At 63.5% G+C, this 54,577-nt stretch carries 58 protein-coding genes and 1 riboswitch (2 of these 59 cut by a window edge); of the genes, 25 read left to right on the plus strand and 33 right to left on the minus strand.

What is annotated here, in order from left to right:
* From ACVJNE_RS18275 to ACVJNE_RS18305, 7 genes are all read right to left on the minus strand, one after another.
* On the minus strand, nt 1-938 hold the 5' portion of the coding sequence (locus ACVJNE_RS18275) for an alpha/beta fold hydrolase (protein WP_499567890.1). It extends 118 nt beyond the left edge of the window; the window shows 938 of its 1,056 coding nt (coding positions 1-938); the start codon lies at nt 936-938; its stop codon lies off the left edge, out of view.
* Nucleotides 939-992: 54 nt separating this feature from the next.
* A complete protein-coding gene (locus ACVJNE_RS18280) occupies nt 993-1,583 on the minus strand; it encodes a hypothetical protein (protein WP_499567892.1) in 591 nt (196 codons plus the stop codon).
* Nucleotides 1,584-1,648: 65 nt separating this feature from the next.
* Entirely contained in the window at nt 1,649-1,774 is a 126-nt protein-coding gene (gene ykgO, locus ACVJNE_RS18285; RefSeq protein WP_148913503.1) for a type B 50S ribosomal protein L36, read from the minus strand.
* Between the two features lie 180 nt (nt 1,775-1,954).
* The gene (locus ACVJNE_RS18290; protein ID WP_312860780.1) at nt 1,955-2,458 is read right to left on the minus strand and encodes a BA14K family protein; all 504 of its coding nucleotides are present in this window, start codon (nt 2,456-2,458) and stop codon (nt 1,955-1,957) included.
* Nucleotides 2,459-2,562: 104 nt separating this feature from the next.
* Nucleotides 2,563-3,639 carry a 5-(carboxyamino)imidazole ribonucleotide synthase gene (locus tag ACVJNE_RS18295; RefSeq protein WP_499567894.1) on the minus strand — a complete coding sequence of 359 codons (1,077 nt, stop codon included), beginning with the start codon at nt 3,637-3,639 and terminating at the stop codon, nt 2,563-2,565.
* A complete protein-coding gene (gene purE / locus ACVJNE_RS18300) occupies nt 3,636-4,133 on the minus strand; it encodes a 5-(carboxyamino)imidazole ribonucleotide mutase (RefSeq protein WP_499567896.1) in 498 nt (165 codons plus the stop codon). Before purE ends, ACVJNE_RS18295 begins: the two co-directional genes overlap by 4 nt.
* A 9-nt stretch (nt 4,134-4,142) precedes the next feature.
* Nucleotides 4,143-4,346, minus strand: coding sequence for a YdcH family protein (locus ACVJNE_RS18305; RefSeq protein ID WP_173194639.1), 204 nt, complete (start codon nt 4,344-4,346; stop codon nt 4,143-4,145).
* Nucleotides 4,347-4,575: 229 nt separating this feature from the next.
* Here ACVJNE_RS18305 and ACVJNE_RS18310 point away from each other — a divergent pair, with 229 nt between their 5' ends.
* Complete coding sequence (locus tag ACVJNE_RS18310) at nt 4,576-4,752, plus strand: YdcH family protein (RefSeq protein WP_499567898.1); 177 nt, start codon at nt 4,576-4,578, stop codon at nt 4,750-4,752.
* Nucleotides 4,753-4,894: 142 nt separating this feature from the next.
* On the opposite strand, the gene ACVJNE_RS18315 is transcribed toward ACVJNE_RS18310, so the two are convergent.
* The 3 genes from ACVJNE_RS18315 to ACVJNE_RS18325 form a co-directional block, all read right to left on the minus strand.
* Nucleotides 4,895-5,158, minus strand: coding sequence for an ArsR/SmtB family transcription factor (locus ACVJNE_RS18315; protein ID WP_173194641.1), 264 nt, complete (start codon nt 5,156-5,158; stop codon nt 4,895-4,897).
* A gap of 29 nt (nt 5,159-5,187) precedes the next feature.
* Nucleotides 5,188-6,483: an MFS transporter gene (locus ACVJNE_RS18320; RefSeq protein WP_499567900.1), complete on the minus strand. Its 1,296-nt coding sequence runs from the start codon at nt 6,481-6,483 to the stop codon at nt 5,188-5,190.
* A gap of 100 nt (nt 6,484-6,583) precedes the next feature.
* Nucleotides 6,584-6,778: a DUF1192 domain-containing protein gene (locus tag ACVJNE_RS18325; protein WP_499567902.1), complete on the minus strand. Its 195-nt coding sequence runs from the start codon at nt 6,776-6,778 to the stop codon at nt 6,584-6,586.
* Between the two features lie 106 nt (nt 6,779-6,884).
* Between ACVJNE_RS18325 and ACVJNE_RS18330 the strand changes: the two genes are divergently transcribed.
* The 3 genes from ACVJNE_RS18330 to ACVJNE_RS18340 all read left to right on the plus strand — a co-directional run bounded on the left by ACVJNE_RS18330 (nt 6,885) and on the right by ACVJNE_RS18340 (nt 9,185).
* Nucleotides 6,885-7,886, plus strand: a complete 1,002-nt coding sequence (locus tag ACVJNE_RS18330; RefSeq protein WP_499567904.1) for an NAD(P)H-quinone oxidoreductase — start codon at nt 6,885-6,887, stop codon at nt 7,884-7,886.
* 26 nt (nt 7,887-7,912) lie between these two features.
* The gene (locus tag ACVJNE_RS18335; protein WP_499567906.1) at nt 7,913-8,344 is read left to right on the plus strand and encodes an SAM-dependent methyltransferase; all 432 of its coding nucleotides are present in this window, start codon (nt 7,913-7,915) and stop codon (nt 8,342-8,344) included.
* A 142-nt stretch (nt 8,345-8,486) separates the two neighbouring features.
* The gene (locus tag ACVJNE_RS18340; RefSeq protein ID WP_499567908.1) at nt 8,487-9,185 is read left to right on the plus strand and encodes a DUF1013 domain-containing protein; all 699 of its coding nucleotides are present in this window, start codon (nt 8,487-8,489) and stop codon (nt 9,183-9,185) included.
* A 57-nt stretch (nt 9,186-9,242) separates the two neighbouring features.
* Here ACVJNE_RS18340 and ACVJNE_RS18345 read toward each other — a convergent pair whose 3' ends face one another.
* The 4 genes from ACVJNE_RS18345 to ACVJNE_RS18360 form a co-directional block, all read right to left on the minus strand.
* Nucleotides 9,243-9,932: a helix-turn-helix transcriptional regulator gene (locus ACVJNE_RS18345; RefSeq protein ID WP_499567910.1), complete on the minus strand. Its 690-nt coding sequence runs from the start codon at nt 9,930-9,932 to the stop codon at nt 9,243-9,245.
* A gap of 118 nt (nt 9,933-10,050) precedes the next feature.
* Nucleotides 10,051-10,233 carry a YjiS-like domain-containing protein gene (locus ACVJNE_RS18350; RefSeq protein WP_368803387.1) on the minus strand — a complete coding sequence of 61 codons (183 nt, stop codon included), beginning with the start codon at nt 10,231-10,233 and terminating at the stop codon, nt 10,051-10,053.
* Nucleotides 10,234-10,320: 87 nt separating this feature from the next.
* Entirely contained in the window at nt 10,321-11,580 is a 1,260-nt protein-coding gene (locus ACVJNE_RS18355) for an Hsp70 family protein (protein ID WP_499567912.1), read from the minus strand.
* Between the two features lie 131 nt (nt 11,581-11,711).
* Complete coding sequence (locus ACVJNE_RS18360) at nt 11,712-13,619, minus strand: propionyl-CoA synthetase (RefSeq protein WP_499568138.1); 1,908 nt, start codon at nt 13,617-13,619, stop codon at nt 11,712-11,714.
* A gap of 155 nt (nt 13,620-13,774) precedes the next feature.
* Between ACVJNE_RS18360 and ACVJNE_RS18365 the strand changes: the two genes are divergently transcribed.
* The gene (locus ACVJNE_RS18365; protein WP_421927013.1) at nt 13,775-13,936 is read left to right on the plus strand and encodes a hypothetical protein; all 162 of its coding nucleotides are present in this window, start codon (nt 13,775-13,777) and stop codon (nt 13,934-13,936) included.
* Between the two features lie 8 nt (nt 13,937-13,944).
* Here the strand turns inward: ACVJNE_RS18365 and ACVJNE_RS18370 are convergent, their stop codons facing one another.
* The 4 genes from ACVJNE_RS18370 to tkt form a co-directional block, all read right to left on the minus strand.
* Complete coding sequence (locus ACVJNE_RS18370) at nt 13,945-14,853, minus strand: fructose bisphosphate aldolase (RefSeq protein ID WP_499567914.1); 909 nt, start codon at nt 14,851-14,853, stop codon at nt 13,945-13,947.
* Nucleotides 14,854-15,151: 298 nt separating this feature from the next.
* The gene (locus tag ACVJNE_RS18375) at nt 15,152-16,345 is read right to left on the minus strand and encodes a phosphoglycerate kinase (RefSeq protein WP_499567916.1); all 1,194 of its coding nucleotides are present in this window, start codon (nt 16,343-16,345) and stop codon (nt 15,152-15,154) included.
* 20 nt (nt 16,346-16,365) lie between these two features.
* Complete coding sequence (gene gap, locus ACVJNE_RS18380) at nt 16,366-17,373, minus strand: type I glyceraldehyde-3-phosphate dehydrogenase (protein WP_421927018.1); 1,008 nt, start codon at nt 17,371-17,373, stop codon at nt 16,366-16,368.
* Between the two features lie 159 nt (nt 17,374-17,532).
* Entirely contained in the window at nt 17,533-19,524 is a 1,992-nt protein-coding gene (gene tkt / locus ACVJNE_RS18385) for a transketolase (protein ID WP_499567918.1), read from the minus strand.
* Nucleotides 19,525-19,792: 268 nt separating this feature from the next.
* Between tkt and ACVJNE_RS18390 the strand changes: the two genes are divergently transcribed.
* A complete protein-coding gene (locus ACVJNE_RS18390) occupies nt 19,793-20,065 on the plus strand; it encodes a DUF4164 domain-containing protein (protein WP_173194649.1) in 273 nt (90 codons plus the stop codon).
* An 11-nt stretch (nt 20,066-20,076) separates the two neighbouring features.
* Nucleotides 20,077-20,448 carry a cell division protein ZapA gene (locus tag ACVJNE_RS18395; RefSeq protein WP_173194650.1) on the plus strand — a complete coding sequence of 124 codons (372 nt, stop codon included), beginning with the start codon at nt 20,077-20,079 and terminating at the stop codon, nt 20,446-20,448.
* A 72-nt stretch (nt 20,449-20,520) separates the two neighbouring features.
* Here the strand turns inward: ACVJNE_RS18395 and ACVJNE_RS18400 are convergent, their stop codons facing one another.
* Genes ACVJNE_RS18400 through ACVJNE_RS18415 form a run of 4 tightly spaced genes read right to left on the minus strand, consistent with a single transcriptional unit; the run spans nt 20,521 to nt 23,570 of the window.
* Nucleotides 20,521-20,820, minus strand: a complete 300-nt coding sequence (locus ACVJNE_RS18400) for a CcdB family protein (RefSeq protein WP_499567921.1) — start codon at nt 20,818-20,820, stop codon at nt 20,521-20,523.
* Nucleotides 20,820-21,059: a type II toxin-antitoxin system CcdA family antitoxin gene (locus ACVJNE_RS18405; protein ID WP_499567923.1), complete on the minus strand. Its 240-nt coding sequence runs from the start codon at nt 21,057-21,059 to the stop codon at nt 20,820-20,822. The genes ACVJNE_RS18400 and ACVJNE_RS18405 overlap by 1 nt, the downstream gene beginning before the upstream one ends.
* A gap of 52 nt (nt 21,060-21,111) precedes the next feature.
* Nucleotides 21,112-22,920, minus strand: coding sequence for an ABC-F family ATP-binding cassette domain-containing protein (locus tag ACVJNE_RS18410; protein WP_499567925.1), 1,809 nt, complete (start codon nt 22,918-22,920; stop codon nt 21,112-21,114).
* Nucleotides 22,921-22,922: 2 nt separating this feature from the next.
* Entirely contained in the window at nt 22,923-23,570 is a 648-nt protein-coding gene (locus ACVJNE_RS18415) for a thiamine diphosphokinase (RefSeq protein ID WP_499567927.1), read from the minus strand.
* 102 nt (nt 23,571-23,672) lie between these two features.
* Nucleotides 23,673-23,796: riboswitch (TPP riboswitch) on the plus strand.
* Nucleotides 23,797-23,838: 42 nt separating this feature from the next.
* Between ACVJNE_RS18415 and thiB the strand changes: the two genes are divergently transcribed.
* The 4 genes from thiB (at nt 23,839) to ACVJNE_RS18435 (ending at nt 28,849) form a co-directional block, all read left to right on the plus strand.
* Nucleotides 23,839-24,840 (plus strand): thiamine ABC transporter substrate binding subunit, encoded by a 1,002-nt coding sequence (gene thiB, locus ACVJNE_RS18420; protein WP_499567929.1) that lies wholly within the window; start codon nt 23,839-23,841, stop codon nt 24,838-24,840.
* Between the two features lie 7 nt (nt 24,841-24,847).
* On the plus strand, nt 24,848-26,452 hold the full coding sequence (thiP, locus tag ACVJNE_RS18425; RefSeq protein ID WP_499567931.1) for a thiamine/thiamine pyrophosphate ABC transporter permease: 1,605 nt from the start codon (nt 24,848-24,850) through the stop codon (nt 26,450-26,452).
* A complete protein-coding gene (gene thiQ, locus ACVJNE_RS18430; protein ID WP_499567933.1) occupies nt 26,449-27,159 on the plus strand; it encodes a thiamine ABC transporter ATP-binding protein in 711 nt (236 codons plus the stop codon). The genes thiP and thiQ overlap by 4 nt, the downstream gene beginning before the upstream one ends.
* Nucleotides 27,160-27,340: 181 nt before the next feature.
* Nucleotides 27,341-28,849: a M48 family metalloprotease gene (locus tag ACVJNE_RS18435; protein ID WP_368803373.1), complete on the plus strand. Its 1,509-nt coding sequence runs from the start codon at nt 27,341-27,343 to the stop codon at nt 28,847-28,849.
* Between the two features lie 15 nt (nt 28,850-28,864).
* Here ACVJNE_RS18435 and ACVJNE_RS18440 read toward each other — a convergent pair whose 3' ends face one another.
* The 7 genes from ACVJNE_RS18440 to ACVJNE_RS18470 all read right to left on the minus strand — a co-directional run bounded on the left by ACVJNE_RS18440 (nt 28,865) and on the right by ACVJNE_RS18470 (nt 37,611).
* Nucleotides 28,865-29,728: an RNA polymerase factor sigma-32 gene (locus ACVJNE_RS18440; RefSeq protein ID WP_499567935.1), complete on the minus strand. Its 864-nt coding sequence runs from the start codon at nt 29,726-29,728 to the stop codon at nt 28,865-28,867.
* A gap of 224 nt (nt 29,729-29,952) precedes the next feature.
* Nucleotides 29,953-30,525, minus strand: a complete 573-nt coding sequence (locus ACVJNE_RS18445) for a CarD family transcriptional regulator (RefSeq protein WP_173194658.1) — start codon at nt 30,523-30,525, stop codon at nt 29,953-29,955.
* 370 nt (nt 30,526-30,895) lie between these two features.
* A complete protein-coding gene (gene fdxA / locus ACVJNE_RS18450; RefSeq protein WP_499567938.1) occupies nt 30,896-31,234 on the minus strand; it encodes a ferredoxin FdxA in 339 nt (112 codons plus the stop codon).
* A gap of 127 nt (nt 31,235-31,361) precedes the next feature.
* The gene (locus ACVJNE_RS18455; RefSeq protein WP_499567940.1) at nt 31,362-31,748 is read right to left on the minus strand and encodes an RNA-binding S4 domain-containing protein; all 387 of its coding nucleotides are present in this window, start codon (nt 31,746-31,748) and stop codon (nt 31,362-31,364) included.
* Nucleotides 31,749-34,868, minus strand: coding sequence for a helicase-related protein (locus ACVJNE_RS18460; RefSeq protein WP_499567941.1), 3,120 nt, complete (start codon nt 34,866-34,868; stop codon nt 31,749-31,751).
* Between the two features lie 711 nt (nt 34,869-35,579).
* Complete coding sequence (phbB, locus tag ACVJNE_RS18465) at nt 35,580-36,305, minus strand: acetoacetyl-CoA reductase (protein WP_368803370.1); 726 nt, start codon at nt 36,303-36,305, stop codon at nt 35,580-35,582.
* Nucleotides 36,306-36,426: 121 nt separating this feature from the next.
* On the minus strand, nt 36,427-37,611 hold the full coding sequence (locus ACVJNE_RS18470; RefSeq protein WP_499568140.1) for an acetyl-CoA C-acetyltransferase: 1,185 nt from the start codon (nt 37,609-37,611) through the stop codon (nt 36,427-36,429).
* Between the two features lie 207 nt (nt 37,612-37,818).
* Here ACVJNE_RS18470 and phaR point away from each other — a divergent pair, with 207 nt between their 5' ends.
* Nucleotides 37,819-38,418, plus strand: a complete 600-nt coding sequence (phaR, locus tag ACVJNE_RS18475; protein WP_499567943.1) for a polyhydroxyalkanoate synthesis repressor PhaR — start codon at nt 37,819-37,821, stop codon at nt 38,416-38,418.
* A 7-nt stretch (nt 38,419-38,425) separates the two neighbouring features.
* Here phaR and ACVJNE_RS18480 read toward each other — a convergent pair whose 3' ends face one another.
* The 3 genes from ACVJNE_RS18480 to ACVJNE_RS18490 are packed head-to-tail and all read right to left on the minus strand — an operon-like array spanning nt 38,426 to nt 40,824.
* Nucleotides 38,426-38,788, minus strand: coding sequence for an ASCH domain-containing protein (locus ACVJNE_RS18480; RefSeq protein ID WP_499567945.1), 363 nt, complete (start codon nt 38,786-38,788; stop codon nt 38,426-38,428).
* Between the two features lie 31 nt (nt 38,789-38,819).
* Nucleotides 38,820-40,406, minus strand: a complete 1,587-nt coding sequence (locus tag ACVJNE_RS18485; protein WP_499567947.1) for a gamma-glutamyltransferase family protein — start codon at nt 40,404-40,406, stop codon at nt 38,820-38,822.
* 16 nt (nt 40,407-40,422) lie between these two features.
* A complete protein-coding gene (locus ACVJNE_RS18490; protein ID WP_499567949.1) occupies nt 40,423-40,824 on the minus strand; it encodes a hypothetical protein in 402 nt (133 codons plus the stop codon).
* A 483-nt stretch (nt 40,825-41,307) separates the two neighbouring features.
* Here ACVJNE_RS18490 and rcdA point away from each other — a divergent pair, with 483 nt between their 5' ends.
* Nucleotides 41,308-41,838 carry a protease adaptor protein RcdA gene (rcdA, locus tag ACVJNE_RS18495; protein WP_499567951.1) on the plus strand — a complete coding sequence of 177 codons (531 nt, stop codon included), beginning with the start codon at nt 41,308-41,310 and terminating at the stop codon, nt 41,836-41,838.
* Between the two features lie 3 nt (nt 41,839-41,841).
* Here rcdA and ACVJNE_RS18500 read toward each other — a convergent pair whose 3' ends face one another.
* Nucleotides 41,842-42,618 carry a TSUP family transporter gene (locus tag ACVJNE_RS18500; RefSeq protein WP_499567953.1) on the minus strand — a complete coding sequence of 259 codons (777 nt, stop codon included), beginning with the start codon at nt 42,616-42,618 and terminating at the stop codon, nt 41,842-41,844.
* 171 nt (nt 42,619-42,789) lie between these two features.
* Between ACVJNE_RS18500 and ruvC the strand changes: the two genes are divergently transcribed.
* The 12 genes from ruvC to ftsH form a co-directional block, all read left to right on the plus strand.
* Entirely contained in the window at nt 42,790-43,314 is a 525-nt protein-coding gene (ruvC, locus tag ACVJNE_RS18505) for a crossover junction endodeoxyribonuclease RuvC (RefSeq protein ID WP_368803365.1), read from the plus strand.
* A 21-nt stretch (nt 43,315-43,335) separates the two neighbouring features.
* Complete coding sequence (gene ruvA, locus ACVJNE_RS18510) at nt 43,336-43,956, plus strand: Holliday junction branch migration protein RuvA (protein WP_499567955.1); 621 nt, start codon at nt 43,336-43,338, stop codon at nt 43,954-43,956.
* Nucleotides 43,957-43,997: 41 nt separating this feature from the next.
* Nucleotides 43,998-45,035, plus strand: coding sequence for a Holliday junction branch migration DNA helicase RuvB (ruvB, locus tag ACVJNE_RS18515; protein WP_499567957.1), 1,038 nt, complete (start codon nt 43,998-44,000; stop codon nt 45,033-45,035).
* Complete coding sequence (gene ybgC, locus ACVJNE_RS18520) at nt 45,032-45,490, plus strand: tol-pal system-associated acyl-CoA thioesterase (RefSeq protein WP_499567959.1); 459 nt, start codon at nt 45,032-45,034, stop codon at nt 45,488-45,490. Before ruvB ends, ybgC begins: the two co-directional genes overlap by 4 nt.
* A 221-nt stretch (nt 45,491-45,711) precedes the next feature.
* Nucleotides 45,712-46,428 (plus strand): protein TolQ, encoded by a 717-nt coding sequence (tolQ, locus tag ACVJNE_RS18525; RefSeq protein ID WP_421927053.1) that lies wholly within the window; start codon nt 45,712-45,714, stop codon nt 46,426-46,428.
* Between the two features lie 11 nt (nt 46,429-46,439).
* Nucleotides 46,440-46,895, plus strand: a complete 456-nt coding sequence (gene tolR / locus ACVJNE_RS18530; RefSeq protein WP_499567961.1) for a protein TolR — start codon at nt 46,440-46,442, stop codon at nt 46,893-46,895.
* 5 nt (nt 46,896-46,900) lie between these two features.
* Nucleotides 46,901-47,956, plus strand: coding sequence for a cell envelope integrity protein TolA (tolA, locus tag ACVJNE_RS18535; protein WP_499567963.1), 1,056 nt, complete (start codon nt 46,901-46,903; stop codon nt 47,954-47,956).
* 94 nt (nt 47,957-48,050) lie between these two features.
* Nucleotides 48,051-49,331 carry a Tol-Pal system beta propeller repeat protein TolB gene (gene tolB / locus ACVJNE_RS18540; protein ID WP_368803644.1) on the plus strand — a complete coding sequence of 427 codons (1,281 nt, stop codon included), beginning with the start codon at nt 48,051-48,053 and terminating at the stop codon, nt 49,329-49,331.
* A gap of 230 nt (nt 49,332-49,561) precedes the next feature.
* Nucleotides 49,562-50,068, plus strand: a complete 507-nt coding sequence (pal, locus tag ACVJNE_RS18545) for a peptidoglycan-associated lipoprotein Pal (protein WP_499567964.1) — start codon at nt 49,562-49,564, stop codon at nt 50,066-50,068.
* A 158-nt stretch (nt 50,069-50,226) separates the two neighbouring features.
* Complete coding sequence (gene ybgF, locus ACVJNE_RS18550; protein WP_499567966.1) at nt 50,227-51,219, plus strand: tol-pal system protein YbgF; 993 nt, start codon at nt 50,227-50,229, stop codon at nt 51,217-51,219.
* Nucleotides 51,220-51,229: 10 nt separating this feature from the next.
* Complete coding sequence (gene tilS, locus ACVJNE_RS18555) at nt 51,230-52,567, plus strand: tRNA lysidine(34) synthetase TilS (RefSeq protein ID WP_499567968.1); 1,338 nt, start codon at nt 51,230-51,232, stop codon at nt 52,565-52,567.
* Nucleotides 52,568-52,686: 119 nt separating this feature from the next.
* Nucleotides 52,687-54,577 carry the 5' portion of an ATP-dependent zinc metalloprotease FtsH gene (gene ftsH / locus ACVJNE_RS18560; protein WP_368803356.1) on the plus strand. Its footprint extends 50 nt past the window's final position, so 1,891 of the gene's 1,941 nt are visible here — the first part of the coding sequence; the start codon lies at nt 52,687-52,689; its stop codon lies beyond the right edge, outside the window.

The following is a 54,577-nucleotide window of genomic DNA, read 5'->3' on the forward strand; positions in this document are numbered from 1 at the left end:
ACCTTCTCGATTGCCGCAACGACCAGATCGGGCGCCACCCAGTCGGGTTTGTGTCCGAGATTGTCGACCCAGATCATGTCGGCGCCGGGAATGTCGCGCGCGAGCCCTACGGAGTGGATTTCCTCGTAGACGACCGTATCGCGGTTGCCTGAAATTACGATGGTCGGGGCCGCGATCTCGCCGTAGCGTTTCGAATAGACGGCGACATGATCGTAGAGGCCCGCGACATCGGTCGCGTTCCATCGGAAAGCGGAAGCCCGCAGCACCAGGGGTATCGCGGCGTCGGCGAGATAGGTCTCCGGCATCCGGTTCGGCGCGAACACGCAGACAGAAGCCGCCCCCATCTGCAGAGTCCCGCCCGGCCATGCGAGCGCTTCCACGAAAAGACGCCCCAGCACGGGCAGCGACGACAGCTTGTAATACCAGGATGTCGCCCCGCCGGGCCAAGGGTGCGTCGCAGCCGAAAGGAATACCAGCCCCTGCGTCTTTTCGGGATGCTCAACGGCAAATGCGGCAGCGACCGCGCCACCGAAGGAATGGCCGACGATAATGGCCTTTTCCATGCCGTAATGATCCATAAGAGCCGCGATCGTATTCGCCTGCGCCACGGGATCGCCATTGCCAGAGCCGCGCTCCGACCATCCATGTCCGGGTCGGTCCGCAAACAGCATCTCGGCCCTGCCTTCCAGCAGCGGGCGCACGGGTACCATCTGGTCCAGCAGATTGCCGCTTGCGCCGTGGATGAACACCACCGGGGGCAGGTCAGCCGTCGAACCAGCCGGAATATAGACGTGATGGACTTTCGTGCCTCCCACTTCCGCGAAGCTGCCGACAGGCGGATAGCGCCGTTCGATCAGCCATGCGCCGACGCGGCTGACCCCGACGAGCGCGAGGAAGAGGGCGAGCAGGCCGCAGATCGCGGCGGTAAGAAGATTCATGCGGACAATTACGAGGAAGTATGAGGATCAGTTTCGCTTGGCGTCAGCCAGCCGTCAAATACCCTGGCCGGCAAGTTCGTCGGCCAGATTGCCCAGTTCCGTCTGGGCGCTGCGCATCATTGGATAAACGTTCAGCACCCGCTCATAGGCGTGCATCGCCGCTTCCTTGTGACCGGTGTTCTTGAGAATCGTCGCCATGCCGCCAAGGGCGCCGAAATGGCGTGGCTCTAGGCGAAGCACGCGGCCAATGTCCGCCATCGACTTCGAATAATTCTCCATCGTGAAATGCAGCGTGGCGCGCCGGTTCCAGCCCTCTGCGTAGTCGGGTACCAGCATCACCACCTGATCGAGGAAATCCATCGCGACCGCGTTGTCTTCCTTCTTCATGGCCTCCTGCGACCATTGCATCAGAAGATCGACAGAGGCGCTTCCCGACCGCGCCCATTCGCTGCGTAGACGTGAAGCCACACGCTCTGCCGCCTGTTCGTTGCGCGCCCGCCTCAATTCATCGAATAGCCTGTCGACCCGCGCCTGCGGCTCTTCGGCCGCGATTCCGGTGGACGACCGCCCGGTTGTCTGGGCGTGCGCCGCCGCAAGGGGCAATGCCGCCAGAATCACCGTCAAAATGGCAAAAACGTTCCGCATGCGGGAGAAGGTACCCCCGCGTCGCGGAACGTCAAACTGAAATTCGCGTGAGAAGCGCGCGGGCCTCAGCCCTGGCGAGCCTTGAAGCGCGGCGCGGTCTTGTTGATGATGTAGACGCGGCCCTTGCGGCGAACCATGCGGTTGTCGCGGTGACGGCTCTTGAGCGCCTTGAGCGAGTTCTTGATCTTCATCGGTCTAGCCCGTTTCCTGATGCCCTGGCGGGCCAACATAAAAGCGCGCCCGAGGCGCGCCGTAAATCTGCGATGGCACATAGACGAGTTGACGGGGCCGTGTCAACCGCGCAGACGCCTTGTAGCTCTCTTGCAGAGGGTGCCCGGCCCGCTTGGCGGGGGCCGGGCATCCGTTCATTCTCAGCTATATGGCGATACGCACTGGCGGCGCGGACCGTTATATGGCTGATAGGTATTGTCGGAGGCCCGATACGACCGCCACCGATCGTAACACCACTGGACGTGAGCGGAGCCGCCACGCGATCTGGCCGCAGGCGCCTGATTCATGGCGCCGCCGATGATCGCACCGGCGATGAAGGCCGCCGGCGGGAACCAGAAACCATTATACTGCCGGTAGCCGGGACGACGATCCCTGTAGCCTCTGTGACCACGCCAGTAAGTGCTGTTTCCACGGCGTTCGAACCTGTCTCGGCCCCGATCCCTGCGGTTGTCGCGACGGTAGTCACGGTCTCGCCGATACTGCACATTCGTCACATCGGAAGATACGGCCGGCGCATTGGGCACGAAAACCGGCGCAGCGGCAGCGGGTACCGCCGTACCAACTGCAAATGAAAGCGCCAGCACATGGCAAAGCGCGGATGATAGTTTGAACATCGAACAGCCTCCTGCATAAGTCCCTATCATTGAGGAAACGGCAGGGCCGGCCTTTAGTTTCGTTACATTATGGCAATGTTGGCGGGAGCGTCCGATGAAGCCGCACACCTGACCCACGGCCGTCGCTCGGCGGATCACCGTGTGAGGCGCGTGAAGTGGCCCATCTTGCGTCCGGGTCGAGCCTCGGCCTTGCCGTAGAGATGCAGCATCACGCCCGGCTCGGCGAGTAACGCCGGTGCCCGCTCGACATCGTCGCCGATCAGATTTTCCATAACGCAATCGCTATGCCGATCAGGGTCGCCAAGCGGCAGTCCGGCGACCGCGCGAATATGCTGCTCGAATTGCGAGACCAGGCATGCGGCCTCGGTCCAGTGCCCGGAATTGTGCACCCGCGGCGCAATCTCGTTGGCAAGCACACTGCCATCCGCCATCACGAAGAACTCGACGCCTATGACGCCGACATAGCCGAGCCCATCGAGGATGGCCTTCGCCGCCTCCCGGGCCGCTGAAAGCGTATCCGGCAATGCAATGGCCGGCACCGTCGACGTATGCAAGATACCGTCGCGGTGGACGTTTTCAGCCGCATCGTAGACGGCGATGCCGCCATCTCGCCCGCGCGCCGCGATTACTGATATTTCTCGCTCGAACGGAACCAGCGCCTCGAGGATGAGCGGCACGCCACCCATCTCGTCATAGCAACCGGCAATCTCTGCCTTACCGCCCGCCCGGAACACGCGCTGGCCCTTGCCATCGTAGCCCATGCGCCGTGTCTTGAGCACACCTGCTCCACCAAAGGTGGTCAATGCCTTGTCGAGATCGGCATCGCTGTCCACGGCAACGAAGCGCGCTGTGGATATGCCCATCTCGTTCAGGGTAGTCTTCTCGACAAGACGGTCCTGGGCAACCTCAAGCGCACGCGCCGGCGGGGAGACAGTCACGTCGGCAGCCAGCATTTCGGCTGCATGGACAGGCACGTTCTCGAATTCGTAGGTCACCACGGCGCATTCCCGCGCCAGTTCGGCCAGCGCATGTGCATCGTCATAGGCGGCAATAATCTGGCGGCTGGCGACCTGCGCGGCGGGACTATCAGCCTGAGGTTCAAGCACGATGATGCGATAGCCGAGCCGGGCCGCGGCCATCGCCAGCATGCGGCCAAGCTGGCCGCCCCCGATGATGCCGATGCAGGCGCCGGGCTGGAGCGGGAAGGTCATGCGTCGTCGGAGGGGTGGTCGGCGACGGCGGCGGTACGCGACGCGCGCCACTCATCGAGACGCGCCGCCAGCGCCTCGTCTCCAAGAGCGAGAACTGCGGCGGCCAGGAGCGCCGCGTTCGTCGCACCCGCCTTGCCGATGGCAAGCGTGCCGACGGGAATGCCGGCAGGCATCTGTACGATCGACAGGAGGGAATCCTGCCCCGAAAGAGCCTTCGATTCGACGGGCACGCCGAATACCGGCAACGGCGTCATCGCAGCGGTCATGCCGGGCAGGTGCGCTGCACCGCCGGCGCCGGCGATAATCACCTTGAACCCGGCCGCCTTGGCACCAGTCGCGAAATCGTAGAGGCGCTGCGGAGTGCGGTGTGCCGACACGATGCGGCATTCATGCGAAATGCCCAGTTCGCCAAGCGTATCCGCGGCGTGCCGCATGGTCGCCCAATCGGACTGGCTGCCCATGATGATGGCGACGTCAGCGCTATGGCCGGTCATGTCCGTCCCTCACGCGATTATGTCGGGAATGATACGATCTTCCAGCTGCTGCATGCGGTCCTTCAGGGTCAGTTTCTTCTTCTTCATGCGCTGGATCTGCAGTGGATCGCAGCCCACCGCGATCATCGCATTGATCGCGGCATCGAAGTCCGTGTGTTCCTGCTTGACCTTTGCAAACTCGAGACGAATCTCGGCCTGTTCCTGTTCCGACATGCTCAACCGTCTGAAGATTGTGAGGCGGGAATCGCCTGCGCGGGCGGGTTCCGGAGCTTCCGCGACCGGCGAGCGCCTCATAACACATTTCGACCTGTCAGGAAATGCTACTACGCTCCATTCGACACGATTGTCGTTCGATGGCAAAGTGTCATGGCGCTGTCACGAAGCGACCTGCGGTGGACGCTCGGGATGGCGCGATCGAGGAACGATGAAGGGAGAATCTATCATGTCTCTTGCATCCCATCTTGCTGAGCTGCAACGGAAGCATGGCAATATCGAACGCGAGATCGACGAGGCTTTGACGCACCCGTCGTGCGATACCCTCGAAATCGCCAAGCTCAAGCGGCGCAAGCTGGCCCTCAAGGACGAGATAGAAAAACTGAGCTCGCCGACGCGACATTAGTCGGCATATAGGCACCGCAACGGTGCTGCACCTGTAGCAAAGCCGATGGCGCCCGCGCCATCGGCAGGTAGTGGTTTTGTCTGCCCGCAAATGCGCATGCGGGCCTACGCCGCATCGAGGATATGCCAGCGCCGCGGCGGCGCTATTCCTCCCAGAACTGATCCAGCCAGATGTTAAGCTTCAGGAACCCCTGGTTGCTGATCGCATAGATACGCCGCGTTCCCTGCGAGCGGGCGCTGACCAGTCCGGTATCCAGCAAGACCTTGAGATGTTGTGAAACGGCGGGCCGCGAGACTGGCAACCCCAGGGCCAGCTCGTTGACGGTCTTCGGCCCGCGCCTCAACTCTTCGAGCAGATGACGGCGATTGGTGTCCGCAATGGCCATGAACGCGTCTGGCTGGGTCATGGTTATTTGTAACCCGCCCGCAGCGAAGTTCAATTGGCTTGTGGCCGGGGCTCGCTTGTGCCGATCGTGTCGTCCGAGGCCGCATGGGCCTCCTGATCGGCGCGCGGATCGAGCAGGCCGGCCTGTGGAGTGACGGCGCGCTCGGACGGCAGGGTCTTGAAGGCCTCGCGATCTTCAAGCGGCACCGGTGCCCGGCGCGTCGTGCGCAGCATCGCATAACCACCGAGCGACAAGTGCGCCAGCGCGGTGGCCAGGAACAGGCTTTCGGGCCGCATCTGCGCCATCAGGAAAGCACCGACCAGCGGGCCGATCATCGTGCCGAAGCCGTAGAGCAGCAGCAGGCCACCCGAAACCTTGACGAAATCCTCCGTGCTTGCGTGATCGTTGGCATGCGCAACGGCGATCGAATAGAGCGTATAGGCGAGCGCGCCGTACGCTGCCGTCAGGACCAGTATGGCAACGCTGGAACGCGGCGCCAGTGCAAAAACCAGAAGCGCGAAGAGGGCCGAACCGAAAGCTGCCGCCGCCAGCACGTAGCGGCGGTCGGTGCGATCCGAGGCGCGGCCGACGGGAAGCTGCGTCACCGCGCCTGCCACGACCACGAGGCTCATCATCAGCGCGATTTCGGCCGTCGATATGCCGACGCGGGCACCGTAGACCGCGCCCAGCGTGCCCCACGCGCCGTTGGCGACACCGACGAGCACGCAGCCCACCGCCGCCACCGGCGAATTGTTGTAAAGCCCCCTGAGATCGAGCTTCACATCTGCAAGCGGTTCCGGCGTCGCAGCAGAGGAGATCGCGGTCGGGATAAGGGATGCGCAGAAGAAGATGCCAGCCACCATGAACAAAGCCGCGCTGACGATTTCGCCTGCGGCCACGATCATCTGGCCGCCCATGATGGAGGCGTAAGTGACCATCATGTAGAGACCGAACACCGTGCCGCGATTGTCGTTGGTCGCTTTTTCGTTCAGCCAGCTCTCGATGATCATGAACGCGCCGGCCATGGTGAAGCCCGTCCCCGCACGCAGCGCGATCCAGGCGTATTCGTCAACCCACAGCCCCGTCAGAAGCGCGATGATGGCGCCGGAAGCGGCAAACACGCCGAAGGACCGCACATGGCCGACCTTGCGCACCAGCCGCGGCGCAAAATAGCAGCCTGCGACGAACCCTCCCGCCCATGCGGTACCGAAGAGTCCCAAAGAAGCGGTCGAAAAACCCTCCGCCTGGCCGCGCAGCGGCAGGAGCAGACCATGGAGGCCCGACGCGGCAAGAAGAAAGGCTGTTCCGCAGAGCAGCGAAAAAATCGGGCGGTATGTCGCGAGCATGTCTCGTCGGCGGCCTTCTTGCTGTGGGTCGTTGATTCGAAGCTAGAACTGAATCAGGCAATTACGTGCCGATATCCGACGGAACGCGAACGATCCACACCTATTCGCGACGAAACAGCGCTTCGGCAGCGAGCCGCGTCGACCCCTTTGCCTGAAGCTCGGCTTCAAGGCGTGCGATTTCACCCCTGAGCTGGTCGATCCTTTCCTCAAGCTCGCCGACCGACAGCAGCGACAGATCCTGTCCGATCTCGTGGACGCGTTTTGGCTTCACCGGTTCGTCGTCGAACAGCGCCATCCTGCTTGTCCTCCCACTTTGCCTTGTGGCCGACAAGTCTACATAAGGGAGGCGGGTCGAGGCAAACGCCCCGGCCACAAATTGACCAGACGCAGGCGAGGCACGCATGGACAAGATTCCGGAAAAAATGACGGCGATAGCGATCGTCGAGCCGGGTGGACCGCTGGTCCTCAAACCCGAGCGACGCGATGTCCCCAAGCCGGGCAATGGCGAAATCCTGATCCGCGTGCGCGCGGCCGGCGTGAACAGGCCCGATGTTGCCCAGCGCAAGGGCACCTACCCGCCCCCGCCGGGCGCATCGGACCTGCCGGGACTTGAGGCAGCCGGAGAGGTCGTCGCCGTCGGATCGGGCGCAAAGCGCTGGCGGGTCGGCGATAACGTCACCGCCCTGACGCCCGGCGGCGGCTACGCCGAATATGTCGCGGTGCACGAGAGCAATGCCCTGCCGGTGCCCCACGGCTTCACGTTCACGGAAGCAGCCGCGCTACCGGAGACCTTCTTCACCGTCTGGCACAATGTCTTCCAACGCGGCGGCCTGCAGCCGGGTGAAAGCTTGCTGGTGCATGGCGGCTCTTCGGGTATCGGCACCACGGCCATCCAGCTCGCATCAAGCTTCGGGTCCGCTGTATTCACCACGGCCGGCTCCGCCGATAAATGCGAGGCATGCGAGAAACTCGGCGCCACCCGCGCGATCAACTACCGGGAGGAGGATTTCGTCGCCGTCATCAAGGAGGCGACCGAGGGCAAGGGCGTCAACGTCATCCTTGACATGGTGGGCGGCGACTATGTCGACCGCAATTATGAGGCCGCTGCCGTCGATGGCCGCATTGTCCAGATCGCCACGTTGGGCGGCCCCAAGGCGCCTGCGAATTTCGCGCGGCTCATGGTCAAGCGCCTGACCCATACCGGTTCCACGCTGCGCCCCCGCGATGTCGCGTTCAAAGGACAGATCGCCGCCGAACTGGAGACGAAGGTGTGGCCGCTCCTTGCCGAACGGCGGATCGCACCCGTCATGGACATGATCTTCCCGCTGAAGGAAGCCTGGCGGGCGCATGAGCGGATTGAGGAAGGCGACCACATCGGCAAGATCGTGCTGGATGTGGCATAGCCCGCCAAACTCGATGGGACCTCGAAATGACTGATCGCCTGTCGCCGCGCCTTCTCACCATCGTCGACGCGCTGCCGCTACGTCCCGGCATGCGCGTGCTGGAAATCGGTTGTGGACCGGGCGCCGCAGCGCGCGAGGTCGCACGCAGGATCGGAATCGGCCACGTGCTGGCCATCGATCGTTCGCGAAAGGCGATCGAGCAGGCCGAGACCGCCTGCCACGACGAGATCACGGCTGGAACCCTCTCACTGCGACAGGTCGCGGCGGAGGATTTCGAGCTTCTCCCTCGTGAAGAAAAATTCGATCTTGCATTCGCCGTGCGCGTCGGCGCGTTCGATGGTCGCCACCCTGCAGCGGGCGAAAAGGCTTTGCCCCGCATCGCGGCAGCCTTGAAGTCTCAGGGTCGGCTCTTGATCGATGGCGGCGATCCACTGCGCGAGCTGCCGTTGCAACGGTAAGCCGGGCCTGTCCTCTGCCTAAGACGTCGGTTCGCATTGCGAAGGACGCCGAATAACGTTATATGCGGGGTGATTTCCCAAATTTGGTGGCTTCGCCCACCGCCCGCGACAGGGACGCGGGCGAACGAGAAGGATTTTATCCATGGCCAACACGCTTCTGATGCCCAAGGCGACAGCCGTCTGGCTCGTCGACAACACCGCGCTGTCGTTCGACCAGATCGCGCAGTTCTGCAAACTCCACCCGCTCGAGGTCAAGGCGATCGCGGACGGCGAGGCCGCGCAGGGCATCAAGGGTCTCGACCCGGTGATGACCGGCCAGCTTTCGCGCGACGAGATCGCCAAGGGCGAGGCGGATGCCGAACATCGTCTCAAGCTCTCCGAGCCGAAGGTGCGCGTGCCCGAATCGAAGCGCCGCACGCCGCGCTACACGCCGCTGTCCAAGCGTCAGGACCGCCCGAACGCGATCCTGTGGCTGGTCAAGAATCACCCGGAACTGAAGGACGCGCAAATCTCGCGCCTCGTCGGCACCACCAAGTCGACCATCGAGCAGATCCGCAACCGCACCCACTGGAACTCGAACAACCTCGTGCCGATGGACCCTGTGACGCTGGGCCTGTGCTCACAGATCGATCTCGACCTCGAAGTGCAGCGCGCTTCGCGCGGCCAGCCTGCGGCGGCGCCGGCCGGCGACACCCTGCTGCCTGCCTCCATGACCGAGTCGCTGGAAGTTGGCGCGGACCGTTCGGCAAAGGACGAGAGCGAAGAGGAACTCGACGCGGATGCCGTTTTCGCCAAGCTGTCTTCGCTCAAGTCGACGACGCAGGACGAAGACGAGGAATAGATCGCCAGATCAGTAGCCGGACAATCGCTTAAGTCGATGTCCGGCTCGCGAGCCTGGTTACGACTGCCCGCGCATCTCCAGGGTGCGGTAGAAATCGGCAAGCTGCTTGCCGCGCTCCGGCCGGAAGGTGCGCCCGGACGGCGTTATATGCGCGATGCGGTCGATGCGGAAGGCGCGGAAATCGTCGCGCAGTTCGCACCACGCAACCAGCGTCCAGACCTTGCCCCAGAACCAGAGGCCTAACGGCCTTATGTCGCGCTGGGACGCCCGCCCGGCTTCGTCGCTGTAATCGATGTTCAGAACGCTGCGCCCGTCCACGGCGCGCTCCAGCAGGTCGATCGACTTGCGCTCGGCCTCGCCCACGACCCAGTCGGGCATGTGGATTTCGGTGCGTGCGATTCGCGCCTTTTCCTGGTCGGGCAGCACGGCGCCGATCTTGACCAGCGCTTCCTCGGCTGCCCGCGCCATGTCGGCGCCGCCAAAGGCCCGAACCATGCGCGCGCCGGCGACCAGCGCGACGATTTCGTCACGCGTGAACATAAGCGGCGGAAGGTCGAAACCTTCCCTCATCAGATAGCCGACGCCGGCTTCTCCATCGATCGGCACACCCGTCGACTGCAGGTCTGCTATGTCGCGGTAGATCGTGCGCTCCGAGACTTCCAGCCGCTCCCCGAGCATGCGCGCGGTCACGAGCCTTCCGCCTCGCAAATGCTGGACGATCTGAAACAAGCGGTCTGCACGGCGCATGGAAAGAAGCCCTCGAACGGATGAATCCGGGAGGCGGACTATGCCAGCAACCTCCTGACAACATAGTGTCAGGAGGTTGTCGGGAGGGAAAGCCGCCGGATCGCATCGTCCGAAACCGTCAGCCGTTGCGGCCAGCCGGCACGCGCTGCCGGTCAGGCAGACCGTCCGGCCAGCCGATGTCCTTGCGCAGATGCGCCGAAAGACCGTCGATGGCGCGGCGCGTGCGTCGGCGTTCGTTGAAGCTGCGGAACTGCGTGACGGCGTCCTCTACGAGCGACAGCAACAGGGGCGTGCGGGGCATGACATAGTCTCCTTTCACCTTGGAAAGAGACAATGACACACCCCTGCGGACAGCCTTGCGTCAGGAGCCTCAGCGACCGGAATGCTGTCAGGCGAAGCGCCTCGCCGCATCCACCGCAAGCCCCAGGCCGACGGCCCCGAAGCGGTCGATCTGGGCGATGCGCGCATGCGGAAAACGGGCAACCGCCGCATCGCGAACCGCGGGCACCTGCGCACCGCCGCCGGTCATCACCACCGTGTCGATGGCCTCCGCAACGACACCCGCATCCACGAGCGCGGCATCGATGGCAATGCCGATTTTCGAAACCAGCTCGCCGGTCGCCTGCGCGAATTCCGCGCGCGAAACAGGCACCTCGAGCGACAGCCCCGGCTCGCGCAACGTTATGACGGCATCCTCGGCATCCGTCAGCTCGATCTTGGCCTTCTCGACCTGCGCGGCCAGCCGATGGCCCGAGCGGTGCGCCAGCAGGTGCTGGTAGATCTCAAGTTTCTCTGGCTCTGCCGCCTCGCGCTTCAACGACTGGATGTCCCGCATCGTTGCCGCCGTATAGAGCTGGTTGATCTTGTGCCAGGTCGCCATGTCGTTGAAGTACCAGACCGGCAGATGGCGCTTGCCGTCGCGCGTGCGGGTGCCGAGACCCATGCGCGGCATCACGCGTGCAATGCTCAACTGGCGGTCGAAATCGGTGCCCCCGACATGAACGCCCGACGTCGAGAGGATGTCGTCGCGTCGGTCGGCCGCGCGGCTGCGCTCCGGCGACAGGCGCAGCACGGAAAAGTCGGACGTGCCGCCCCCGATGTCGACGACGAGCGCGAGCACCTCGGCATTCAGGTCACGTTCGAAGCCCATGGCCGCGGCCACCGGCTCGAACTGGAACTCGATATGCCGAAAGCCTTCCGCCCGCGCGGCCGCCTCAAGCTGATCCTGCGCGGTTCGGTCGGCTTCCGGATTGCCGTCGACGAAGAAGACCGGCCGGCCAAGCACGATATGATCGGGCACGTCGCCGGCCTGAGCCTCGATCCGGGCGCGCAGGTGTCGCAGGAACCGGCCGATCAGCCCCTGGAACGTCATGCGGTCGCGTCCGACCTGCGTGGTTTCCTTCATCAGGCTCGAGCCGAGAACCGACTTGAGCGCGCGCATGAAGCGGCCTTCCGCGCCGTCCATATATTCATGCACCGCCGAGCGGCCGAAATGGACGCTGCCGTCCTCGAGACTGAAGAACAGGGCGGAGGGTATCGTCACCTGCGCGTCTTCGACGGGGATCAGAAACGGATCGCCTCCGGCCGCACACAGGCCGACGGTGGAATTGGTGGTGCCGAAATCGACGCCACAATAATGGGGAGACATCGCAAAACGCCCGCAATGCTTCGCCGAGGGCGACGAAGCGCCAGGGCGAAGGGATGACCGGAAAGGGCGGCCTCTCTACCGCATCGAGGCGCGGATGAGAACCCCTCTTCCACTGCAAACATGCGCTGCGGTCAGACCCCGATGCCCCTGCCCTTCAGCGCCGCCTCGATCTCGTCGAGGATCGCCGGGTCGTCGATCGTGGCCGGCATGGTCCAGCCTTCCTTGTCGGCGATCTTCTGCATTGTACCGCGCAGGATCTTGCCGGATCGCGTCTTCGGCAGCCGCTTGACGGTGACCACGGACTTGAACGCCGCAACCGGACCGATGCGCTCGCGCACCAGTGCGACGATTTCCTTTTCGATCTCCGGCCCCTCCCGCGCCACACCCGCGTTGAGCACGACGAAGCCGCACGGCACCTGTCCCTTCATCGGATCAGCGATGCCGACAACGGCGCATTCGGCAACGTCGGGATGCTCGGCAACGACCTCCTCCATGCCGCCCGTCGACAGGCGATGCCCCGCGACGTTGATGATGTCGTCGGTGCGCGCCATGATGAAGAGGTAGCCGTCCTCGTCGATCAGGCCGGCATCGGCCGTCTTGTAGTAGCCGGGAAACTCGGAAAGGTAGGCGCTGCGGAAGCGATCGTCCGCGTTCCACAGCGTCGGCAGGCAGCCGGGCGGCAGTGGCAGCTTGACGACCACGTTGCCCAGAGTCCCCGTCGGCACCGGGTGCCCGGCATCATCGAGCACCTGAACGTCGAACCCCGGCATCGGCACGGCGGGCGAGCCGTATTTGACCTGCAGAAGCCCGAGCCCGACCGGGTTCTGGCTGATCGGATGGCCGGTCTCGGTCTGCCACCAGTGGTCGATCACCGGCACGCCGAGCTGAGCTTCCGCCCATTTGATGGTTTCCGGATCGGCACGTTCGCCGGCGAGGAACAGGGTCCTGAACGCGGAGAGATCGTATTTCTTGACGAATTCGCCCTTCGGATCCTGCCCCTTGATCGCGCGGAATGCCGTGGGCGCCGTGAACATCGCCGCGACGCCATGTTCGGCGATCACGCGCCAGAAGGTGCCGGCATCGGGCGTACCGACCGGTTTGCCCTCGAAAAGGATCGTGGTGCAGCCGTGAAGCAGGGGCGCATAGACGATGTAGGAATGGCCCACCACCCAGCCGACATCGGAAGCCGCCCAGAACACTTCGCCAGGCTTGACGCCGAATTCGTTCCACATCGACCATTCGAGCGCGACCATGTGGCCGCCATTGTCGCGCACCACGCCCTTGGGCTGGCCGGTGGTGCCGGAGGTGTAGAGCACGTAGAGCGGATCGGTCGCGGCCACCGGCTCGCAGTCGACCCATGCGCCAGTCTTCTTTGCCGCAGTCGTCACTTCGGCCATGTCGAGATCGCGGCCGGGCACGAGATCGCAGGGCTGCTGCTCGCGCTGCAGCACCACGCAATGTTCAACTTTGTGCTTGGCCATGGCGATGGCGCCGTCGAGCAGCGGCTTGTAGGCAACGATGCGGCCGGGCTCGACACCGCAGGATGCCGAGACGATCAGCTTCGGCTGCGCATCGTCGATCCGTGTTGCCAGTTCCTTTGCCGCGAAACCGCCGAAGACGACAGAGTGGACGGCCCCGAGCCGCGCGCAGGCGAGCATCGCGAACACGGCTTCAGCCACCATCGGCATGTAGATGATGACGCGGTCGCCCTTGGCAACACCCTGCTCACGCAGGACGGCAGCAAGCGCAACGACCTCGTCGCGCAACTGCGCATAGGTGAAGCTCTTCTTCGCTCCCGTGATCGGGCTGTCATAGATTAGGGCCGTCTGGTCGGCGCGCCCGCCGTCGACATGACGGTCGAGGACGTTGAAGCAGGTGTTGCAGGTTGCGCCGGTGAACCAGCGGCCATAGACGCCCTGCTCGGCATCGAAGATGCGCTCGGGCGGCGTGAACCAGTCGATCGCCTTGGCTGCTTCCGCCCAGAACGCTTCGGGATCGCTTTTCCAGCCGGCATAAACCTCGTGATAGCGCGACGACAATGCTTCCTCCCCTGGCAGTGCTTGTCGGGCTGTTCTATCCGCCATGGCCTCCTGCCGTCCATCTGACTAAGGAAGCATGGCTGCCCGCACTTTGACAGACGTCAAGGATGCTGCTCAAACGGGCGCGGCGCAATGGCAACGCAACCTGGAACGGCATGAGCAAGATTCTATCGCTGCTGATAGTCGGCCTGATGATCGTTCAGATCATCAAGCCGCTGGGTCTGCCTGGCCTGAAGCGCCGCGCCGACTTCTGGAAGCTGGCGGTCGTTGCGCTCGGCCTGATCGTCGTGACGGCAGGACTCAGCCACGGCGGCTGACCGGACGGTCAGCCTGCGCGGGATGCCTCGAATATACTGTCGATCGCCGAGCCAAGTGCCGCGTCGAACTCGGCATCGCTCTGCTGGGCCGAAAGCCCTTCGGTCAGGGCGCGCGAGAAGCTGGCGATCATGCCCGCATTCTGCTTCAGCTTGGCGTTCGCATCGTCGCGGGAATATCCGCCGGAAAGGGCAACGACCCGCATGACGCGCGGATCGTCGATCAGCGGCTTGTAGAGGTTCGCCTTTGTGGGCAGCGTCAGCTTGAGCATCACCTGCTTGCCGGCCGGCACGCTATCCAGATGCTTCTGGATTTCCGCAAGCAGGATGTCCTCGGCTTCGGCCTTGTCGGCGATCGAGATGGTCACTTCCGGCTCGATGATCGGCACGAGGCCGTGGCCCATGATCTGCCGGCCGACCTCGAACTGCTGGGCAACGACCGCAGCGATCCCTTTCGGATTTGCCGCGTCGATCACCGAGCGCATCTTGGTGCCGAAGACGCCGTTTGCGACGGCACGCTCCAGCAGCGCATCGAGATCCGGCATGGGCTTCATCAGCTTGACGCCGTCCGCCTCGTCGGCGAGGCCCTTGTCGACCTTCAGGAATGGCACGACGCCGCGCTTTTCCCAGAGGTATTTCGCTGTCGGCGTGCCGTCGATGTCGCGATCCATCGTCTGCTCGAACAGGATCGCTCCCATGACCTTGTCGCCAGTAAACGCAGGCGACTTGATGATCCGCGCCCGCATCTGGTGGATGAGATCGAACATCTCGTCATCGTTCGACCATGCGCCCTGCTCGACGCCGTAGAGCTTGAGCGCCTTGGGTGTGGAGCCGCCCGACTGGTCGAGCGCTGCAATGAAACCGTCCTTGGTTGCGGCCTGCTCCGTCATCGCCGCGCTGTTTTCAAGACGTTCGCTCATTCCTGTGCCTCCAGATTATCCTTGGCAGGCCGCTTACCAGATGCGGCCTGAAAGCGGAATGGAGCCGGGTTGGTCGAATCGATTGAAAGCGATTTCAAATGTTTAAGAGGGTTAAGGTGCGTCCTCCGAGGCTCGCTCCGCTCGCACCTCAGGATGAGGGAAGTGTTTGACCGAGCCGCTCACAGTGGACGCGATGGACGTCAACAAATAACCCTCGAACCCACGAGCTCATTGGAGCGTTGCACTACAGTCCTCATCCTGAGGTGCGAACGCAGTGAGCCTCGAAGGACGCACGATCCTACTTCGACAGCGCCACCACGCCCGGCAATTCCTTGCCTTCCATCCATTCGAGGAAGGCGCCACCGGCGGTTGAGACGTAGCTGAAGTCATCGGCAACCCCGGCATGGTTCAGAGCCGAGACCGTATCGCCGCCGCCGGCGACCGAGACCAGCTTGCCAGCCCTGGTCCGGTCGGCCGCGAACTTCGCCGCGGCCACCGTCGCAGCGTCGAACGGCTCGATCTCGAAGGCTCCGAGCGGACCGTTCCAGACCAGCGTCTGCGCCTTTTCGATCCACTGGTTGACCACCTCGACAGTCTTCGGCCCGACATCGAGGATCATCGCATCGGCCGGAACGGCCTCCACGGAAATCGTTTCGTTCGCGGCATTCGCCTTGAATTCCCTGGCCACGACGGCGTCGGTCGGCAGAACGATCGCGCATCCCGCGGTCGCAGCCTCGATCATGATCTGCTTGGCGGTCGGGGCGAGATCGTGTTCGCACAGCGACTTGCCGACATCGGTGCCGCGCGCGGCGAGGAACGTGTTGGCCATGCCGCCGCCGATGACCAGTGCGTCAACCCGTTTGACGAGGTTCATCAGCAGGTCGATCTTGGTCGACACCTTGGCGCCGCCGACGATCGCGACCACCGGCTTCACCGGCTTGCCAAGGCCTTTTTCGAGCGCTTCGAGCTCAGCCTGCATGGTGCGTCCGGCATAGGCCGGCAGCAGGTGCGCGAGGCCCTCGGTCGAGGCATGCGCGCGATGGGCCGCGGAAAAGGCGTCGTTGACGTAGATGTCGCCATTGGCGGCGAGCGCCTTGAAGAAATCGGGATCGTTCTTTTCCTCGCCCTTGTGGAAGCGGGTGTTTTCCAGAAGCAGGATGTCGCCATCGGCGAGGGCCGCAATTGCCTCAGCAGCCTGTTCGCCGATGCAATCGGCGGCAAAGGCCACCTTGCGGCCGATGACGGCTTCCGTCGCCGCGGCAATAGGCTCAAGCGACATTTCCGGGTTGGGCTCGCCCTTCGGGCGGCCGAAATGGGCGAGAAGGATGACCTTCGCGCCCTTGTCTGCCAGTTCGGTGATCGTTGGCGCGACCCGCTCGATGCGGGTCGCGTCAGTTACCTGTCCGTCCTTGACGGGTACGTTGAGGTCGACGCGGACAAGCACCCGCTTGCCCGAAACCTGTGCCTCGTCGAGCGTGCGAAAGCCTGTCATCGTCGTTCCCCGTGCCGCGATCAGATGGTCTTCGCCAGCGCCACGGCCGTGTCGGCCATGCGGTTCGAGAAGCCCCACTCATTGTCGTACCACGACATCACGCGCACCAGGTCGCCTTCGATGACCTTGGTCTGGTCGAGCGCGAAAGTGGACGATGCCGGGTTGTGGTTGAGGTCGATCGAAACCAGCGGCTCGTCGGTGTAGGCGAGGATGCCCTTGAGCGCACCGTCCGCCGCCGCCACCAGCGCCGCGTTCACCTCTTCGACGGTAACCTTGCGCTTCGGCACGAACTTGAAGTCGATGACCGAGACGTTCGGGGTCGGCACGCGGATCGACACGCCGTCGAGCTTGCCCTTGAGTTCCGGCAGAACGAGGCCGACGGCCTTGGCCGCACCGGTCGAGGTCGGGATCATCGACACCGCTGCCGCGCGGGCGCGGTAGAGGTCCTTGTGCATCGTGTCGAGCGTCGGCTGGTCGCCCGTGTAGGCGTGAACCGTCGTCATGAAGCCCTTTTCGATGCCGAAGGCGTCATTGAGGACCTTGGCGACCGGCGCGAGGCAGTTGGTGGTGCAGGAAGCGTTGGAGATCACGACATGCTCGCTCGTGAGCTTGTCGTGGTTCACGCCGTAGACCACCGTCAGGTCGGCACCATCGGCCGGTGCTGAAACGATGACGCGCTTGGCGCCGGCGGTCAGGTGCGCGGACGCTTTCTCCTTGGAGGTGAAGATGCCCGTGCACTCAAGCACGATATCCACATCCAGTTCGCCCCACGGCAGCTTGGAGGGGTCGCGCTCGGCGAAGACCTTGAAGGAGTCGGAACCGACGGAGATCGTGTCACCATCGACCTTCACCTCAGACGGGAACTTGCCATGCACGCTGTCGTAGCGCAGCAGGTGTGCGTTGGTCTCCACCGGCCCGAGATCGTTGATGGCAACGACGTCGATGTCCTTGCGGCCGCTCTCATAGATGGCGCGGACGATGTTCCGGCCGATGCGGCCAAATCCGTTAACTGCGACTTTTACGGTCATGAGGCGGTCTCCCAGGAGGCTTCGAAAGCGTGTTTCGGCGGCATGGCGCAAGGCCCGCCGCCAAGGCAGCGCTTCCATAGCGGCGCGGCGCGGAAGAATCCAGCGTCAGCCGGGATAAAACCGATTAGCACAGAACAGGCGCGGTGCGCCTGCCCCAGCTCAGGCGCACGCGAGCCGCTTTTCGACGGCCTCGACCGCGGCGTCGGCAGTAATGCCGAAGTGCTTGTAGAGATCCTCGATCTTGCCGCTGGCGCCGAAGCCGCTCATGCCGACAAAAAGCCCGTCGGAACCGATAATCGCGTCCCAACCCTGCCGCACGCCGGCCTCGATCGCGATCTTGACCGACGCATTGCCAATCAAACCGGTCCGATACTCGTCGCTCTGCGCAGCAAAGATTTCCATGCACGGCACGGAAACGACCCGTGTCCGGTGACCGCGTTTCTCGAGTTCGGCGCGAGCGGCGAGCGCAATCTCGACTTCCGAGCCGGTCGCAAAGATCGTCACGGCTGCATCGCCATTGGTTCCGGCGAGTTCATAGGCACCGCGAGCAGAAAGGTTCTCGACCGCATGCTCGGTGCGCACCGTCGGCAGGTTCTGCCGGGTCAGCGCCAGCGTGGACGGCGTCTTGGTGGATTCAAGCGCGATCTGCCAGCACTCGGCCGCCTCGACAGCATCGGCCGGACGCATGACGTAATGGTTCGGGATCGCGCGCAGTGCGGCCAGATGCTCGACAGGCTGATGGGTCGGCCCGTCTTCGCCAAGACCGATGGAATCGTGGGTCATCACGAATATGGACCGGATGCCCATCAGCGATGCCAGACGCATCGCCGGCCGCGCATAATCCGAGAAGGTGAGGAAGGTGCCGCCGTAAGGAATGACGCCGCCATGCAGCGTCATACCGTTCATGGCGGCTGCCATGCCATGCTCACGAATGCCGTAATAGACGTAACGGCCGGAATAGTCGCCCGGCTTGATCGGCGAGGTTTGGCTGGTCTTGGTGTTGTTGGAGCCGGTGAGATCCGCCGAGCCACCGATGGTTTCGGTGACCAGGGCGTTGATGACTTCAAGCGCCATTTCTGACGACTTGCGGGTCGCGACCTTGGGTTTGTCTTCGACCAGCTTCTTCTTGTAGTCGACGATGAGCTGGTCGAAACCCTGCGGCAGGTCGCCGCGCATGCGCCGTTCGAACTCGGCGCGCGTGGACGCGTCGGCGGCGCAAAGCCGCTTTTCCCATTCCTTGCGCTCCTTGGCAGCGCGCAGCCCGGCAACACGCCAGGCATCCAGAACATCGGATGGCACCACGAAGGGCTCCGCATCCCAGCCCAGCGCCTTGCGCGCGCCGGCAATCTCTTCCGCACCCAGCGGCGAACCGTGCGCCTTGTTGGTGCCGGCGCGCGTCGGCGCGCCATAGCCGATCGTCGTCTTGGCGGCGATCAGCGTCGGCCGATCCGACTTGCGGGCCGCCTCGATCGCGGCAGCGATCGCATCCGGGTTGTGGCCATCGACGCGCGTCGTGTTCCAGCCGGAGGCTTCGAAACGCTTGCACTGGTCGGTGGAGTCGGACAGCGAGATCGCGCCGTCGATGGAGATGTTGTTGTCGTCCCAGATGACGATCAGCTTGTTCAGCTTCAAATGGCCCGCAAGCGAGATCGCCTCCTGGCTGATACCTTCCATCAGGCAGCCGTCGCCGGCCAGCACATAGGTATAGTGATCGACGAGGTCGTCGCCGAAGCGCGCATTCATGATGCGCTCCGCAAGCGCCATGCCGACCGAATTGGCAAGGCCCTGGCCAAGCGGCCCGGTGGTGGTCTCGATGCCGGCAGCGTGGCCCCATTCCGGATGGCCGGCGGTGCGCCAGCCGAGCTGGCGGAAATGCTTGATCTGCTCGAGGTCGATGTCCTCGTAGCCGGTCAGGTAGAGCAGCGAATAGAGAAGCATCGAACCGTGGCCGGCCGACAGCACGAAGCGGTCGCGATCGGCCCAGTCAGGCTTCTGCGGATCGTAGGACAGATAGCGGGAGAACAGCACGGTCGCGATATCGGCCGCGCCCATGGGCAGGCCGGGATGGCCCGAATTGGCCTTTTCGACTGCATCCATGGAAAGGAAACGGATCGCATTGGCCATGCGGTCGTGCATTTCGCGTGTGGTCATGATCGCTCGCTTGTCGTCCCGCGCAAGAAAAGGGCCGGATACGGCCCGGAAAGCGAGGGGACACATAGCAGGCGCGCGCCCCGAGTCAACGTTGACAGGGCTTCTGTCCGCAGGCTTGCAGCGCTTTCCCGTTCCTTGCGAGTGCGTTTAAAGGGGATAGTCGCGAGCGCCGCGTTGACGCCCGCTTCGCACGCTGCCTAATGTTTCACGGCTAACGCGCTGGGAAAGCGCGCGATTCGGCACCACCTCAGGGGCTGGAACGGATACCATGACCGGGGAAGCGACCCTCAAGGAAGTAATTGCCCGCCTCGGGAAGGCGATCGAGACGCTCGAAGATGCGGTTTCCGCACGATTCGAGCGTGAGCAGGAATATGGCGATGCCGAAGCCGAAGTGCAGCGCATGAACGCCGACCGAGCCCGCCTCGCTCAGGAACTCGATAGTTCTGAAGCCCGCGCCGAACGGCTGGAAGAAGCCAACAAGGAGGTCTCGCGCCGGCTAGTGGCAGCGATGGAGACCATCCGCGCGGTACTCGACAGGTAAAGGACAGGCCCATGGCGCAGGTGACGGTGACGATCGACGGCAAGTCCTACCGCATGGCCTGCGATGAAGGGCAGGAAGAACACCTGACCGATCTGGCGACGCGCTTCGACCGCTATGTCTCCCACCTCAAGGGATCTTTCGGAGAAATCGGTGACCAGCGCCTGACCGTGATGGCCGGCATCATGGTGATGGACGAACTTGCCGAATTGCAGAAGCGCATGAAAGGCATGGAGAGCGAGATCGCCACGCTGCGCAAGACGCGCGACGACGCACTGACCAAGGCAGATAAGAACGATGCGGCGCTTACTGGAGCGTTAGCAAACCTGGCCGAACGCATGGAAGGCCTTGCCGCCAAGCTCAATGCCGACGGCCTGCCCGCCTGAGCCAATCTCGGATCAGCCAGTCGAAAGATCGACCGCAGGCATTGCGCGGATAGCCTCTTAAGGCCGCCGATCTCAGAACCCCTGGAAGAGCATATCGAGCGCGGCGGTGATTTTGTCGCCTTCTGCAGATAGATCGCCGCGCGGTTCAGTGAGAATGCTGGTCGGCACCGTTGCAATCAGATGCGTAGCCATAACGACATCGTCGCCTCCGATTTCGAAGACAGGGTGCAAACGGGCGATTGCGGGCGGCATCCGCTTTGCCGGCATCAATGGCACAACAACCCGCGTCCGCGCGATATCGATCAGCTCAGACTGGACGTCCAGAAGATATCCGGCCTTGCCGGGTTGTGCGAATACCTGGAACCGCGCCATCAGAACTGACGATATTCAGACAGCGGAATACCGTTCTCCTCGACCCAGCGGTTCCAGCTTTCGAGCGCCCCGCGGTTCTCTTCCTTCCAAAGTCGTTCCTTTTCCTGGCGCACCGCATCCGAAATTCCAGCTTCGGCGGCACGGGAAATATTGACCGACAGCGCCTTCGCTTCCGCAAGCACGTGGGCGTCGATTGACAGGTTTGCTGCCTTACGGATCGAGGGGGCTTCATTCTTCATCGTGCGCGTCCTAAATTGTGCGCACATATTATGCGCATAAAAGCGCGCAAAGTCACCCCTCGATCTCCTCCCGCAGCATCTCCAACTCCAGCCATTCCTCTTCCATGGTGGAGAGGCCGGCCCGCAGGCCTTCGAGCTGTCCCGCAACCTTCGAAAAGCCGTCAGGGTCCTTTGTGTAGAAGGCGGGATCCGACATCCTGTCTTCAAGAGCAGCGATCTTGCCCTCGGTTTCCGCAATCTGCTTGGGAAGGTTTTCGAGCGCGAATTTCTGTTTGTAGGAGAGCTTGCGTACGGATGCCCGAGACTCGTTCCCGACAGGTTCCTTCTTCTCGCGCGGCTCCTTCTTCGCGGCACGCGCGCGGTCCTGCAGTGCCTGCCCGCCGCGCTGCGCCAGCATGTCGGAATATCCGCCGGCATATTCGATCCAGCGCCCCTCACCGTCAGGGGCAATCACGCTCGTAACCGTTCGGTCCAGGAAGTCGCGGTCGTGGCTGACGAGAAGCACGGTTCCCGGATAGCCGGAAACCAGCTCCTGCAGCAGATCGAGCGTTTCCATGTCGAGGTCGTTGGTCGGCTCGTCAAGCACCAGCAGATTGGCAGGCCGTGCCAGGATGCGCGCCAGCACCAGCCGCGCCCGCTCCCCGCCGGAAAGCTCGCGCACGGGTGTCCGCGCCTGCTCCGGCTTGAACAGGAAGTCCTTCATGTAGGAAACGACATGCTTTTCTTCGCCATTGACCACGAGGCTGTCACCCCGGCCGTCGGTGAGATAGTGAGCCAGCGTTTCCGATGGGTCGAGTTCGCGCTTCTGGTCGAGAGCGGCGATCTCCAGATTGGCCCCAAGCCGCACGCTGCCGGCATCCGGCTCCAGCGTACCGATCAGCATCTTCAGGAGTGTGGTCTTCCCGGCTCCATTTGGTCCGACGAGGCCTACCCTGTCGCCCCGCTGGATGCGCGTCGAGAAATCCTGCACGACAGCGCGATCCCCAAAACTCTTGGCGATATTGCGGGCTTCGATGACCAGCTTGCCGGACTCCGCACCCTCGGCTGCGGACATCGAGGCGATACCCTCGGGGCCACGCCTGCCACGAAACCGCTCGCGCATCGAATGGAGCTCGCCGAGCCGGCGCATGTTGCGCTTGCGCCGCGCGGTCACGCCATAGCGCAGCCAGTGCTCCTCGCGCTCGATCTGGCGGCCGAGCTTGTGCTGCTCCAGCTCCTCCTCCTCCAGGAGCCGGTCGCGCCATTCCTCGAAATGCGCGAACCCCTTGTCGAGCCGCCGCGTGGTACCGCGATCCAGCCACACTGTCGCCCGGGACACGCGTTCCAGAAACCGCCTGTCATGCGAGATCATGATGAGCGCCGACTTCGTGCGCTGCAGTTCGCCCTCCAGCCATTCGATGGTGGCCAGGTCGAGGTGGTTCGTCGGCTCGTCGAGCAGCAGAATGTCGGGTTCCGGCGCCATGACGCGGGCGAGCGCGGCACGCCGCGCCTCGCCGCCGGAAAGCGTGCCCGGCCGCTCGTCGCCCGAAAGCCCGAGGCTTTCGATCAGATAGGTGGCGCGATACGAATCGTCTGCCGGCCCCAGGCCGGCCTCGACATAGGCGAGCACACTCGCGTAGCCGTCCATATCGGGCTCCTGCGGCAGATAGCGCACAGTCGCTGTCGGCTGCCGGAAAATCTCGCCGTCCTGCGGCTCGACCATGCCGGCCGCGATCTTGAGCAGTGTCGATTTGCCCGATCCGTTGCGACCCACAAGCGCAATCTTCTCGCCGGAAGATGCCGAGAGCGAAGCGCCGTCGAGCAGCGGAGTGCCGCCGAAGGTCAGCCGAATGCCGTCAAGGGTAAGAAGCGGTGGAGCCATCGTCACATGCGGAAATAGGAAACAGGATGGGCGATCAGAAGGGCGCGACCGGACTGGAGCGTCACGCTCAGGTCGCCCCGCACTTCATTCGAGAGGGTCAACGACGAGCCGAAAGGAACCGTTCGGTCGGAAAGCGGCCATTTCGCACCGGATAGCGTAAGCCCTTCGAGGTCGGAGAACGGCAACACGCTGAACAGCGTCCCGTCCTCGTAATCGAAGCGCCTTGTAATGCCCGGCAACACGGGCGTTCCTTCCTGCTGACCACTGGTCAAAAGGCACTGTGTGCCCCCTTCGGCCAGCCGCAAAGCGGCCGCAAGATGCAGGAAGGCGTGATCGGCACGCGCGCCGCCGAACGCACCGACGAGGATAAGCTCGTCAGCGCCACGGGCCAGCGCGGCATCGATGGCGATTTCACCGTCGGTCTTGTCCTTGTCGGCCGGGAATATCTCGGTCGGCACGTCGCCATGGGCCTGCCTCAACCCGTCGTCGACGGAATCGAAATCGCCCGTCCACAATTCCGGAACGATGCCAAGCACGCTTGCGTGGCGGATGCCGGAATCGGCGGCGATCACCCGGGTGTGCTCGAGTTGGCCGGCAAGCCGGGGCGTGGCGACGAGGTCGCCGCCAAGAAGGATGGCGAAGCGGGTCATGCGCGTCGCCTCTATCACGCGAGCCCAATGAAGCGAAAGCGCCTTGCATCGCGTCTGCCAAACAATCGCTTGCCTAGCCTTGCCCGCAGCCCTATTTCTGGAACCGCTCTAACGGGGTGCCGGACGCGAACCATGCGGACCGGCTGAGAGGCATGAGGGGCAACCCTGCCAACCCGCTGAACCTGATCCGGCTCATACCGGCGGAGGGATTAGACGCTGCAGCCAAAGCGCCTGATTTCCCTTGAAACACAAGCCAAGGAGGCGCCCGATGCGCGACCGTTTTCTCATCATCCTCACCGCTTCTCTGGGTCTCGCCGCCATGCCGGCCGCAGCTCAGGAAAAGCTGACCGTCTATACCTATGAGAGCTTTACCGCCTCATGGGGTCCCGGCCCGGTCGTCGAGAAAACGTTCGAGGCAGAATGCGGCTGCGACCTGGAATTCGTTGCGGTGGCCGACGGCGTGGCGCTTCTGAACCGTCTCAAGCTCGAAGGCAGCGGCACGCAGGCCGATATCGTTCTGGGGCTGGACACCAATCTTACGCACGAAGCGCGCGAGACAGGCCTGTTCGCGCTACACGGCATTTCGCTCGAACGCGTTGATGTACCGGGCGGCTGGGACGACGACATGTTCGTGCCGTTCGACTATGGCTACTTCGCCTTTGTCTACGACACCGAGGCGATCGCGACGCCCCCCGCAAGCCTGAAGGAACTGGTCGAAGGCGACCCTGAGGAGAAGATCGTCATCCAGGACCCGCGCACCTCGACGCCCGGGCTCGGCCTGCTTTTGTGGGTGAAAGCTGTCTACGGCGACGACGCGCAGGCCGCCTGGGAGAAGCTCGGCCAGCGCGTGCTGACGGTAACGCCCGGCTGGAGCGAGGCCTACGGCCTGTTCACCAGCGGCGAGGCGGGAATGGTCCTTTCCTACACGACATCGCCCGCCTATCACGAGATTGCCGAGGACAGCCAGCGTTACAAAGCAGCAAGTTTCGAGGAGGGACACTACCTGCAGGTCGAGGTGGCGGGCGCAACGATCAAGGGCGCGGAGAACCCGCTGACCACCCAGTTCCTCGAATTCATGACCAGACCTGGTTTCCAGGATGCGATCCCCGAGACCAATTGGATGTTCCCGGCCGGCGAAACCTCAGGACCGCTCAACCCGGTCTTCGACACTCTCGTCGAGCCTTCCAAAACGCTCGCGTTCACGCCCGAGCAGGTCGCCCAGAACCGACAGCGCTGGATCGACGAGTGGCTTGCCGTGATGAGCCGCTGAACTCTCAATGACGCGCGATCGCCGCATTCTGGCAGGCATTTCCGCTCTAGCGGCGATCGCGGTGTTGATCGGCGGGGCCTTTGCGGGCCTCGCGTGGGAAGCATTCTCAGACTGGTCGGGCGCGCTTTCCGCATTCAATGCCTACCTCCTGCGGATCGTTCGTTTCACCTTGTGGCAGGCGGTTCTTTCGACGGTTCTTTCCGTCGTGCCGGCGATGCTCGTTGCGCGAGCGCTTGCGCGCCACCCCGCCTTTCCCGGCCGCAGCTTGATCCTGCGCATGTTTGCGCTGCCGCTGGCGCTGCCCGCCATCGTCGCAGCACTCGGCGTTCTGGCGCTGCTAGGCCGCGCGGGGCTTTTCGCCGATGTCCTTACCGCCGCGACCGGTGCGCGCTGGCAGGGCATTTACGGACTTTCGGGAATTCTGGTCGCTCATGTCTTCTTCAACCTGCCCCTGGCGACGCGGCTGTTCCTGCAGGCGCTCGAAACCATTCCTGCCGACCAGTGGCGACTTGTGGCTCAACTGGGCATCGGCGCCCGAACCGGCTTCCGGCTCATAGAATGGCCTGTGCTGCGCGCTGCATTGCCGGGGATCGCGGGCCTTGTCTTCATGCTCTGCGTAACCTCCTTCACCATCGTGCTGACGCTGGGCGGCGGCCCGCGTGCAACGACGCTGGAGGTGGCGATCTACCAGGCACTGCGCTTCGATTTCGACCCCGCCCGTGCGGTGACATTGACGGCGTTGCAGATCGTCCTCACGGCGGCAGTCGTAGCGGTACTGATCCGGCTCGGGGCAAACATGACGGGCGACGCGAACCTTCCGGTCGCCCCCCGCCGACCCGTCGTGGCTGGAAAGTTCGAGCGGGTCGCCAATGGCGCACTCATCCTTGCGGCCCTGCTCTTCGTTGCCGGGCCGCTTGCCGCGACCGTCATCGCAGGCTTGCGCGCAGACCTTGCGCGGCTGGCGGCAGACCCGGCCGTGCATGCTGCCACCATGACCAGCCTTCTGCTGGCGCTTATCGCCGCCTTGCTTTCCGTTGCGCTGTCGCTGGCACTCACCATGGCCCGGCGTGCGGTGGAATTGCGCAGATCGTCTTCAGGATCACCGTCCCTGCTTGAGCGTATGCTGGATACCGGTGCCGGCTTCGTCCTCGTCGTGCCGCCCATAGTCGTCGGCGCCGGCTGGTTCATCCTGCTTCGCCAGACCGGCAATGTCTTTGCGGTCGCCCCCATCATGGTGATAACCGTCAACGCCGTAATGGCGATGCCTTTTGCAATCCGGGCGATCAGACCCGCCTACGACGCGGCCAGCGCACGCCACGAAAGGCTGTGCGCCTCACTCGGCATTTCGGGCGTCAACCGCTTCCGCCTGGTGGATTGGCCATCCATCCGCCGCCCGATGTTGATGGCGCTCGCCTTCGCCATGGCGCTGTCGCTTGGCGATCTCGGGGTGATTGCCCTGTTCGGCTCCGATTCTGTGCAGACCCTGCCCTATCTGCTGCTGGCGCGTATGGGCAGCTACCGAACCGAAGATGCCGCAGGGCTTGCGCTTTTTCTTGGCATCCTTTGCCTCCTCCTGATGATGCTTGTCGACAACGCGAGGAGAAGCCGGTGAGTGGTGCCGCAGTCCGGCTCGATGACGTGGTTTTCAGCTACGGCGAGACCTCGATGGCCTTCGACCTCGCTGTCGGGGCGGGTTCCATCGTCGCTGTGATGGGACCGAGCGGTTCGGGAAAATCGACGCTGCTCAACCTTGTAGCGGGCTTCGAGACGCCGGCCTCCGGCCATGTGCTGATAGGTGATCTCGATGCAACGACCTTGCCACCGGCCCGACGTTCCGTTTCCATGATCTTCCAGGAGAACAATCTCTTTGCCCATCTGGACGTAGCCAGCAATGTCGGCCTCGGACGATCGGCGGCACTCCGCCTGTCGCCCAGGGATCGCGAGGACGTCGCTGCCGCTCTTGCCCGCACAGGGCTGACCGGCAAGGAACGGCGCCTGCCCGCCGAACTGTCTGGCGGAGAACGCCAGCGCGTGGCGCTTTCTCGCGTGTTGGTGCGCGATCGGCCGGTGCTGCTGCTCGACGAACCATTTGCCTCGCTCGGGCCCGCCTTGCGCCGCGAGATGCTGGAACTGGTGCGCGAACTGCACGCAGAACGGGGCATGACGATCATGATGATTACACACCACCCGGACGACGCCGAAGCGCTCGCCGACCATGTCGCTTTCATCGAAGACGGAAAAGTCGCTGCCTACGCAGCAGCGGAAAAGATGTTCTCGGACAATGCGCCTGCGGCATTCAGGGCTTACATCGGAGCTTGACAGCCCGCTTGCCGATGTCCCTGCCCGGAAGCCGACACAATTCCCGGTCAAATCCCGCAAACTGAAGGGCGTGGCTTGTTTCCGTACCGGGACTCTGGCTTAGCTCGTTTGCAACCCTTTTGCCTCTATTCCGTTTCTGAAGCATCGAATTCGATGAAAGGACAACGAGCTGTCCACGCCAATGCAGGATAAGTTGAAGCTCCGGTCCCAAACCGGACCGGGCTGCGCTCTGCGGCGCGGTGTGATCTTGCTCGGCCTGATTTCTTCGCTTGCAGGCTGCCAGGTGCTCGAAGGCGCGACCGGCAACAGCGACGCGTTCCAGCCCTCTGCCAATCCCGTTACCGTCGATACGGTCACCCGAAACGACCGCATGGCGGCGATCGCGCGCGAGCAGCATCCGCGCATTCTCGCGACATATGGCGGTGAATATTCTGATCGCAAGTTGGAGCGTATGGTCGCCAGGGTCGTCGGCACACTGACGCTCGACCCCGAAAACCCGAACCAGACCTACCAGATCACCATACTGAATTCGCCCAACATCAACGCCTTCGCTCTGCCGGGAGGCTATCTCTACGTGACGCGCGGACTGCTGGCGCTCGCCAACGATTCGGCCGAGCTTGCCGCCGTGCTGGCGCACGAAATGGCGCATGTGACCGCAAATCACGGCATCCAGCGCCAACAGAAGGAAGCCGAAGAGGTTCTGGCCTCGCAGGTGGTCAACGACGTTCTTGGCAGCGATCCCGCCGCACGGGTGGCTCTTGTGCGCGGCAAGCTGCGGCTTGCGCAATTCTCCCGCAATCAGGAGCTCGAAGCAGACGCAATCGGTATCCGTGCAATCGCGCGCGCCGGCTACGATCCTTTTGCCTCGGCACGGTTCCTGCAGTCGATGGCTTCCTACAGCGCATCGCGCAACGTGACGGGTGCCGTCGACGAGAACCTCGACTTTCTGGCGAGCCACCCGACTGCGCCACAGCGCATAGAGCTCGCGCTTCGGCACGCCCGTCAGTACGGAGCGCCGGGTACGGGCACGCGCGACCGCGACCAGTTCCTGGAAGGCCTTGACGGCATGCTGTTCGGCGACACGCCGGAAGAAGGCTTCGTGCGTGGGCTGACCTTCATGCACCCGAAACTTGGCGTGGCATTTTCGGTGCCCGAGGGCTTCGTGATCGACAACACGGCGGCAGCCGTAACCGCCGCGGGGCCGGGCGATGTCGCCATTCGCTTCGATGGCGTGTCGATCGATCGGCGCGTTTCGCTCGCCGACTATGTACGCAGCGGCTGGGTCGCGGGCCTCGACACCTCAAGCATCCGGCAGACCACAATCAACGGCAACGAGGCTGTTTCCGCCCGCGCAAGCGCCGAAGGCTGGCAGTTCGACGTGACCGTGATCCGTGCCGCAGGTGAGGTCTATCGCCTACTGACCGCAGCACCGGCAGCCAGCACCGCCCTCGATGCCATAGCGAGCCAGGTCGGCAGCAGCTTCCGCACGCTGACTGCAGCCGAAAAAGCATCGCTGCGTCCGCTTCGCGTCCGGGTGGTTACGGTCCGCGCAGGACAGACGGTGGCGACCCTTGCCGCCCAGATGCAGGGTGTCGATCGGAAGATGGACATGTTCCGGCTCATCAATGCCATGAGTTCCGGCGCGACGGTGTCGGCCGGCAGCAAGGTGAAGATCATCACCGACAGGTAAGGCTTATCTCGGGTCTCAGGCTGCGCTGCGAACCACTGCTGGATCGATATTCACCAGTGCCGTACGCAGCTTTTCAAGCGCGCGGCCTTCGATCTGGCGCACACGCTCCTTGGAGATGCCGAGCTTCTCGCCCAGCGCCTCCAGCGTTGCACCCTCATCGCGCAGCCTGCGCTCACGGATGATACGCAATTCGCGCGGATTGAGCGTTGCCAAAGCCTGGCTCAGCCATTGCGCACGCCGCTCCTCATCAATGCGAGAACCCACGACTTCGTCGGGGAGCGGCTGGTCGGAAACGAGAAAATCCATCCGTTCGGAACCGGTATCGCCGTCAGCCGCAACGGGTGCGTTCAGCGACGTATCGGGACCGGACAAGCGTGCGTCCATCGTCGCGACGTCGGCCGCCGCGATGCCAAGTGCTGCCGAAATCTCGTTATAGAGCGCGTCGTTCGACAGCATGCGCGAATCCTGCGCCAGCCGCGCACGAAGACGACGCAGATTGAAGAATAAAGCCTTTTGGGCGGATGACGTGCCGCCGCGCACGATCGACCAGTTGCGCAGGATGAAGTCCTGCATCGACGCGCGGATCCACCATGTGGCGTAGGTCGAGAAGCGCACCTCGCGTTCCGGTTCGAAACGGGCAGCCGCCTCCAGCAGGCCGACATGACCTTCCTGAATGAGATCGCTCATGGAGAGGCCGAAATGACGGAATTTCGAAGCCATGGAGATCACGAGCCTCATATGGGCAACCGCTATGCGGTGAAGAGCCTGCTGATCGCCCTTCTCCTTCCAGCGCAGGGCGAGCTCATGCTCCTCCTCGCGCGCCAGATAGGGCGCTCGCATCGCCTCACGGATCATGCTTCGCTTTGCTGGATCGTCCATGTCACGCTCCCGAACAAGGAATACGCGTCACCGGCCGTAAAAGTTCCATCTGGCTATATTAGAAGTTAGCTCGTGTCGTCGCCAGCCGCGTGCGGCTTGTGGCAGCGCACAAAGACGTGAGCGGCGCAAGAGGATCATGACCCAGTTCGCATCTCTGACAAAAAGAAAACCCGGCTGCCGAAGCAGCCGGGTCGATCAGTTCAAACCAAAGAACGAACTGCGTCTTATGCAGCTTCTTCCTGTTCGGTTTCCTCGTTGTCGGCCTTCGCGCCGCGACGCGGACCCTTGTTGAGGTTGGTCTCGATGAGACGCACCGCCTCGGTGTCCGACATCTTGTTCACGGCAGCGATCTCGCGCGCCATCCGGTCGAGCGCCGCCTCGTAGAGCTGACGCTCCGAGTAGGACTGCTCGGGCTGGTTTTCGGCGCGATAGAGGTCACGCACCACTTCCGAGATCGAGATCAGGTCGCCGGAATTGATCTTTGCGTCATACTCCTGCGCACGGCGCGACCACATGGTGCGCTTCACGCGTGCACGCCCCTGCACGACCTTGAGCGCGCGGTCGACATAATCGGTTTCAGACAGCTTGCGCATGCCGATCGACGTCGCCTTGGCGACCGGCACCTTGAGGCGCATCTTGTCTTTCTGGAAGTCGATGACGAAAAGTTCCAGCTTGTGGCCCGCGACTTCCTGCTCCTCGATCGTGACGATCTGTCCAACGCCATGCGCCGGATAGACGATATACTCGCCGGTCTTGAAGCCCTGTCGTGTCGCGGATTTCTTCTGCTGGGTTGCCATACGCCCTGTACTCCTTTTTATGTCCTTGAGGCGCGAACCGGAAGATCCGTGCCCAGACCATGGCCGATGAGCCGGCCAGCCAACTGCCAGAGACAAGACGAGCGAAGCATTCCGAAAGAAGCCCTTGGCCCGGACCCGGTGTCAAAACACCTGCCCGGCCCAGCTTGACTGTTCCGGAAACGCTTCAGCCTTTCAATGATTAGAGCGCTTGCGCCATAAATCGACGTCTGTCATCGGCATGTTGATTGTTTGTAACATAAAAAGTCGAAAGAATCAACAATTTGCCGCATGCGCGAACAACCTCGTCGCAGCAAGCTGCATGGCGAGGTGATGGCGGTACAGAGGTAACGTTGCATCAGTTCCCGCCTTGTCAGTCCCCTTCACCGGGCTCCGCGGAGAAGTATTTTTCGAACTTGCCCTCGACGCCGTCGAACTCTTTCGCATCGGCCGGAGGCTCCTTCTTGGCCGTGATGTTCGGCCATTTGGAGGCATATTCGGTGTTGATCTCGAGCCACTTTTCAAGGCCCGGTTCGGTATCCGGCTTGATGGCATCGGCGGGGCATTCAGGCTCGCAAACGCCACAGTCGATACACTCGTCCGGGTGGATGACGAGCATGTTGTCGCCTTCGTAGAAACAGTCGACCGGACACACCTCGATGCAATCCATATACTTGCACTTGATGCAGTTGTCGGTGACGACATAGGTCATGGAACGGCTCCGGCCGGCAGCATTCTTGTACGATCGGCGGTGAGGTAACGCCTTTGCGGCGGCCACGCAAGGGTGGCGAATGCGCGCAAGCGACTGCTTGGGAAATGAAATTCCATCGCGGCTAAATTCACTCGTCTTCGCGCAAGGCATCCATGCGGCGGCGATCCTTCTTCGTTGGCCTGCCGCTGCCCTGCGGGCGAACCGGCGCGATCGCGTCAGGCACGGCCTCGCCCCCGCTCGCTGGCGGCGGTGTCAGGTCTTCGTAGAGCGTGCGGGCTTCATCGGCAGGTCCGCGCCGCGTGCCAGGATCGAGAACGCGGTAGACGATCACCCGGCGTTCGAGCGTCATCGTCAGCACGTCGCCCGGTTTGATCTGCTGGGACGGCTGGTCGATCTTGTCCCTGTTGAGACGCACGCGGCCCGCCTGGACGAGTTTGGCCGCAAGCGACCGCGATTTGACCACGCGGGCGAAGAACAGCCACTTGTCGATGCGCTGGCGACCGTCGCCCGGCATCTACTTCTTGAGCTGCTCGCGCAATGCTGCGAGCTTGGCGAAAGGCGAATCCGGGTCGATTTTCGCCGGTCGCTCCTCGCGCGGCTTGCCGCCGGGACGCTCGCCCCCACGGCGCTCCTCGCGCCGGTCCGGCCGGCCCTCTCCCTTGCCCTTGAACTTCTTGCCGCGATCCCGGTCGCGATCACGCCCGTCGCCGCCGCGACCCTGGCGTTCGCCGCCCTCGCGCCGCTGTTCGCCCTTGCCGTGATTGGGGCCGTGATTTGGTGCGCCCCGCCCGCGACCATGGCGCTGGCGGCCGTCGTGGCGGACGGGTCGCCACAGCAGGATCGGCTTCGGCTCCTCGACCACGGCCTCATCCTCAGGGGATGCCGTGGCCGGTGCGTTCGACGCCTCTTCGGCAGGCTGCTCTTCGATCGTTGCGGCCGGCCTTGCTTCGCTGACGGACCCGCTGTCGCTCGCAGGCTCGACGGGCGCCACATTGCCTGCGGCTGCGGCTTCGCCCTCGCTGACGGTCGCTGCGTCCGCCGAAGGTTCCTCCGCAGATGCTTCGGCCGGCACATCGACTGCCACCGGCTTGGCTGCAGCGGCAGCCGCCTGCACTGCTGCGACGCGTTCTCGCTCGGCAGTATCGAAGGCATCGAGCCTTGCCTGGACTTCGGCTGCCGGTTTCGCCTCCGCGCGGTAGCCCAGACCCTTGAGGATTTCTTCCATGTCGTCGGCGGTCGCGCCCAGGATCGACATCATCGCCGGGGTGACGGTGAACGCGGCCCCGTCGAACGCGCCTTCGGGGCGCGGGCCGCTTCCCGCCCGCCACGCAAGCGCGGGACGGATGAGGTCGGCCAGACGCTCCAGAATATCGACACGCACCGCACGGCGTCCAAGCGTGCGATAGCCGGCCAATTGGTAGAATGTCGGCTCGTAGGAAGGCTCCACCATGAGCGAAGTGCGGCCGGATGCGAGCGCATTGACCACGTCGCCGAAACCGGGCTTGTCCTTGCCGTCATTGCCCAGCGACCAGAGCAGCGTCACCAGACCGGCCGGGCCGGGCTTCAGCAGCGCGGGCACGAAGATGTGGAACGCGCCGAAACGCACACCCAGCCGCCGCAGCGCAGCGCGCGCTTCCTGGTCGAGCGCCTTGACGTCGTCGGCGACATCGCGCCGGTTGAGCAGCCCGAAATTCTCCGTCAGCCGGAAAGCGATGCCGCGCGCGATGCCGGTGAGCTGCTCGGCGTTGCGTAGGTCGAAAAGCGGCTTGAGCAAAGTTTCGATCTGGTAGCGCACGAAACGCTCTGCCCTCGCGGCAACCTTGTCGCGCGCCGGGCCGGTGAGTTGCTCGTCGGCCAGCAGGATGACGCGCGGCGTTAGCGGGTCCTCTCCCGCCGTCAAAGTCGCAACCGGCGCACCGATCCAGCGCAGCAACCCGTCAGAGGCGAGCGCGAAATCGCCGTTGGCGGCAACCGCGAAGCGTTCAGCCCGCGCGTCGAACTCCTGCGCCAGCGCTTTCTGCGCGGCTGCCTTGACCGCCTTGGCATCCTCTCCGTCGGCCGCCTGATCGGCCGAGAACCGGAACCCCTGCAACGCGCCGACATGATGTCCTTCGACGACGACGTCACCCGACGGGTTTATTTCTGCTTCAAGCATTGCATTTTCTCTCAGGCGCCTCATGAGCACGGAAGTCCTGCGGTCTACGAACCGTTTCGTCAATCGTTCGTGGAGCGCATCTGACAGCTTGTCCTCTATCTCGCGCGTTTTTTCCTGCCAGTGTGCCGGATCGGCCAGCCAGCCGGGCCGATGGGAGACGAAGGTCCAGGTGCGGATCTGTGCGATCCGATGCGACAGCGTATCGATGTCGCCATCGGTCGTGTCGGCGCGGTCCACCTGTTCAGCCATGTAATTTTCGTCGACGTGCCCCTTGCGGGCTAGGTCCAGATAGATGCTGCCGATGATGTCTGCATGCTGCGCGGGCGCAATGCGACGATAGTCCGGCAGAGCACACGCTTCCCACAGCAGCTCGACCCGGCGGGCGTCGGTCGCGAGCCCGCGCACGTCCTCGTCCTGCGACAGATGATCGAGCGCGCGTGCGTCGACCGCCGGCAGCGCCCGCGTCAGACCCTCCACCTGCGGAATGCGGTCGATCGAGCGCTTGAGACTGCCGATGCTCGAGAAATCGAAAGCCGCGGTGCGCCATTGCAGCACCTTCATGGATTCGAAGCTGTGCGATTCGATGCGTTCGACCAGCTCGTCCTCGAGAGGCGCCACCTGTCCCGTGACGCCGAAAGTACCGTCGCGAAGATGACGGCCGGCGCGGCCAGCGATCTGGCCGAGTTCGGCGGCGCTGAGATCGCGGTACTGATAGCCGTCGAACTTGCGGTTCTGGGCGAACGCGACGTGGTCGACGTCCAGATTGAGCCCCATGCCGATGGCGTCCGTCGCAACCAGATAGTCGACGTCGCCGGACTGGTAGAGTTCGACCTGGGCATTGCGGGTGCGTGGGCTGAGCGCGCCAAGCACGACCGCTGCGGCCCCGCGCTGCCGCCGGATCAGTTCGGCGATGCCGTAAACCTCATCTGCGGAGAACGCGACGATGGCGCTGCGGCGCGGCAATCGAGTCAGCTTCTTCTGGCCAGCATAGGCAAGCTGCGACATGCGCGGGCGCGTGACCACCGAAATCCCACGCAGCAGCTTCTCCAGAATCCCGCGCATCGTGGCCGCGCCCAGCAACAGGGTCTCCTGCCGGCCACGCAGATGCAGGATGCGGTCGGTGAAAATGTGCCCGCGCTCGAGATCGGCCGCCAGTTGCACCTCGTCGATCGCCACGAAGGCGGCGTCCGTCTCGCGCGGCATCGCCTCGACCGTGCACACCGAATAGCGCGCGCCCGGCGGCACAATCTTCTCTTCGCCGGTGATCAGCGCGACCTTCTCGGCCCCTACCTTCTCGCACACGCGCGCATAGACCTCGCGCGCAAGCAGCCGCAACGGCAGCCCGATGACCCCGCTCTCATGCGCGACCATCCGCTCGATTGCCAGATGGGTCTTGCCGGTGTTGGTCGGTCCGAGCACGGCGGTGACATCCCGTCCGGAAAGGACGAGCGGCGCGTCTGTTCTGGTCTGGATGTTCATCGTACGAGGTCGGCCTCTTGCCGCGCCGCAAAGCGGTGGACGCTTCCGTTAGCATGTCTGCACGGTGCAACGGAAGATGCCGGCGCGCCTTCTAGATAGGTCGTAAGGCTCGCCAAGCCAACGCAGCAACCAGCGTTTTTAACGGTTGGAACGAGTCTGGAACGAATCGGCTACGAATCGCTGACTTTCGCATGTTCCCGCTTTGATCACCGCAACATATAGAGATATGCCACACATTGGTCACCACATGCGGAATCTGCGCAAGAACCATTTTCCCTGGCGGGACCAAACCCGTTAACTTTTTGCGGCGGCAGCTGCTGAATTGGCGCTCTGGCATCGTCAACAGCGCCGCAAGCTTCAGAATTCGTTAGTGAATTTTTTACGCACTGTTAACCCTGTGGCTGCGTCGGCGCATTGTCCGTTAACGTTCCGGCCAAACACGGAACGAACCGGCGACGAATCACTGACTTCTGCATTTTCCTGCTTTGTTCACCGCAAGATGTTGTGTCATGCACCGCTTTTCCACCGTAATTCCACAGGCTGTGCACGGCATTTCCACAGGAGCAGCAGTCAGGCGTTAACCACTTACGCTCGGAACCAGTCTGTTCTTGCGCACTCGCTGCTGGGTTGTTGCATGCGTCGGGTCAACAGCTTCGCCCAAAAAGAGACGGCCCCATGGGGGCCGCTTCTTTCCGTAAGCAGAAACGTGGCTCAGACGAAGAACTGCCCACCATTGGCTGAAATGGTCGAGCCGGTGATGAAGCCTGCGTCATCCGAGGCCAGGAAGGCGACGATCCGTGCAATCTCCTCCGGCTCGCCCAGCCGGCCGACCGGGATCTGCGGGATGATGCGCTCGTTGAGCACTTTCTCGTCGATCGCCTTGACCATTTCGGTTGCGATGTAGCCCGGGCAGATCGCGTTCACCGTAATGCCGGCGCGTGCGCCTTCCTGCGCCAACGCCTTGGTGAATCCGAGATCGCCGGCCTTGGCCGCCGAATAGTTCGCCTGCCCCGCCTGGCCCTTCTGGCCGTTAATGGACGAGATCGTGATGACACGGCCGAACTTACGGTCGCGCATGCCTGACCACAGCGGATGCGTCATGTTGAATACGCCGTTGAGATTGGTATCGATGACCTCGCGCCACTGCTGCGGCGTCATCTTGTGAAACATGCCGTCGCGGGTGATGCCGGCATTGTTGACCAGAATATCGACGGGGCCGAGATCGGCCTCGACCTGCTTGATCCCCTCGACGCAGGCGTCGTAGTCGGCGACCGACCATTTATAGACCGGAATACCCGTCTCTTCCTTGAACTTCGCAGCCGCTTCGTCGTTGCCGGCATAGTTCGCGGCCACCTTGTAGCCTGCCTGCTTCAACCCTGCCGATATGGCCGCGCCGATGCCGCGCGAGCCCCCGGTGACAATTGCCGTCCTGGTCATGTGGTTCCTCCTCCCAATTTAGCGAATAAGGAATAGGGGACCAAGGCAGTAGGGATGGCGCTTCTGGTCGCTCTTTCCCCCTACGGCCCTACTCGCCATATTGCCTTACCGACCTCTTCGCTCAGTTCATCGCTTCAACGCACATCGCGACGCCCATGCCGCCGCCGATGCAGAGCGTTGCCAGGCCCTTCTTCGCGCCGCGCCGCTTCATCTCGTAGACCAGCGTGTTGAAGATGCGCGCGCCAGATGCCCCGATCGGGTGACCGATGGCGATCGCGCCGCCGTTCACGTTCACGATGTCCGGGTTCCAGCCCATGTCCTTGTTGACCGCACAGGCCTGCGCGGCAAAAGCCTCGTTGGCTTCGACCAGATCGAGGTCCTCGACCTTCCAGCCCGCCTTCTCGAGCGCCTTGCGCGATGCCGGGATCGGGCCGGTGCCCATGATTTTAGGATCGACGCCTGCCGTCGCCCAGGAAACGACGCGCGCCAGCGGCGTGATGCCCCGACGATGAGCCTCGTCCTCCGTCATCAGGACGACTGCGGCGGCGCCGTCGTTGATGCCGGACGCGTTACCGGCGGTCACCGTGCCCTCCTTGTCGAAGGCGGGCCGCAATTTCTGCATGGCTTCCAGGGTCGCGCCGTGGCGGATATATTCGTCGTCGCCGACCACGACCTCGCCCTTGCGGGTCTTGATCGTCACTGGAACGATTTCATCCTTGAAACGCCCGGCCTTCTGGGCGGCTTCGGCCTTGTTCTGCGAGGCGACCGCGAATGCGTCCTGCTCGTCCCGCGTGAGCTGCCACTGCCGGGCGACGTTCTCGGCCGTATTGCCCATATGATAGCCGTTGAAGGCGTCCCAGAGCCCGTCGCGGATCATCGTGTCGATCATCGAGTAGTCGCCCATCTTCACGCCAGCGCGCAGATGCGCGCAATGGGTCGAAAGCGACATCGATTCCTGCCCGCCGGCGACGATGATGCCGGCATCGCCGCTGGCGATCTGCTGCATGCCGATGGCGATTGTGCGCAGGCCCGAGCCACAGACCTGATTGAGCCCCCAGGCGGAAGCTTCCTTCGGAACGCCGGCGGCAATCGCGGCCTGGCGCGCCGGGTTCTGCCCCTGGCCCGCCGTCAGCACCTGACCAAGAATGACCTCGTCCACTTCCGCCGCATCGACGCCGGCACGGGCAAGCGCCTCGCGGATTGCCACGGCGCCAAGCTCGTGCGCCGGGGTTGCTGCAAATGCGCCGTTGAAGGAGCCGACGGGCGTGCGCGCGGCACTGGCGATGACGATGGCGGGAGCGGACATGGCGGTTTCCTCGAACTCGTTGGCATGTTGGCCTCTACTCATGTTTCTTGCCCGATCACGGGCACGAGTCAAACCGGAATGTGAGGCCGGCGGTCTTGCACTGCACAAAGCGCTTTCATTTGCCGGTCATTTGCGCATATCCTGACGATCAGGGTCGCAGATGGGCCTTGTACGACGTCTGTGTAGCCGCATTCCGGGAGGTCATGAATGCCCGCAAAAGACGATCCGGTGGTGATTAAAAAATACGCCAACCGCCGCCTCTACAACACGGGCACCAGCACCTATGTGACGCTGGAAGATCTGGCGGAAATGGTGAAGAAGGGCGAGGAATTCACCGTCCAGGACGCCAAGAGCGGCGAGGATATCACCCATCCGGTGCTTACCCAGATCATCTTCGAGCTGGAGAACAAGGACGGGCAGAACATGCTGCCGATCCCGTTCCTGCGCCAGCTCATAGCCTTCTACGGCGACCAGATGCAGATGGTCGTGCCGAGCTTCCTCGAGCAGTCGATGATGGCGTTCGCCAAGGAGCAGGAACGCTTTCGCGAACAGATGAAGGACGCCATCGGCAAGTCGCCGATGGAGATGATGAAGATCACGACCCCGATCAAGGCGATCGAGGAACAGACGCGCCGCAACGTCGAGCTCTTCCAGAACGCCATGCGCATGTTCACGCCATTTCCGCCGCAGACGACGCAGGACACGACTGAGGAAGACGTTGCCGGCGACAAGCCTGACGACCTTCAGGACCTGAAGGATCAGATCGCGGCCATGCAGCGCAAACTCGACCAGATGGGGCGTGGATAGGCGCTGATCAGGCGCCTGTTGGTTTGTCTTGATCGCTCGGCTCGCGCAGCGCGCTTGTTTCCGCCGGCGACAGGTGCTCGACGATCTGCACGATGCTGGTCAATTCGATCTCCGGATAATGCTCGCGCATGCCTACGAGCATTACGGTGTCCGGCCATTCCTCCTCCCGCCCAAGGAAGGCGGCCGCTTCGCTGAGCGGCATATCCGTGCATCTCGTGACCCACACGACGGCAGACCTGCAATCATCGCCTTCGCAGACATAGGTCATCAGGCCCGGCTCGATGCGATGCTCGCGCCAGCGGATGGTGGAAGTCTTTTCGCCGCTTTCCACCAAGGGGAACAGTCGGGCGACGACCTTCAGGGTCTGCATCGGTATCTCCAGAAATAGATGTCAGGCAGCGTTACCAGCCCAGCGCGCAACCGTCCTTGCGCGGATCGGACCCGCCGACGAGGAACCCGTTCTCATCGTCGATGACGATCATCTGCCCGCCGCCATGCGGTGCGCCGGCGTCGCGCACCTGATGTCCCCGCGCAACCAGATCGCTGCGGATCTGCGCCGGAATCCCGCCTTCCGCGTCGAGAATACCGTCATCGCCCCAGAACAGCCGAGGGTGATCGAGCGCTTCCTGAGCGTCCATGCCGCGGTCGACCAGGTTGGAAAAGACGTGGGCGTGCCCCATAGGCTGGTAGTCGCCGCCCATCACACCGAAAGAGACTGCAGCACGCCCATTCTTCATAGCCATCGCGGGAATGATCGTGTGCATCGGTCGCTTCCCGCCACCGAGCTCGTTTGGGTGTCCCTCGTCGAGCGTAAAACAGCCGCCCCGGTTTTGAAGCGCGATCCCGGAACGCGGCGTGACCACTTTGGAGCCGAAAGCGCTATAGACCGAATTGATGAAAGAGACGGCGCGCCGGTCGCGATCGACCACCGTCAGATAGACCGTGTCCGACCGCGCCATTTCCGGCAGGACAACGGACGGATTGCGTCGCTCCGCGCTCAACTGCGCGCCGAGCGCCCGGATGAAGCTGTCGGAAAGCAGCTCCTCCGGTGTCCGCGTCATCGTTGCGGGGTCGGAAACAAGATGATCGCGCACGGAATAAGCGAGGCGTGCCGCCTCGATCTCCATGTGATAGCGCTCCGCACTGCCCGTGGGGAGGTTGCCGATACCGTGCGCCTCCATCAGCCGCAGCAGGATAAGCGCCGTCACGCCCTGCCCGCTGGGCGGAATTTCGAGCACGTCATACCCGCCGTAGGAAACGGAGAGCGGCGTCACCCAGTCAGCAGCGACGGCGGCAAGGTCCTCTTCGCTGAGGAAGCCGCCCTGCCCACGAACGGTCGCGGCCATCTCGGCTGCGATCTCACCTTCGTAGAATGCCCTTGCACCGTCCTTGGCGATGGCCCGCAAAGTCGCGCCAAGCGCCGGAAAGCGAAATCGCGTGCCGGCCGCCGGTGCATCCCCGTCACGTAGACAGTGGATCGCCGCGCCGCGATCGCTACGCAGCGCCGGAACATGCAGTGCCCAGTCGCGAGCAACCCGCGCATGAACCGCAAAGCCCTCCTCGGCGTAGCGGATCGCATCGGCGAATAGCCGGTCGAACCCCATCGTGCCGAAGCGTGTACTCAGGCGAGACCAGGCATCCACCGCGCCCGGCGCCGTCACTGCATGGACGCCCGTTTGCGGCATCGAGGCAAAACCATTGTCGCGATACCAGGCCGGATCGGAGGCGGCTGGCGCGCGGCCTGAACCGTTGAGCCCATGAACGGTGCCGTCGGGCTCGGCGAGAATGACGAAGCAATCACCGCCGATGCCGGTCATATGCGGCTCGACAACGCATAGTGTTGCGGAAGCTGCGATAGCGGCATCGACCGCATTGCCGCCTTCCTTCAGCACGGCAAGCGCTGTTGCCGTAGCCAGCGGGTGCGACGTTGCCGCCATGCCGTTTTCCGCAATGACGGGTGACCGTCCGGGCTGGTCGAAATCGCGCATGCTCAGCTCCGGTCTGTTAGCGGAAATTCACGTCGCGCGAGGCAGCACGGAGCGACACCGCGAACCCCGCCAGAACGTCGACAAGCGTGATCGCCATCAGGATGAAGAACAGCGAGCTGGCCGCCTGCCGCACGAGCAGGAACTCAACGAGGAACGCCACGAAAACGAAGGTCGAAAGCAGGTGGTCGACCACGGAAGCGTTCGACGTACGGGTCGCCTTGACGATCTCGACGAACAGCAGCGCCAGCGCAAGCAGCACCATCATATCGGCGAGGCTCATGGCCCATATGCCGCCCGAAAGCATGGTCAGCGAGAACATCTCCGCCTGCCACGGATCACCGAGATCGCCGAACAGTCCCGCAAGACCGAGGTTAAAGACGACGAAGGGAACGATCATCAGCGGGATATGGGCGAACATGGCGGGCTCCGGACACGTGGGTTACCTTGTAGCGCGAAAAACCGCTGCGCGGTCAAGCATCTGCTTCAAGCGGGAGACCACGAATCACCCGCTTCCAGACACTCATGATGAGGCGTGCCGCAGCGTTGATCTGTTCCGGATCGATACAGTTTCGATCAAAATTAACCATCCTGTTAAGCTTCAGTTAAGCTTTACATGGCATTACTGTGTGCATCCAGTGATCTGGATTCTTACCGAGTGGCTGGGCCACTCCGTTTGACGCCTCCCTGTTAACTCCTGAGAGCCGCCTTTGCGGCTCTTTTTTTGTGCCCGGTTCCCTTATTTCCGCCATCTCGACCGCGTTAACCTTTCGTTAAACACGTGCTTGCCTTCGGAAGGCCGAGGGATCAAAGTCCGGTCGATATCGTTTAGGCACCGGCGACCGAGAGCCGGGACCGCCGGACGAGGGAATGCAGCGTCAGTAAATTCGCGGGGTGCAAGGTCATGCAAGAGCAGGGTCACGGGGAAACCAACACGGTCAAGCTCGCCGAGAGGCGCGTCTTTTCCAGTTCCTTCAAGCCCCTCTACAATGAAGGCATGACGCTGGTTGAACGGGCTGCCGAATATCTAGACGGTGAAGGCCGCGCTGCCGCAAAGACGCTGACGCGCGTCGGCGCGACATTATACGCTGCAGAGTCGATGCGGCTGACTACACGGCTGATGCAGATTGCCTCGTGGCTGCTGCTCCAGCGCGCTGCGAACTCCGGTGAGATGACCCGCGACCAGGTAGCCGCCGAGAAGGCCAAAGTACGGCTCGACACGACCTCAGCACCGACCGACACGGCTGGCTGGGCAGAATTGCCGGACACCTTCCGCACGATCGTCGATCATTCGCTGCGTCTTCAGGCGCTGGTGCGTCGTATGGACGACGAGATCTACGGCGAGTCGGCGAGCCAGCGCTACGTGGCGCCGCAGCGCGGCAACCCGGTGTCTGACCAGATCAATCTGCTGCACACGGCTTTCGCCCGCGGGTAGTCGCTATCCGGCCAGTTGGCGGGCAATTGCATCGAAAACGCTATCGAAGGCAGGCAGCGCCAGCAGCGCGGCCATGACGACGAGTACGAAGGTCACCATCCGGTAGAGCCATTCGCCGCCTCGGGAAAACATCGCCCAGCCTGCCATAATACCCACGAAATAGGCAGGCGCAGCCAGCAGCCCCAGCGTGACGACGTCGCGCTGGAACAACCCGGCAAACCAGAGATTGCCGATCGAGACGAACTCCCCGAGTAGGAACAGCGACAGCAGGTTGGCCCTGATGATGGCGGCCGGGAGCCCGCTCGCCATCCAGTAGGCGATGACGGGCGGGCCAGGTATCGAGGCCACGCCGGAGAGCACGCCCGCCACACCGCCAACGCACAGCGAAGTGAGCCGGTTGCGCGGACCCTTATAGCGCCAGCCCGTCCACAACACGAAGACGCAGCACAGGATTGCGCCACAGATCATCCAGCGCAGCACCGTCTCGTCGCCATGTGTCAGCAGCCAGATGCCCGCCGGGAACAGAAGGAACAGTCCGAGCGTGACCGGCAGCACTTCCTGCCAGCGCGCGATGCGCAGCGCCGGCACCGTGACAGGCACGGATGGCAGCGAGTCGATGATGACGATTATGACCAGGGCCGCCTTCGGCCCATACAAGGCACCCGCCACCGGAGCCACGATCATGCCGGTGCCGAAGCCGGACAGTCCCTTGGCAACGCCGGCAACAAGCACGACTGCCAGCAGGGTCATCATCGAAAGGTCGAGCGGCGGAAGGTTCATCTTGTGCGGCTGTATGCGATCGGAAGTTGCGGCAAGGCGATACAGCCCGAGACCTCATAGAGACAGTGCAAGAGGGAACCGCAACGCTGGTCCAGCACACAATCCTGCCATTTGTTGCTGGTTTGTTCACTTTTCCATGGCATTGCCCGATGATCGGACTAGGGTGACATCATGAACGACACGATTCGCGTCATCGGTATCGACCCTGGCCTGCGCCGCACCGGCTGGGGTGTGGTGGAGGCACAGGGCAACACGCTGCGCTTTGTCGCGGCCGGCACGGTGCGCTCGAACGACAAGGACGACCTCGCATCTCGCCTGCGTCAGATCCACGACGGGCTGTCTGCAATCGTGCACGGGCAGATGCCGCACGAGGCGGCCGTCGAGCAGACATTCGTCAACAAGGATGCGACCGCGACGCTGAAACTCGGCCAGGCACGCGGTGTCGCGATGCTGGTGCCGGCGCTGGCCGGCCTGCAGGTTTCGGAATATGCACCCAACGCCGTCAAGAAGGCGGTGATCGGCGTCGGCCATGGCGACAAGAAGCAGATCCACATGATGGTGCGCGTGCTGATGCCGCGAGCATCCTTCGACAGCGACGATGCAGCGGATGCGCTCGCCATCGCCATCTGCCATGTTCACCATCGCCAGAGCGTGACGGGGCGGCTGGCGGCGGCCGCACTTGCGGCGGCCGGTTAAAACAACGAGCGGGTGGCGGGGATGATCGGCAAGCTCAAGGGAACGGTCGACGAGATCGACGAGGATCACTGCATTATCGACGTTCACGGCGTCGGCTATGTTGCTTATTGCCCGGCTCGTACGCTGGCGGCGCTGCCCGGCAGGGGCGAGGCGGCCGTGCTCTTCATCGAGACCTATGTGCGCGAGGACATGATCCGGCTCTACGGCTTCGCGACGGAGCTGGAGCGGGAGTGGTTCCGCCTGCTGCAAAACAATGTCCAGGGCGTCGGCGCCAAGGTCGCGCTGGCGGTGCTGTCGACCCTGTCGCCTTCGGAACTCGCCAACGCGATCGCGCTGCGCGACATCGCCATGGTGGCCAGGGCGCCGGGCGTCGGCAAGAAGGTAGCCGAGCGCATCGTCACCGAGCTCAAATCGAAGGCGCCCGCCTTCGCGGGCGACGCATCCGGCACGATCGGCTTCAAGCAGGAGATCGGCGAAGGCGTGGCGCCAGCGCCGGTGGCCGATGCGATCTCGGCGCTGACCAATCTCGGCTATTCGCGCGACATGGCCGCAAATGCCGTCGCCGCAGCCATGAAAGCCGCCGGCGAAGATGCCGATTCCGCCAAGCTCATCCGGCTCGGCCTGAAGGAGCTGGCGCGGTGAGCAGGCTTGTGCCGAAGCGCGCCGCGTGAAATGAAAAAGCCATGAACACCGCTCCCCGCCTCATATCGGCAGACAAGCGCGGCGAGGACGTCGAGCAAACGCTACGTCCGCAGTCGCTGGACGAATTCGTCGGCCAGGCGGCGGCGCGCGCCAACCTCAAAGTCTTCATCGAAGCCGCCAAGAATCGCGGCGAGGCGCTCGACCACGTGCTGTTCGTCGGCCCGCCGGGCCTCGGCAAGACCACGCTGGCGCAGATCATGGCGCGCGAGCTGGGCGTCAATTTTCGCTCGACCTCCGGTCCGGTCATCGCCAAGGCCGGCGACCTTGCGGCCCTTCTGACCAATCTCGAGGATCGCGACGTCCTGTTCATCGACGAGATCCATCGTCTCAACCCGGCAGTGGAAGAAATCCTCTATCCTGCAATGGAGGATTTTCAGCTCGACCTCATCATCGGCGAGGGCCCGGCGGCCCGGTCGGTGAAGATCGACCTCGCGCGCTTCACGCTCGTTGCTGCCACCACCCGCCTGGGGCTCATCACCAACCCGTTGCGTGACCGTTTCGGCATTCCGGTGCGGCTCGACTTCTATACCGTCGAGGAACTGGAATTGATCGTGCGGCGCGGGGCCCGCATCCTGTCCTTGGCGATGGACGACGATGGTGCCACCGAGATCGCGCGGCGCGCGCGTGGCACCCCGCGTATCGCCGGTCGCCTGTTGCGGCGCGTGCGGGATTTCGCCTCCGTCGCCGGCGCCGAGGTTGTCGACCGCAAGGTGGCCGATGCGGCTTTGACGCGACTCGAGGTCGACGCGCTCGGCCTCGACAATCTCGACAGGCGCTATCTTGGCATGATCGCCCGCAATTTCGGCGGCGGGCCGGTCGGCATCGAAACGATCGCGGCCGGCCTTTCCGAACCGCGCGACGCGATCGAAGACATCATCGAGCCCTATCTGATCCAACAGGGGTTCATCCAGCGCACGCCGCGCGGTCGTGTGCTCACCGCCAATGCATGGCGTCATCTGGGGCTGGATGCACCCGCCAACATCGCCCAGCAGCAGATCAACCTGTTTCAGGAAGAATGAGCGCTAACGAAACCATACCCGCCGGGCTCTCCGGCGAACTGACCGATTACGGGCATCGCCTCGACGCGCGCGTCTACTATGCCGACACGGATTTCTCCGGCGTCGTCTATCATGCCCGCTACCTGGAATTCTTCGAGCGCGGCCGTTCGGATTTCCTGCGCCTTGCCGGGGTGCACCACACTGAGCTTGCCGACGGCAAGCATGGCGAAAAGCTCGTCTGGGTGGTCAAGCGCATGGAAATCGATTTTCGCGCCCCTGCCCGCATCGACGACATCCTGATTGTGGAAACCCGCACCGAGAAGGTGTCCGGCGCGCGTATCTTCATGGCGCAGCAACTCAAGCGCGGCGAGGAGCTGCTGGTCGAGGCAAAAGTAGAGGCTGCGATCATCTCCGAGAGCGGCCGGCCGCGCAGGTTTCCCAGGGAATGGGTAGCCGCCTTCATGCCGCGCTCCTGAGCAGACCCGCATAACAGATCCTTAACCTTAACGGTCCATCAAGATCGTGGTGAACATCGCGTGAATCCGACGCGCCTTCGTTTCACCAAATTTGGCCCGGAAAAGGCCGAAACCGCGCATTGAGGGCGAGTTCGGACCGACGACGGACCGAGGTCGATAGGGAATGATGCGCACGGGCAGCCGCTGGCGAATGCCCGACACTCTTTAGGGACTAAGGATTCATGGAACAAATGGCTCTTGCCGCGCCCGGCGGCGACCACTCCATATGGGCCCTGTTCATGCAGGCCGGCTGGGTTGTCAAGCTGGTGATGATCGGCCTTATAGCTGCATCGGTCTGGACCTGGGCCATCATCGTCGACAAGCTGCTCGCCTATGGCCGCATGCGCGCTTCGCTGAGCCGCTTCGAGGAGGTCTTCTGGTCGGGGCAGTCGCTCGAAGATCTCTACCGGTCACTTTCTGAACGCAAGACGACAGGCATGGGCTCGATCTTCGTCGCCGCCATGCGTGAATGGAAGAAGAGCTTCGAAAAGGGCGTGAAATCGCCGCTCAGCCTACAGACCCGAATCGACAAGGCGATGGACCTGGCACTGACGCGCGAGATGGAGCGTCTCGAAGGGCGGCTCGGCTTCCTCGCTTCCGTCGGTTCTGCCGCACCCTTCATCGGGCTGTTCGGCACCGTGATCGGCATCATGACCTCTTTCCAGGCGATCGCAGGTTCCGGCGCCACCAATCTCGCCGTTGTCGCGCCCGGTATCGCCGAAGCTCTTCTGGCGACGGCACTCGGCCTGCTGGCGGCTATTCCCGCGACCATCGCCTACAACAAGCTGTCGTCCGACGCGGGCAAGATCGGGCTGCGTATGGAAGGCTTCGCCGACGAGTTCTCGGCCATACTGTCGCGGCAAATCGATGAAAAGGTCGTCACGCGGGCGGCGGCTTAGGAGCGGGTTCCATGGGAATGTCAATCGGCCAGACCGGCGGACGCGGTGGACGCGGCCACAGAAGACGCGGGCGGCACCATAAGCTGGTGTCGGAGATCAACGTCACGCCATTCGTCGACGTGATGCTGGTCCTGCTCATCATCTTCATGGTCGCAGCACCCCTGCTCACGGTCGGCGTGCCAATCGAACTGCCCGAAACGCAGGCCCGCGCTCTGAATGCTGAGACGCAGCCCATCACCGTATCGGTCAATCGGGAAGGTCAGATATATCTTCAGGAAACCGAGATCGCGATCGACGAGATCGTTCCCAAGCTGCAGGCCATCGCTCAGACGGGCTACGAGGAGCGTATTTTCGTGCGCGGTGACCGCGATGCCGATTATGGCACGGTCATGCGCGTCATGGCGCGCATATCGTCGGCAGGTTACCGCAACCTGGGCCTTGTGACGCTGCAGGAACAGGATAGCTGAAAGGCATGAAGGCCGGGCTGACGACATCGTTGGTGCTGCATACGGTCGTGCTGGGCTTCGGGCTCTTCACGCTGTCTTCGCCGCGTCCGATGGAAGTTGCCGACGTCGAGTCCTTCCCGGTCGACATCGTCCCCATGGCCGAGTTCGCGCAAAGCGTACAGGGCGAACGCGAGGCGCCCGCCGCCGAACGTCCCGCGCCCACGCCAACCACACGGACCGATGTCGTCGAGGATGCGCAGCGCGTTGGCGACAACACGGTCGACACGACCGCGCCGCCGACACCCGACCCGCGGCCGCGGCCCGTCGAAACGGCCGAGGCACCGCCTCCCGCGCCGACCCCTCCGACGCCCGCACCCGAGCCGGCCCCCGAACCAGAGCCTCAGGCGGAACCGGCACGCCCCGAACCGGTGCCGACCACCGAGGTTGCTCCCGAGCCACGCCCGCAGCAGGAAGTCGCGCCTGATCCGGCACCGGAAACCGAGGTCGCCGAGGCTCCCGCGACAGAAAGCGTGAGCCTGCCCACGAGCGCGCCCACCCCGCAGTCGCGTCCGCAGCCGCCGCAGGCACAGGCCGCACGCACACCGGAACGTCGCGAACCCGAGCGCCAGAGGGAGCAGCGTCAGCAGGCCGCCGCCAGCGACCGCGACTCCGAGAACCTCGAGGATCAGGTTGCCGCCCTACTCAACCGCGATCGCGCGTCGGGCGGCGGCGCGCAGCGCTCGAATGAACAGGCGGCGCTCGGCGGCCGGGAAACCACCGGCGCTCAGCTCACCCAGACCGAGCGCGATGCGATCATCGCCCAGCTGCGCAGTTGCTGGAACGTGCCGGTGGGAGCAGAAGGCTCATCTGACCTGCAGACCACGGTTCGGTTCCGTCTCGACCCCTCGGGCACCCTTGAGGGGAGCCCGGTTATCGAGAAGGCAAGCGGCAACCGGCAATTCGACGAAAGCACCACGCGCGCCATCCGCATCTGCAGCCAGCGCGGCTTCCAGCTTCCCAGCGACAAATACAACACCTGGTCGGAAGTCGTCGTGAACTTCGACCCGCGTGACATGTTCTGACCTGAATGGAACGCCATCAAACCGGCATGAGCCCTATCGGACCCATGAGGCCAAACGAATGATGAAATCCCTGACAAACCTATTCAAGATCGGAATGCTGGCAGCCGGCCTCGCGCTCGCCGCCTCGCAGCCCGCACGCGCCGTGCTCGAGATCGACATCACGCAGGGCGTGGTCGAGCCTCTGCCGGTGGCAATCACCGATTTCGTGTCGTCGGACGCCATCGGGCAGGAGATCTCGGCGGTCATCACCGCGGATCTGAAACGCTCCGGCCTGTTCGCCCCGATCGACAAGGCTGCATTCATCGAGACCGTGGCCAACCCTGATGTTGCACCCCGCTTCGATGATTGGAAGGTCATCAACGCGCAGGCCATCGTCACCGGGCGCGTTACCAAGGAAGCTGACGGCAGGCTGCGCGCCGAATTCCGCCTGTGGGATACCTTCGCGGGTCAGCAGCTTGTCGGCGAGCAGTTCTTCGCCAACCCAACGAACTGGCGGCGCGTCGCCCACATCATCGCCGACGCCATCTACGAGCGGCTGACTGGCGAGAAAGGCTATTTCGACACGCGCGTGGTCTTCGTCGAGGAAACCGGCCCCAAGAACCAGCGCGTCAAGCGTCTGGCGATCATGGACCAGGACGGCGCCAATCAACGTGCGCTATCGGACGGACGATCGATCGTTCTGACCCCGCGCTTCTCGCCTAATCGGCAGGAAATAACCTACATGTCCTACGAAAGCGGTCAGCCGCAGGTCTACCTGCTGCAGATCGAGACGGGACAGCGCGAACTTGTCGGCAATTTCCCCGGCATGACCTTCGCCCCGCGCTTTTCGCCAGATGGGCAGAAGGTGATCATGAGCCTCCTGCGAGACGACGGAAACTCCAACATCTACACGATGGATCTGCGCAGCCGCACCACCACGCGCCTGACCAGCTCCAACTCGATCGACACCTCCCCCTCCTACTCGCCGGACGGCAACCGGGTCGTCTTTACTTCGGACCGTGGCGGCCGCCCACACATCTACGTGATGGGCGCAGACGGCTCGAACCCGCAGCGCATCTCCTTCGGCGACGGAACCTACTCGACGCCGGTGTGGTCGCCGCGCGGTGATCTCATCGCCTTCACGAAGCAGACGGGCGGCGAGTTCCAGATCGGCGTCATGCGTGTCGACGGCTCCGGCGAGCGCATCCTGTCTTCCGGCTTCCTTCAGGAAGGGCCAACCTGGGCCCCGAATGGGCGTGTTCTCATGTTCTTCCGCGAAGCTGCGGGCGGCGGTGGACCCCGTCTCTTCTCGATCGACCTGACCGGTCGTAACGAGCAGTCGATACCGACGCCGAATTTCGCTTCAGACCCGGCATGGTCACCTCTGCTCGACTAGCGGAAGCCCCTGGAACGGAAGGCGGTGTCGAACCGCCTTCCCGTCAAAACGCCGCGTTTCCGCCGCATTTCGGCCTAGTGTGCGCGACAAAGCTGGTGAGTCGACAGTCTGATCGGCATGGCACGGACGGGCCATTAGGACATCGTTAACCCTGTTTGTTGAGCGCAAGTTAACCGCGACATGGTTACTAGACGTTCACCACATTCAATAAATTGCGAAGGAGAGGCGGCATGCGCCGTATCGCAGCCATCACACGTAACCCTGCCGCCGTTGTGCTGATCGCCATGCTGGCGATTGCCGGCTGCGCCAACAAGCAGACGCCGAACAATCCCGGCGATCTCGGCCTCGGTGGGGCCGGCTCCGCGACCCCGGGGTCTAGCCAGGACTTCACGGTGAATATCGGAGACCGCATCTTCTTCGACACCGACTCCTCGCTGATCCGCGCGGACGCCCAGCAGACCCTGAGCCGTCAGGCCCAGTGGCTGAACCAGTACGGCACCTACGCGATCACCGTCGAAGGCCATGCCGACGAACGCGGCACCCGCGAATACAACCTTGCTCTGGGTGCGCGCCGCGCGGCAGCAGCCCGCGACTTCCTGGTCGCACGCGGCGTTGCGGCAAACCGCATCCGCACCATCTCCTACGGCAAGGAACGTCCGGTCGCCGTTTGCGACAACATCTCCTGCTGGTCGCAGAACCGTCGCGCCGTCACCGTGCTGAACGGCGCCGGAAGCTGAACCGGACCGATATGCATCGGGAAATGCGGGAGGCGGCCTTGAAGGCCGCCTCTTTTGCATTACCGGAAACAAAATTTGGCCGAACTCGGCGGTCCTGATAAAAGGGCCAAGATCGACCACTAGACCCAGCGAAAGAGCCAAAGGTGAAGAGACCTGACATGTTCCTGAGAACCTTCCTCGGCGGCATCGTGGCGCTGCCGATCATGCTGTCGGGGGCCGCTCATGCGCGCGACGTCGCAGCAAGCGTCCCGACGTCGACTGTGGCGCCCGCGATCGCCTTTTCGATGCCGTCGCTGCGCCTGCCCGGTGCAGCACAACCTGCGCCCCGCGCCGAGCTTGTGCAATACGCCCAGGTGACGGATCCGCGCGTCGCGCAGCTTGAAGAGCAGGTGCGCCAGCTCACCGGCACTCTGGAAGAACTGAATTTCCAGATCCTGCAGATGCAGGACCAGCTCCGCCGTATGCAGGAAGACAACGAGATTCGTTTCCAGGAGCTGGAGCAGAAGCGTTCCGACGCCGGAGGCGCGGCCCCGAGGCAGGATCGCGCCGCAGCCGGCGACAACTCTGGCAGCCGCGGCTCCGGGGGCAGCGGTGACGATGACTTTTACGCTGCTGCGCCGCGCGTTGAAGACGGCAGCACTGTGACTGGCGCGCCGTCGCGTACCTTCGGCACCATCACCTTCGATGAGAACGGCAATGCGACAGGCGCCGGTCTGCCGGAACAGACCGATCAGGACACGACAGTCGCCGCGCTGCCAAGCGGCAGCGGCGGCGATGACGAGCTCTACCGCAACGCCTACGAGTTCATCCTCTCCGGCGACTACGGCACTGCCGAAACCGGTTTCCGCGATCTGCTGGCCCAGTATCCAGACAGCGAGCATGCAGCGGACGCGCATTTCTGGCTGGGCGAGGCACTGCTGGCACAACAGAAGCCGCGCGAGGCGGCCGAAATCTTTCTAGCGGCCAGCCGCGACTATCCGCAGGCACGCAAGGCGCCCGACACGCTTTTCAAGCTCGGCGTTTCACTGGCGGCGCTGAATCAGCGCGATGTCGCCTGCGCCACGTTTACCGAAGTGCTGCAGCGCTATCCGAATACAACCGACGCGCTGCGCGAGCGCATAAAGCAGGAACAGGCCCTGGCCTCCTGCTGACGAGCGGTCGATGGCTCTCGACCTCGATCGCATCTTTGGCGGTCTCGATCTCTCGCGACGGCAAAGCCTGACAATAGCCGTTTCCGGCGGCAGCGATTCCCTCGCCCTCCTCCTTCTTCTCAAGAATTTCCTCGACTTGCGAGCACCAGCTGTCCGCGTGCTTGCCGTGACGGTCGATCATGCCATGCGCACGGAAGCCGCCGCGGAGGCGCGCGACGTGGCGGCCCTGTGCCAAAAGATCGGCGTCGAGCACAGGACGATGGTCTGGACCGGCGACAAACCCCGGACGGGCCTGATCGCCGCTGCCCGCGAGGCGCGCTACCGCCTGCTAGCGGAGGCTGCCGATGACGTTGGCGCGGATACGATCTTTATCGCCCATACGATGGACGACCAGGCCGAGACAGTCGCCATGCGCGCACGACGCGGCGAAGGGCTAGGCCTCGCCGCCATGGCGCGCGCGACACTTTATGACGAGCGCATCTGGCTCGTCAGACCGTTGCTGCAGGTTCGCAGACAGGCGCTGCGAGACCATCTCGCCGCCGCCGGCATTCACTGGATCGACGATCCCACCAACGACAACCGGCGCTACGAACGCGTCAGGGTTCGTTCCGCTCTCCAAGATAACGAGGTACGGGCCCTCGCCGATCAGGCCGCGAGAGCAGGAAAGGCACGGGCCGAGCTTGGCCGACAGGCCGCGAAGCTGATCGCTCGGTTCGTGACCATACCGGCGCGCGGGCTTTTCCGCCTCGACCCGGAGATGTTCGACGGCAGCAACGCGGCGACCCATGCGCTGCGCATCCTCCTGGCTGTCGCCGGTGGCACGCCTCGCCTGCCCGATCACGATCGCGCGACCACTCTGGCGCGCCGCCTCGCCGCCGGCCCCCTGCGCGTCGCATTGTCGCGCGCGCTGGTCGACGCTCGAAAGTCGGGCGTCTGGATAAGGCGCGAGAACCGCAACCTGCCTGTCACGCAACTGTCTGCGACACCGACTTTATGGGATGGACGCTGGCGTATCGCGGTGAAGGACGAGGCCATGGAACTGCAGGTCCGCGCTTGCCGCTCGGCGCGGCCGACCGCCGGTGCCGCCAGCCGTTCCGACATACCGGAAAGTCTTGTTCGAGCGGCATTTTCCGCCGAACCCTGCATATTTCGCGAAGACCGGATGGTTGGCGTGGCGGACAGCGGCGATGCCGATGCCCTGGGCATCTCGGCATCGCCCGCCGAGGCACTTTTCGCGCACTTCCTGCCCGAATTCGATCTTGCAGCGGCACAAGCATTGCGGCGCGCGCGCGCTCGCCCCACCCTGCCCGTCTCGCCTTGGAAGAACCACATTGACGCCGATGCTTAACCGCATGCCTTAGTTGCGCTTGGCAAGGCTGGGGCCGCTGCCTATGTTAGTCGCAGCACTTGCTCAATGGGACCAGTGTCCGTGATGGCTCGCCCGGCCGGACACCAACGGGAAACACGATGAATCCGAATTATCGCAACCTCGCGCTCTGGGCGATCATTGCCGTCCTGCTGATCGCACTTTTCAATCTGTTCCAGGCGCCCCAGCAGCGCGGCGTATCGCGCGAGATTCCCTATTCGGAGTTCCTGCAGGAAGTTGAATCGGGCCGTGTCAACACGGTGACGATTTCCGGCAGCCGGATTTCCGGCACCTACGGCGACTCCAACAGCGGTTTCCAGACCTACTCGCCAGGTGATCCCTCGCTGGTCGAGCGGCTTGAGCAGCGCGGCGTCACGATCAACGCGCGTCCGGAGACGGACGGTTCCAATTCGATCTTCGGTTACCTGATTTCCTGGCTGCCCATGATCCTCATCCTCGGCGTATGGATATTCTTCATGCGCCAGATGCAGTCCGGCTCCGGCCGGGCCATGGGATTCGGCAAGTCCAAGGCCAAGCTTTTGACCGAAGCCCACGGACGCGTCACCTTCCAGGATGTGGCGGGCGTTGACGAGGCCAAGCAGGACCTCGAGGAAATCGTCGAGTTCCTGCGCGACCCGCAGAAGTTCCAGCGCCTGGGCGGCAAGATCCCGCGCGGCGTGCTGCTCGTCGGCCCTCCCGGAACCGGTAAGACGCTGCTTGCGCGTTCCGTTGCCGGTGAAGCCAACGTGCCGTTCTTCACGATCTCCGGTTCGGACTTCGTCGAGATGTTCGTCGGCGTCGGCGCGAGCCGCGTCCGCGACATGTTCGAGCAGGCCAAGAAGAACGCGCCCTGCATCATCTTCATCGACGAGATCGACGCGGTCGGCCGCCATCGCGGCGCCGGCCTTGGCGGCGGCAATGACGAGCGCGAGCAGACGCTGAACCAGCTTCTGGTTGAGATGGACGGCTTCGAGGCCAATGAGGGCATCATCCTCATCGCCGCGACCAACCGGCCCGACGTGCTCGATCCCGCACTTCTGCGTCCGGGCCGTTTCGACCGCCAGGTGGTCGTCCCCAACCCGGATATCATCGGCCGTGAGAAGATCCTCAAGGTGCATGTGCGCAACGTGCCGCTGGCGCCGAATGTCGACCTCAAGGTTCTCGCGCGCGGCACGCCGGGCTTCTCCGGTGCCGATCTGATGAACCTCGTCAACGAGGCCGCCCTGATGGCCGCGCGCCGTAACAAGCGCCTCGTCACGATGCTGGAGTTCGAGGACGCCAAGGACAAGATCATGATGGGCGCGGAGCGACGCTCCAACGCCATGACGCAGGCCGAGAAGGAACTGACCGCCTACCACGAGGCCGGTCACGCCATCACGGCGCTACAGGTTCCCTCGGCCGATCCGCTGCACAAGGCGACGATCATCCCCCGCGGCCGCGCGCTCGGCATGGTCATGCAGCTTCCGGAGGGCGACCGCTACTCCATGAGCTACAAATACATGATCTCGCGTCTCGTCATCATGATGGGTGGACGCGTTGCCGAGGAAATCAAGTTCGGCAAGGAAAACATCACCTCTGGCGCGGCCTCCGACATCGACCAGGCGACCAAGCTCGCCCGTGCGATGGTCACGCGCTGGGGCTTCTCCGACAAGCTCGGCCATGTCGCCTATGGCGACAATCAGGAAGAGGTCTTCCTCGGCCATTCCGTCGCGCGCCAGCAGAACGTGTCGGAGGAAACGGCCCAGCTTATCGACGCGGAAGTGCGCCGCCTGATCGACGAGGCTTACAAGGAAGCGCATCGTATCCTCAAGGAGCATCGCGACGCGTGGCTCGCCATCGCCGAGGGGCTGCTCGAATACGAGACGCTTTCGGGCGACGAGATCAAGGCGATCATCAAGGGCGAGAAGCCCGCGCGCGATCTCGGCGACGACACCCCGCCGTCGCGTGGTTCCACCGTGCCGAAGGCCGGTGCCCGCAAGGACGACAAGAAAA

This window comes from Mesorhizobium sp. DxT (assembly GCF_058448885.1).

Excerpts from the sequence above, each read along its gene's own strand:
- gap (WP_421927018.1), bottom strand. The coding sequence starts at position 17,373 with ATGACCGTAAAAGTCGCAGTTAACGGATTTGGCCGCATCGGCCGGAAC.
- ACVJNE_RS18460 (WP_499567941.1), bottom strand. The coding sequence starts at position 34,868 with ATGAACATCCAGACCAGAACAGACGCGCCGCTCGTCCTTTCCGGACGG.
- purE (WP_499567896.1), bottom strand. The coding sequence starts at position 4,133 with ATGACCGGCCATAGCGCTGACGTCGCCATCATCATGGGCAGCCAGTCC.
- ACVJNE_RS18320 (WP_499567900.1), bottom strand. The coding sequence starts at position 6,483 with ATGCTCGCGACATACCGCCCGATTTTTTCGCTGCTCTGCGGAACAGCC.
- ACVJNE_RS18500 (WP_499567953.1), bottom strand. The coding sequence starts at position 42,618 with ATGAACCTTCCGCCGCTCGACCTTTCGATGATGACCCTGCTGGCAGTC.
- tolB (WP_368803644.1), top strand. The coding sequence starts at position 48,051 with ATGCTGGCAGCCGGCCTCGCGCTCGCCGCCTCGCAGCCCGCACGCGCC.
- ACVJNE_RS18390 (WP_173194649.1), top strand. The coding sequence starts at position 19,793 with ATGACCGGGGAAGCGACCCTCAAGGAAGTAATTGCCCGCCTCGGGAAG.
- tolA (WP_499567963.1), top strand. The coding sequence starts at position 46,901 with ATGAAGGCCGGGCTGACGACATCGTTGGTGCTGCATACGGTCGTGCTG.
- ACVJNE_RS18470 (WP_499568140.1), bottom strand. The coding sequence starts at position 37,611 with ATGTCCGCTCCCGCCATCGTCATCGCCAGTGCCGCGCGCACGCCCGTC.
- phaR (WP_499567943.1), top strand. The coding sequence starts at position 37,819 with ATGCCCGCAAAAGACGATCCGGTGGTGATTAAAAAATACGCCAACCGC.
- ACVJNE_RS18440 (WP_499567935.1), bottom strand. The coding sequence starts at position 29,728 with ATGGACGATCCAGCAAAGCGAAGCATGATCCGTGAGGCGATGCGAGCG.
- ruvC (WP_368803365.1), top strand. The coding sequence starts at position 42,790 with ATGAACGACACGATTCGCGTCATCGGTATCGACCCTGGCCTGCGCCGC.
- ACVJNE_RS18355 (WP_499567912.1), bottom strand. The coding sequence starts at position 11,580 with ATGTCTCCCCATTATTGTGGCGTCGATTTCGGCACCACCAATTCCACC.
- ACVJNE_RS18345 (WP_499567910.1), bottom strand. The coding sequence starts at position 9,932 with ATGCGCCGTGCAGACCGCTTGTTTCAGATCGTCCAGCATTTGCGAGGC.
- ACVJNE_RS18395 (WP_173194650.1), top strand. The coding sequence starts at position 20,077 with ATGGCGCAGGTGACGGTGACGATCGACGGCAAGTCCTACCGCATGGCC.
- ACVJNE_RS18410 (WP_499567925.1), bottom strand. The coding sequence starts at position 22,920 with ATGGCTCCACCGCTTCTTACCCTTGACGGCATTCGGCTGACCTTCGGC.
- ACVJNE_RS18405 (WP_499567923.1), bottom strand. The coding sequence starts at position 21,059 with ATGAAGAATGAAGCCCCCTCGATCCGTAAGGCAGCAAACCTGTCAATC.
- ruvA (WP_499567955.1), top strand. The coding sequence starts at position 43,336 with ATGATCGGCAAGCTCAAGGGAACGGTCGACGAGATCGACGAGGATCAC.
- ybgC (WP_499567959.1), top strand. The coding sequence starts at position 45,032 with ATGAGCGCTAACGAAACCATACCCGCCGGGCTCTCCGGCGAACTGACC.
- ykgO (WP_148913503.1), bottom strand. The coding sequence starts at position 1,774 with ATGAAGATCAAGAACTCGCTCAAGGCGCTCAAGAGCCGTCACCGCGAC.
- ACVJNE_RS18375 (WP_499567916.1), bottom strand. The coding sequence starts at position 16,345 with ATGACAGGCTTTCGCACGCTCGACGAGGCACAGGTTTCGGGCAAGCGG.
- ACVJNE_RS18315 (WP_173194641.1), bottom strand. The coding sequence starts at position 5,158 with ATGACCCAGCCAGACGCGTTCATGGCCATTGCGGACACCAATCGCCGT.
- ACVJNE_RS18480 (WP_499567945.1), bottom strand. The coding sequence starts at position 38,788 with ATGCAGACCCTGAAGGTCGTCGCCCGACTGTTCCCCTTGGTGGAAAGC.
- ACVJNE_RS18340 (WP_499567908.1), top strand. The coding sequence starts at position 8,487 with ATGGCCAACACGCTTCTGATGCCCAAGGCGACAGCCGTCTGGCTCGTC.
- ACVJNE_RS18415 (WP_499567927.1), bottom strand. The coding sequence starts at position 23,570 with ATGACCCGCTTCGCCATCCTTCTTGGCGGCGACCTCGTCGCCACGCCC.
- ACVJNE_RS18485 (WP_499567947.1), bottom strand. The coding sequence starts at position 40,406 with ATGCGCGATTTCGACCAGCCCGGACGGTCACCCGTCATTGCGGAAAAC.
- ACVJNE_RS18280 (WP_499567892.1), bottom strand. The coding sequence starts at position 1,583 with ATGCGGAACGTTTTTGCCATTTTGACGGTGATTCTGGCGGCATTGCCC.
- ACVJNE_RS18290 (WP_312860780.1), bottom strand. The coding sequence starts at position 2,458 with ATGATAGGGACTTATGCAGGAGGCTGTTCGATGTTCAAACTATCATCC.
- ACVJNE_RS18400 (WP_499567921.1), bottom strand. The coding sequence starts at position 20,820 with ATGGCGCGGTTCCAGGTATTCGCACAACCCGGCAAGGCCGGATATCTT.
- ACVJNE_RS18335 (WP_499567906.1), top strand. The coding sequence starts at position 7,913 with ATGACTGATCGCCTGTCGCCGCGCCTTCTCACCATCGTCGACGCGCTG.
- phbB (WP_368803370.1), bottom strand. The coding sequence starts at position 36,305 with ATGACCAGGACGGCAATTGTCACCGGGGGCTCGCGCGGCATCGGCGCG.
- thiP (WP_499567931.1), top strand. The coding sequence starts at position 24,848 with ATGACGCGCGATCGCCGCATTCTGGCAGGCATTTCCGCTCTAGCGGCG.
- fdxA (WP_499567938.1), bottom strand. The coding sequence starts at position 31,234 with ATGACCTATGTCGTCACCGACAACTGCATCAAGTGCAAGTATATGGAT.
- tolR (WP_499567961.1), top strand. The coding sequence starts at position 46,440 with ATGGGAATGTCAATCGGCCAGACCGGCGGACGCGGTGGACGCGGCCAC.
- rcdA (WP_499567951.1), top strand. The coding sequence starts at position 41,308 with ATGCAAGAGCAGGGTCACGGGGAAACCAACACGGTCAAGCTCGCCGAG.
- ACVJNE_RS18310 (WP_499567898.1), top strand. The coding sequence starts at position 4,576 with ATGTCTCTTGCATCCCATCTTGCTGAGCTGCAACGGAAGCATGGCAAT.
- ACVJNE_RS18365 (WP_421927013.1), top strand. The coding sequence starts at position 13,775 with ATGAGCAAGATTCTATCGCTGCTGATAGTCGGCCTGATGATCGTTCAG.
- ACVJNE_RS18490 (WP_499567949.1), bottom strand. The coding sequence starts at position 40,824 with ATGTTCGCCCATATCCCGCTGATGATCGTTCCCTTCGTCGTCTTTAAC.
- ruvB (WP_499567957.1), top strand. The coding sequence starts at position 43,998 with ATGAACACCGCTCCCCGCCTCATATCGGCAGACAAGCGCGGCGAGGAC.
- ACVJNE_RS18350 (WP_368803387.1), bottom strand. The coding sequence starts at position 10,233 with ATGCCCCGCACGCCCCTGTTGCTGTCGCTCGTAGAGGACGCCGTCACG.
- ACVJNE_RS18445 (WP_173194658.1), bottom strand. The coding sequence starts at position 30,525 with ATGGCAACCCAGCAGAAGAAATCCGCGACACGACAGGGCTTCAAGACC.
- ybgF (WP_499567966.1), top strand. The coding sequence starts at position 50,227 with ATGTTCCTGAGAACCTTCCTCGGCGGCATCGTGGCGCTGCCGATCATG.
- tolQ (WP_421927053.1), top strand. The coding sequence starts at position 45,712 with ATGGAACAAATGGCTCTTGCCGCGCCCGGCGGCGACCACTCCATATGG.
- ACVJNE_RS18305 (WP_173194639.1), bottom strand. The coding sequence starts at position 4,346 with ATGTCGGAACAGGAACAGGCCGAGATTCGTCTCGAGTTTGCAAAGGTC.
- ACVJNE_RS18330 (WP_499567904.1), top strand. The coding sequence starts at position 6,885 with ATGGACAAGATTCCGGAAAAAATGACGGCGATAGCGATCGTCGAGCCG.
- ACVJNE_RS18325 (WP_499567902.1), bottom strand. The coding sequence starts at position 6,778 with ATGGCGCTGTTCGACGACGAACCGGTGAAGCCAAAACGCGTCCACGAG.
- ACVJNE_RS18370 (WP_499567914.1), bottom strand. The coding sequence starts at position 14,853 with ATGAGCGAACGTCTTGAAAACAGCGCGGCGATGACGGAGCAGGCCGCA.
- ACVJNE_RS18455 (WP_499567940.1), bottom strand. The coding sequence starts at position 31,748 with ATGCCGGGCGACGGTCGCCAGCGCATCGACAAGTGGCTGTTCTTCGCC.
- tilS (WP_499567968.1), top strand. The coding sequence starts at position 51,230 with ATGGCTCTCGACCTCGATCGCATCTTTGGCGGTCTCGATCTCTCGCGA.
- thiB (WP_499567929.1), top strand. The coding sequence starts at position 23,839 with ATGCGCGACCGTTTTCTCATCATCCTCACCGCTTCTCTGGGTCTCGCC.
- tkt (WP_499567918.1), bottom strand. The coding sequence starts at position 19,524 with ATGACCACACGCGAAATGCACGACCGCATGGCCAATGCGATCCGTTTC.
- ACVJNE_RS18435 (WP_368803373.1), top strand. The coding sequence starts at position 27,341 with ATGCAGGATAAGTTGAAGCTCCGGTCCCAAACCGGACCGGGCTGCGCT.
- pal (WP_499567964.1), top strand. The coding sequence starts at position 49,562 with ATGCGCCGTATCGCAGCCATCACACGTAACCCTGCCGCCGTTGTGCTG.
- ACVJNE_RS18295 (WP_499567894.1), bottom strand. The coding sequence starts at position 3,639 with ATGACCTTCCCGCTCCAGCCCGGCGCCTGCATCGGCATCATCGGGGGC.